We start from the raw sequence: 54,596 nt of genomic DNA, 5'->3' as shown, positions 1-54,596 counted from the left end.
AAGCATACCGCGCAAGAACTGTCTAAATTGAGTGCCGAAACCGCTCGTGCGCCCATTTCAGCTGATCGGAGGCAACGGCTGTAAGTCGGTGCACTGACCGACTTTACTATAGAACAAATTAGGCTGGCAGCGCGCCATGCCTCAGCAGAATAGCGCCGACTTCACCCACATCGGAGTCTGGCCCATCGACACCGCTGTTACACTGCCCGTGCTCACCTGTTCGGCCGAGCGCTTAACGCCTCGAGTGTAGTGGCCGATCGTGCAGATCGGCCATAGTTCGCAGTCGGATCCCCAGTCTCGGTGTAATTGAGGCCCCCACTAGTCCGGCCGTCCTTGGAGAGACGTCAGCAGCGGCAAATTTAGCGGCAAACACGCACTTTGTGATGGTGACGCCATTCCGTCCAACAGCGCCGATCATGCCCTCTGTGATCGTGCCCGCTCCAATGTCGCGGTCGGTCATAGCGGCGATAATCTCGGTGTTGGTGTCGGTGCTCATAGCGATGCCGATCGCGAGGGTGCGCGTCAGCCGCAACGGCCATGCCCAGGCTGGTCGCCGCTATCGCAAGTGCAACGGATATCTTGAAAATATTCATAGTCGCCTCTTGTGAAGAGAGCTCCACAGACGGCTAACTCGATTAACTGCCGATGTATATGAAGGTGAAGCGTTATGCCTGTGGTGTCAGATGCCCCTGAATGTTCCGCCGGCATGCCAGATGATCCATTCGGCAAAGACCGGTGACGGGCCGGATGCACTGGCGCCGCCTGGCCTAACCGCCGCGATCTCGGCCCGCCCGGTCTCGGCCCGTTTACTGGTACTTCAAGCTCCGATTTTCTCTATGGGCTTTTAGACTTGACGCTTCCCCAATGCGGTGCTCCGGCATTTTTCCAAGCTTCTGCGCACGTTGGTTCTGGCGGCATGAATCAACCGCTTCAGCTAGATCGCGCTTTGCCATGCCGATATAGAAATGTCCGCAAACAGGAGCCAAAAGCATTGCATCCAACCGGCGCAGAAGAACCGACCCGGCACGAACTCGAAGCCATGATCGCGCGGCTGCGCGTCGATGGGGATCGCCTCAAGCTGGCTCTGGCTGCCGGAGCGATCATCGGCACCTGGCTTTGGGACGTGCCCGCCGATCGCTTCACGGTCGACGAAGCCTTTGCCGACGCCTTCGGCCTGGACCCTGCGCTCGGGCGCGAAGGGATTAGCCTGAAGCAGATCGTCGAAACAGTTCATCCCGATGACCGGGGCGGCCTTATATCGGCGATCGACAGGGCGCTTGCTCACGGCGGACGCTATTCCCACGAGTATCGCGTTCGCAGGACGGACGGCCACTACCACTGGATCGAGGCGAATGGCCATGTGGTCCTTGATGGAGCCGGCGCGCCGATCAGCTTCCCCGGCGTCCTCATCGATCTGAGTGAACGGCGCCGCGTCGAGGCCGAGCGCGACCGGGCCGAGGCGATGCTCAATAATTTTGTGGGGGCAATGCCAGGCGTCGTCTATGCCAAGGACCGAGATGGTCGCTTGATGATTGGCAACCAGGGTACGAGTGAACTGATCGGCAAGGCGCCGCACGAATATATTGGCCGAACCGACCTCGATGTGCTGGAGGACAAGGAGCAGGCGGCGGCGATCATGGCAACGGACCAGCGGATCATGAAATCCGGGGTATCGCAGCAGATCGAAGAAGATGTGAACTTTCCAGATGGTCGGCGTGCCATCTGGCTCTCCACAAAATCGCCCCTGCGCGGTGCAACAGGCGAAGTTATCGGACTCGTTGGCACGTCTCTTGATATCACTGAGCGCAAGGCCATCGAGGCAAGCCATCGCGAGATCGAGGAACGATACCGGCTTGCAATTGGCGCGACCAGCGACGTTATCTGGGACTGGCGCCTGGCCGACGGAGATGTCATCTGGAATGATGCTCTAGCCACGCGCTTTGGCCATGCTTTCGTGCAGACCAGTGCCGAGTGGTGGCTCGACAATATCCATCCCGATGATCGCCAACGCATCGAGGCAAGCATCCACGCCGTCATCGATCACGGCGGCACAGGCTGGGCCGACGAGTACCGCTTCAAGCGAGCCGACGGAAGCTACGCATTCGTTTTGGATCGCGGAACTGTGCTGAGAGATGCCGCGAGCAAGCCTCTCAGGATGATCGGCGCCATGCTGGATCTAACCGAGCGCAAGCGCGCTGAAGCCGCTTTGACCCAAAGCGAGGAACGGCTGCGACTTGCCACCGAAGCGTCCGACACTGGTCTATGGGACGTCGATCTTATAGATAATATTCTGATCTGGCCGCCTCGCACCAAAGCCATGTTCGGCATTTCGCCGGGCGTGCCGGTGTCCATGCGGGACTTCTATGACGGTTTGCATCCAGACGACCTCGAGCGGACTAGTCTTGCTTTCGCCGCCGCCGCCGATCCCGAGCAGCGTGCCCTTTACGATGTAGAATATCGCACCGTCGGCAAGGAAGACGGTATCATTCGCTGGGTCGCAGCCAAAGGGCGCGGCGTTTTCGAGGATGATCGGTGCAAGCGGGTCGTCGGCGTGGCGATCGACGTCACCGCCCGAAAGGCAGATGAAGAGCAGCTGCGCGAACTCAACGAGCGGTTGGAATCGCGTGTTGCAGAGGAAGTCGCGGAACGGACCAAGGCCGAAGATGCGCTGAGACAAAGCCAGAAGATGGAAGCTGTTGGCCAGCTGACCGGAGGCATCGCGCACGACTTCAACAATATGCTCGCCGTCGTCATCGGATCGCTCGACCTGCTTGCTCGCCGCATGGCTCAGGATGATCAGCGTGCAAAGCGCTATGTCGATGCGGCGATGGATGGCGCGCGCCGGGCTGCGCAGCTTACGCAGCGACTTCTTGCCTTTTCTCGCCAGCAACCTCTCCAGCCCGAAGTGGTCGATGCGAACAAGCTTGTCGCAGGAATGTCCGATCTGCTGCGACACACGCTGCCGGACCTTCAGCCTGAAACCGTCCTGGCCGGCGGATTATGGCGCACTTTCGCCGACCCCAATCAACTTGAGAACGCCATCCTCAACCTTGCTGTCAACGCCCGTGACGCGATGCATGAGGGTGGGCGATTGACTATCGAAACCGCCAATTGCCATCTCGACGAACGCTATGCAGCTGGTCACCTTGGTCTTTCCACCGGTCAATATGTGATGATTGCGGTAACTGACACGGGAAGCGGCATGCCGCAGGAAGTCATTGCCAAAGCGTTCGACCCCTTCTTCACGACCAAGGAAGTCGGCCGCGGCACAGGGCTTGGCCTCAGCCAGGTCTATGGCTTCGTCAAGCAATCGGGCGGCCATGTGAAGATCTACTCCGAACCGGGCCAAGGCACCACGGTCAAGGTTTACCTTCCCCGCCTTGTCGCCGCAGTTGAGGAGCTGGAGCCGGCCGTACAACCTTACGACCTGCCTCGGGGTGAAAGCCGGGAAGTCATCCTTGTCGTTGAGGATGAACCAGGCGTGCGGCAATTTTCGGTCGATGCGCTAAGCGAGCTTGGATACAGAGTTCTGGAGGCCGATGGTGCCGCAGCGGCGCTAAGGCTCATCGACGCGCATAGCGAAATCGCGCTTTTGTTCACGGATGTGGTTATGCCCGAGGTTAACGGTAGAAAGCTTGCCGATGAAGCGCGCAGGCGGCGACCCGGTCTGAAGGTACTTTTCACGACAGGTTACAGCCGCAATGCGGTTGTTCATAACGGTGCGCTTGACCCTGGCGTACATCTGATCGGCAAGCCTTTCACATTGGAGGACTTGGCTGCATGTGTTCGCAAAGTAATCGAAGAGTAGGCAACATCTCTCCTTTCGGGAGACTCGATGACAGCAGAATAAGAAAAACGTCGTAGCTTGCAACGGGACTTGGAGCAAACTGCATTTGCCAATTCAGAGTCTGCGCTTCAGGCATTTTTTATTTTGCTGACGCTTCTGAGGCTGATCGGAATTGGGAATATTGCGCCCATGATCCGCGTTTGTGAGGGAAGGAAAAGCGCGTCGGCAAGTTTCGGCAATTGCGTTTCTGTGCGCCTGCCATGCCCAAAAAATAGCATCCGCACGCGCACGAAATCTGACTGCGTCCAGAGTATTATCTTCGCGTGACGGCGTTTTATGCATGGCTCGAAATCAGATAATTGTTGATCTCGTCTGAACGCATCCTCTCCGCGACAGGTTCCCTTCCTTAAGACATGCTGAAACGATAGCCGTCGCGCGCAAATGGTGTTTCCTCGCAAAATTTCCTTCGGAGCGGACGCCAGCGGGATCGAGGATGATGGCTCATGGGTTGAAAGGCTCAGGCGGTCCGAACCGGATCGTACGATCTAGCTTACTATGCCCAAGCCCATAGGAGATCCAATGGCCCTCGAAAATCGATCAATCGCTCTGCTCATTGCTCCGCGCGGAACGGAGGAGCGGGAATTTGTCGAGCCCAGACAGGCGCTGGAGCAGGCAGGCGCGAATGTCACCGTCATCAGTCTTGAAACAGGTCCTGCCCATACGAACAACAACGATCTGGATCCCGGCAATAGTTACGCCGTGGACGAGATATTTGCCAATGTGTCCGCAGACAGGTTTGACGGCCTGGTCATTCCCGGCGGAAGTGTGGGCGCGGACAAACTTCGCGCAAGCAGGAAGGCCGTGCAATTTGTGCGAGCATTCTTCGAGGCCGGCAAACCTGTTGGTGCTATCTGCCACGCGCCGTGGTTGCTTGTGGAGGCGGGCGTGCTGAAAGGCCGTACGATCACCTCGTTTCCTTCAATCCGCACAGACATCGAGAATGCAGGCGGGAACTGGGTCGATGAGGAAGTGGTCGTCGACAAGGGCCTGGTGACGAGCAGAAAGCCGGACGATCTCCCGGCTTTCTGCGCCAAGCTTATCGAAGAGTTCGAAGAAGGGCGACACTCTTCACAGACAGCTCGCGACTGACTTACCATCAACAAACCCTCCTCGCGGCCTGCCTGGTTTTGCTGCGGGGAGGTCGCAAGCCAGCATCTTGAATCGATAGGGCTCGAAGCATCAACGGTCGCGGGTTCGGTGTCCTTGACGGCCCGATCATCAAGTCCCGGCACTGATGCGCCTCCGGACGGTTGTTCCTTCCATACATAGAGGCTGCGCGATTGCCGCAGGTCTTGCCTTCAGGAGCATTGCCCATGACTTTTTCGCCGCCACTGCCCTATTCTCTCGATATCGAGAACCTGCAGGATGATGAGGACGAGACGCTCGCCTCGATCAATGCCTCATTCGACAAGATCCTGCAGACGACCCATGAAGATTACGGCCGGGCAGTGCGCGCAGTCCACGCTAAGGCACACGCGATCCTTGAGGGTTCATTCCAGGTCGCCGGGGCCCTGCCCCGCGAATTGGCCCAGGGACTCTTCGCCTCGCCAGGCGACTACCGCGCCTACCTGCGGATATCGACAAACCCAGGTGACATCCTGGACGATGCCGTTGCACTGCCGCGCGGCGTTGCACTCAAGGTGATCGGCGTCGAGGGCGAACGGCTGCCGGGCGCCGAAGGAAGAACGCAGGATTTTGTCATGGTCAACGGCCCGGTCTTCACGGCGCCCGATGCCAGGAAGTTTGCTCGAAGCCTCAAAATGCTAGCGGCGACGACTGACCGAGCTGAAAGTGTTAAAGTCGCGGCTTCCAAAGTGCTGCGGGCAGTGAATGCGGCCCTTGGCACGATAGGGCTTGAGAGCACGGTGCTGGCAGGGCTAGGCGGCGCGCCGCAAGTCGACCCATTGGGCGAAACATACTTCAGCGTGACGCCTTTTCGCTACGGAGAGTATGTGGCCAAGTTCCGATTACGCCCAGTCGGCCTGGCGCTCACCGAATTGGCCGGCAAAAAGGTCATGACCAAGGGACATCCCAACGCAATTCGCGAGACAGTGCGCGAGGACATGGCCGGAATCGACGCCGAATGGGCTTTCGAGGTTCAATTACGCCGCGACGCCAATCGCCAGCCCATCGAGGATGCTTCGGTTGAGTGGAAAGAAGACGAGGCGCCTTTCGTCGAGGTGGCCCGCTTGCGTGTGCCGCGTCAGGATAGCTGGGATGCCGATCGCGTGCGGGCAGTCGATGAAAATATGCGCTTCTCGGTTTGGACAGGCCTTGCCTCGCATCGACCGCTGGGAGGGATAAATAGGGTACGGCGAGGTGCTTACCAGCATTCAGCCGATTTCCGGGCCGCTGCCAATGGCTGCCCCATGCACGAACCCGCGAATTGAGAGGACATCTGCATGGACGATCTGGTAAAGCCCCAGAGCTACGACGGCGCCACCGGGGGATGGGGTTCGCTGAAAGGCATGGCGGAGGTGGAACGCCAGGCCAAGGCGTCGCCGGCGGCGCTTCGGACGCTGGCAGAACAGAACAAGCCGGAAGGCTACATGTGCAGTTCCTGCGCCTGGGCCAAGCCCCCCAACCCTCACGTCGCCGAATTCTGTGAAAATGGCGCCAAAGCCACCCTCTGGGATCTGACCTCGAAGCGATGCACGGCGGCGTTTTTCGCCGCGCATAGCGTGGCCCAGCTTGGCGAGTGGTCCGATCACGATCTCGAGATGGCCGGTCGGCTCACGGAGCCTCTTCGCTACGATGCCGCCATCGATCGCTATGTGCCCGCTTCATGGGACGAGGCTTTTGCGGCAATTGGGAAGAAGTTGCAGCGCCTGGAGCCGAAGTCCGTCACTTTCTATGCCTCGGGCAAAGCGGCGCTGGAGCCGTCATATCTTTATGGACTTTTCGCACGCATGTACGGGCACAACAACCTGCCCGACAGTTCCAACATGTGCCACGAAACGACATCGGTCGGCCTCAAGAAAGTCATCGGCTCACCGGTCGGTACCTGCACGTTTGATGATCTGTCTCACTGCGACGCGATCTTCTACCTTGGTCAGAACCCCGGCACCAACAGCCCGCGCATTCTCCATCCGCTCAAGGATGCCGTCGAACGCGGGTGCAGGATCATCGCCTTCAATCCTCTGCGGGAGAAAGGGCTTCTGGAATTCGCCGATCCGCAAGATCCCTGGCAAATGACGCTTGGGGCGCCAACGAAAATTGCTCATCAGTTCCTGCAGGTGCGGCCGGGGGGCGACATCGCCGCGCTCATGGGAGTTTGCAAGCGGGTTCTCGATCGCGAAGCGCACAAAGGCGGTATCCTCGACCGCGCTTTTCTCGACGAGCATTGCAAGGGCGAGGCCGACTTCATCGCCAAGGTCGAGGCGACCGATTGGCCAGAGATAGAACGTGTTTCCGGCATCCAGCGCGCCGAACTGGAAGCAGCAGGCGATGTCTATGCCGAGGCGAGCAATGTGATCGGCATCTACGGCATGGGCCTGACGCAACAGGTGCATGGCTCGCAGACGATCGGCATGCTTGTGAACCTGCTGCTTCTTCGCGGCAACATCGGTCGCAAAGGCGCAGGCTGCCAACCTATTCGTGGCCACTCCAACGTACAGGGCCAGCGTACAGTGGGAATTTCCGAGAAGCCGGAACTTGTCCCGCTCGACAAGCTTCGCGAGATCTTCGGCTTTGATCCGCCGAGCGACAAGGGCCATACCACGATCGAGTTCCTGGGCGCAGTCCTCGATCGTAGCGCCAAGGGATTCATCGGGCTTGGCGGCAATCTTGCGCGCGCGGTACCAGATCAAGCGCGCGTTCATCCCGCCTGGCGGGATCTGGAACTCACAGTCCATATCGCCACACGCCTCAACCGCACGCATCTACTACCGGGCAAAGAGGCCTACATCCTCCCCTGCCTTGTCCGCGCAGAAGAGGACCTGCAGGCGACGGGTCCGCAAACAGTCACTATCGAAGACAGTTTCAGCCACATCTACGGGTCGATAGGCCGCCGGGAACCGGCCAGCCCCAGCCTCAAATCCGAACTTGCTATTGTCGCTGCCATTGCCAAGGCGACGCTGCCGCCGCGCCCCGAGTGGCGATGGGACGAATGGACCGGTGACTATGGCGAAGTTCGCGATCTTATCGCCCGTACCTACCCGGACGAATTTCATGACATGAGCGGGAGGATGAACACGCCAGGCGGCTTTTACCGCGGAAACCCGGCGCACGACCGCGAGTGGAAAACGCAAAGCGGCAAGGCAGAGTTTACGGTGCCCGACACGCTGAGCGCCAATGGCATCAAGGACGCGGCCGGACGATACACCTTGTTGACGCTACGCTCGAACGACCAGTTCAATACTACCGTATACGGCCATTCGGACCGTCTACGCGGACTGAAAGGCTCGCGCATGATCGTGATGATGAATCCCTTGGACATGGCGGCAGCCGGCCTTCAGCAAGGTTCGCAAGTGCAGCTTGTGACCGATGTCGAAGACGGCTTTGAGCGCGCGGTGGGCGGCCTCGCGGTAACACCGTATGATCTCCCTCGAGGGGCTCTCGCGGGCTATTTTCCCGAACTCAATCCGCTCATCCCGATTGGACATCACGACCGGCTCTCGAAAACCCCGGCGGCGAAGGGCATTCCGGTCCGCATGCGGCCAGACTGAACGCGCATCAGAACTGCTACTTTTAAACGTGGTCCCAAGTGGCCCTCGCTTAACATTGATTAACGTGGTTGTTCCTGGCGTGGCGCAACGCAGCGTTCACGAAAGGGTTGTGGACTTAACCCGCGACTTGCCGGGCTGGGCCTACAAACAGGATCACTTGCTTGACCGAGTACGCCGAATGGGCCGCACCGATAGCGACAATGATTGCCGCGATAATGACTGCGTCGAACCTTGGCGCGCGCATGACCGGCTTCGGCTTCGTCGTCTTTACGGTTGGCTCGATCGCATGGACCGCGTTTGGAATGGCTACCAATCAGACGAGTCTGATCGCCGCCAACGGTTTTCTCACGGTGGTGAACCTGATCGGCGTATGGCGCTGGCTTGGTAGACAGAGTACCTACGAGGAAGGTGGCCGATCGGCACGCGTTGCCAGTCACCACTCCTCCGCTCCTTCCCTTTTCACCGCCAACGGTCTACCCGGCATGGCGATCGAAGATTGCTATGGGAAGCGTATCGGTAAAGTCGTGGAAGCCCTGCTGGAATGTCGCACCGGCAAAGTGCGCCATGTCGTCATCGCCAGCACAGCGGGAATAGGGCTGGAAGAGCATCTGCGCGCCATTCCCGCATCGACGATCTCCTTCGGCGCAGATAGGGCCAGACTGCGCATCTCGGCGACTGAATTTGCGAAGATTGCACCGCTCGATGGTGGGGACTGGTCAGAGATAGGCTATCGGCGATGAGCCGATAGCCGACCTGCAGGGCCAGGCAAATTGTTCTGGCAGGTGGGCGCTCAACAGATCCTGATCTGCTCTACCTTGGCGAATTTTCCTGCCTTTTGCCGGGATGCAATGGCCAATGAGGCTGGAATTATGCGGCGCTTTAGTCGCCGCCGTCAATCATCGATTGCACTTGGCAAGCAAACTTATCCATCGCGAAAGGCTTGGTCACCATCGCCACGCCCCTTTCGAGAAATCCTGTCGGCAGCGCCGCATTCTCGGCGTAACCGGTCATGAAAAGAACTTTGAGGTCGGGTCTGTGAGCCCTCGCGGCGTCGGCTATCTGGCGACCGTTGAGGCCTGGCAATCCGATATCCGTTACGAGCAGATCCACCCTTTCATCCGACTGAAGGATTCTAAGTCCCTCAGGACCGTCAGTAGCTTCAAGAGCGGTGTATCCAAGTTCTGCAAGGACTTCTCTGATCAGGCCGCGCACCACTGGATCGTCCTCGACGACAAGCACCACTTCGCCTGAGGCCGCTGCTGCATCCGGCTCCTGCGAAGCGACCCGGGGTCGCACCGCACCTTCGTTCATGCAGCGTGGGAGGAAGATGCTGATGCTGGAGCCCCGGCCGGGTTCGGAATGTATCTCGACCCGCCCTTCGGATTGCCGAGCGAACCCGTAGATCATCGAAAGGCCGAGACCTGTCCCCTGTCCCAGGGGTTTGGTCGTGAAGAACGGCTCGAACGCACGCTCGATCGTCGCCTTGTCCATTCCGACGCCGCTATCTTCGACATTGATGCAGACATAGTCGCCCGGGACAAGTTCGCGCCGGCCCTCTGCCTCGGCGCCATCGAAACGACAATTGCGGGTTCGAATCGTAACGCTGCCCCCCTCAGGCATCGCATCGCGCGCGTTAATCACGAGGTTGAGTATCGCGCTTTCAAGCTGATTGGGATCGCAGCGCGTGCCCCACAGATCGCATTCAAAATCCACGGCGACTTTGATGTTTTCGCCCAGCGTGCGGCCGAGCAAATCTTCCATCGCGCGGATCAGCGGATTGACCGAGACGGGACGCGGATCGAGCGGCTGACGGCGAGAGAAAGCCAACAGACGATGGGTCAGTGCTGCCGCCCGGTCCGCCGAAGCCTTCGCGCCTTCGAGCCAGCGCGAAATGTCCAATGTGCGCCCCTCCTCCAGCCTCTTCTGCATTATCTCGAGGGATCCGTTTATGCCCTGCAGGAGGTTGTTGAAGTCGTGGGCAATGCCGCCTGTCAGTTGCCCTACCGCTTCCATCTTCTGCGATTGCCGCAAAGCGTCCTCGGCGGTAGCCAGAGCCTCATCGGCGATCTTCTGTTCGGTTACGTCGCGCCCGTAGGCATAGACCAGCCCGTCCTCCATCGCGGTATGCCAGGAAACCCAGCGTGATCCTCCGTCGATGGTGCGGAACCTGTTCTCGAAACCGACCAGATCTCCCTCGCTCAGCGCGGTTGCTAGTGCTTCGTTACTCGGCGCCAAGTCATCCGCCACGATGAAATCCGCAAAGGGTTTCCCGACAACATCCAGCGCATCAAAACCGAATATGCGGGTCCAGGATGGGCTTACTGCGCGGAAGACCCCTTCGGCATCGACAACCACGACCAGATCGCGGCTGTGAAGCCAAATCCGATCAGCCCGCCGCCGCTCGGCATCGAGCGCCGCAATGTTTGCGAGCGCTCCGCTCACCTGACCCGCGATGAGACGGGCGAAGTCCGCCAACCCTGCCTCGTCGCGGCGATAGGGGCTTAGCGCAAGAACCAGTGATCCGAAGGCCGGCTGATCGCCGGGGCCGGGGATCGCAACGACTAGCGCTTCGCGCGGGGCAATCTCCCAGGCGCCGCTCGGCCAGTTAGCCTCTTCTCGCAGGGTTACGCGGCGAGACTGACCGGCCGGCAAGGCGGTCTGGCCGGCATGCCAGTCGTGCCCCGCTATATCTACGGCGTCCGGCGTACAGGCTGCAAAGCGCATGCTTCTTTCTTCGCCGAACGCAAACAGGACAAAGGGAAAATCATACCGGTTGCTGGCGAAAGCATCGCAGACAGCGGCTCGCACCTCCGCTTCGTCCATGGCGCCAACAAGATTGGCGCCCAGACGTCGTATCGTTTCGAGGCGGCGTTCGCCGATGATGCGCTCGGTTTCTTCGCTGACAATGCACAGCAAACCCTCGACATTTCCATCGACACTGTAGAGCGGGCTGTAGGAAAAGCTGTGATAGGTCTCTTCGGGGTGGCCGCTGCGTTCCAGCAGGAGAAGGAGAGCGTTATTCCAAGTCGCTTCACCTGCGCGGACCTTCTCGACCTGGTCGGCGACGTCGGCGTAGACTTCAGCCCAAACCTCGCTGAAGGGTTTCGCAAGCATATCGGGATGCTTGATGCCCAGCGTCGGGATGTAGGCATCGTTGTAGAAGAACAGCAGGTCGTCTCCCCAGCCCAGCCACATCTCGAACTTGGATGTCAGTAGCATGCGCAAAGGGATCTTGAGCGTCTCCGACCAATCGCGCGGATCGCCCAGGGAGGTCGTGCTCCAATCGAACGCCCGCATCCGGCACGCCATCTCTGACTCGCCAGGAAAGATGTCTTCCAAAGATGCGCTTGATGACAAATCCACTTCCCTCGCGCGGCATGCACCGAGGCAAACGCCCATTGGTATCTTTCGTTGCATCATCTCAAGCAGTCAAACGCGCTGAAAGCGCCCCGGCGCAGGCCCTCTTAACGAAAGCGACTAGGGGGTAGGAGAGCGCAAACAAAAAAATCGACAAAGTGCACCTTGTCACGGCTTGTTTGGGCCTCTTGAAGGGAAGCATCGGCTGTACCCGGCCTACCAGCGACACCCCAGATTTCACGCAAGAGCCTGACGTAAGCCACAACCGGGGGCCAGCGGCTTTCCGGGTGTCCTTCCACCTCATTCCATATGCTGCTCAACTCCGGTTTTAGCGCCCTCTTCCGCCGCCTGCGCAACAGACCGCTCGAACATCTTCTTGAGCAACAATCCTACCGCGAAAGTTACGGAGGCTGTCACGACTGCCTTTGCGGCAGTTTCTTCCAGCGTATACAAGAGCCGCTTTCTCTCTGCCCGTTTGCTTGCACCGCGGGACAGTTTTCTAAGTCGATCGATCATGCGCGTTGCTCCTTCGTTCGCCCGAAACGGCAAATCCTTGGCGTTTCATCTGCCCTTAGCGGCGGTCAATTGCCCGAACTCGCGAGTTTATCAAAGAGCGCAATGAAACGGTCTGACTGCGCTGAAATCTGTCTGCCGTCTTCAGCCTTCTCTCCGCTCAATCGCACGACTTTTCCGGCAAACTCTTCGGAAACTTCCCCGCTGTCGCTGCCCCACTTGGACCGCGGTCCGGGCGGTCAGCGGTCGGTTTGGGCGCTCTGGGCTCATTGATGTCGGTCGTCACTATGGCGGGGCTTCCCTGGCCCTGCCCAGCAATCGTTGCGTTTGTATCCCCGGGCGAGACTTTTTCTTCGGCTTTGCGGTTAGTGCGCTTGCTGGCCCCCGTTTGATCAGGGTTTTCGGTCGTTTTGGGAGTCGAGGGCACGGTCAGGGTCCTTTCAAGACGTTCTCAGGGGCATCAACACAGTGCGTGCGCAAATGGTTTCAGGATCCAATTGGAATGAAAGACGACTGCTAAAGCTAGGCATGGCAGTGAAGATACGCTGAGCCGTAGCATTGAAGTCGCTATCGAAGGCTTGCTGAGCGCCGGCCCCAATCGCGACCAAAGCGCAGGAGGAAATTGGACGTTTACCCTGAGGTTCGAACGATCACGGGCTTGCCATGCCGAACGTGGCGCGCTGCAGGCTCGGGTCATGTCGCGAAAGACACCAACGCCATGCGCACCGATCTCGAGTGCTGTACGCCCGAGGACTTGCGCGATGATTTCCTCATAACGCTGAAGCTGAATGCAGCTCAGCCCGGCGTCAGCGGAGATGAGGGAGATCGGGGAACGAGTTGGCTTACATCGCACTTATCTAAGTACCCATGCAACGGAGAATCCCATGACACAGTTCACCGATGCAATTGCCCTGCTGAAGGCCGACCACCGGGCTGTCGAAAGTCTGTTCGAAAAGTTCGAGGCTGCGCGGTCACCGGCTCAGAGGAAATCGCTCGCGCACCAGATCTGCGTCGAGCTCAAGATCCACACGGCCATCGAAGAAGAAATCTTCTATCCGAGTTTTCGAGGCAAGATCGAGGACGACACCCTCGACGAAGCTTATGTCGAACACGACGGCGCCAAGATTCTGATCAACGACATCGAGGCAGCCTCGCCAGAAGACAGCTTCTTCGCAGCCAAGCTCAAGGTGCTGTCCGAAGAAATCAAACATCACGTCCATGAAGAGGAAATGCCCTCCGAAGGCATGTTCGCGCAGTGCCGCAAGGCGGACATCGATCTTGTCGAACTGCGTGACCGCATGCTGGCACGCAAGACCGAGCTTCTGGCCATGTCAAAATCGGACGGATTGCCGGTGGCAAAGCCCACTGCAGTCAATCTTGTTACAGCCTGAAGGAGTGATCTGATGATTAAAACAGACGATAACGCAAGCAAGCGAGGTCCCTTGGGTGACGTTCGTCCCGACGCTGTCGATCCACATCTGCAGAAGGAAGGCGCCTTGAAACCTGAAGAGGTCGATGATCGCCCCAACGTCGGCGTGGTGAAGCCAGAAGACTATCCGGAGGATCAACGCGCCAAGGGCACAACCAAATGATCAACGATCACGACAAGCCGAGCGCTCGAAGGCGCGGGCGCGCCGGCATTTTCGTGGTAGCAGTTATTCTTGCCGTCATCGTTTTGGTCTTCGCCGGTCGAAACATCTGGCACGCAGAAAAACTGGACCAGGAACAAGAGACCGGCGTCAAAGAGCACAACGGTCTCAGCTGAGGGACGGCTGCGCCCTCCATCCTTAGTCAGTTCCCGGTCTGGTCGTGGCGGGCTGCGACGGGTTTCGATTCAGGAGATTCCCGTTGGCGCAGGAAAATCGATAGAACCACCAAAATGGCGGTCGACAGAAACTCGCTCTGCCAATTTTGAAACGATTCGAACCATAGCTGGGGATCCAGGAGATAATCCATCAGCGTTGACGGCACATCACCATGACGCAGCGCTTCCTCTGCCGCTGAGCGCGCGCTTTGCGTCCAATGGATCACGAAAGATATCAGGAACAGGGCGCCCAGTGCAGTTCCGAGAGATCGGGCGTAAAGTTCACGCCAGAATCGCCCCCGCTTGAGAATATGAGGCGCCCCAGGTTTGTTTGCCTGAAGGGCAAGATCGGCATCGCGAGGCGGGGCCTCAGGATTTTTGGATTCCGATGATCCCTTTTGCACAAGAATAGCCGTGAGGATCACGTAGGCGGACATCTGAAGAAACTCGCTCTCCCAGTTTTCGAAAACAGAGGAAAGGAATTGGGGACCTCGCGCATAGGCCCACAGACTATCGGGGGACTGTCCGTGGCGGACCGCTTCCTCGGTCGCGACCCGCCATCCGGTAAACCACTGGCCTAGGATGCTGCATGCGAAGAGCAGCAACAGTACGAGCGTCAGACCATTACTTTTAAAAAAGGTGCGCATCACTAAATCTTCCTTAAAGCGCAGATGAGGCGATAGAAGGAGACCGGCGATTGCTGGCCCAATAGACGTGGCAAGGAGGAATGTTCCACCATTCATAGCTGCTGCGAACCGACGAGAAATGCCGCTGCAGCAGAGGCTTCACACTCTTCCTCATCTGATAGGCGGCGAAAATGCCGCTTGGCATAAGAATCGATGCGCTGGCGTCGACGATTTGCTCCGCCACAACGTCATCGAGCGTCGAGAATGGCAATCCCGATATGATGCAATCGGCATGCGACAGGCCGTGATCGTAAAGAATTTTTTTGACGTCCTGCGCACAGCCGCGAACTACGCAAAGTCGCGGATCCCGTAAGGATGCCTTCAGGTGTTCGAAGAATTCGCCCCCGGGCTCAATCGCAATTAATCTAGCCCCCGGATGCAGCCGCGCCAGCGCTGCTGACGTAAATCGGCCTGTTCCTGGGCCGAACTCCACCAATACCCTCATTCCCGCCCAATCGATCCGCTGGAACACGCGCTTAACCAAACGCTGCGTTGCTGGAAACGCCGATCCGACCTTCGCCGGGTCCCGGATAAACTCTGAAAAGGAAATTCGCGCGCTGCTCGTTGGTGACGGGATGGGCTTGCTCGACATCGGCTTTCCTCGCGAACCATATACGATCGCAACATGCAGCGATGCGAGCGGTTCCACCATCTTCCGAACGAACAGGACACGGCACGCGGCGAAGTAACTCAATCCTGTGAACCCATCCATCCGCCAGACGTTGCTTATTCAAGCGGTCCCAGACCGAGATCGCCTTCCACGGAGATCCTCGATGGTGCTCAGAGCCCTGGCTATCAATTGCTCGCTGAAATCAGATCCGAACGAGGCATCTTCGAGCGATACGATGATCGCGGTGCTAGAAAAGGCTTTCGCTGAAAGAGAAGTTTTCCTCACCGAAACCGTCCGCGTCGCGTCCCTCAATATCATGCCAGGTGTGACATCTGACGAGGGGAAAGGCGACGACTGGCCAGCGCTTCGCGATAAGATCCTGGACCACGACATCCTGGTGTTCGGCGGCCCGATTTGGATGGGGCAGATCGGCAGCGTCGCCAAACGCGTCCTGGAGCGCATGGATGCGTTTCTCAACGAAACCGACAAGGCCGGGCGCATGCCTAGCTATGGCAAGGTCGCCGTTGCGGCAATCGTTGGAAATGAGGACGGCGCGCACTTCTCCTGTGCGCAGTTGTTTCAGGCACTCAACGATGTCGGATGGACGATTCCTGCGGTTGCTGCCTGCTACTGGGTGGGCGAAGCGATGGGCTCGACCGATTTCAAGGATCTGGAAAAGACCCCCGAAATCGTCTCGAAGACTGCGGATATGGTGGCAGGCAATGCCGCTCACCTCGCCCGGCTTTTGAAGAGCGCACCCTACCCCTGATGATGCATGAACAACAGGCCGACCACGAATTTCCAGTGAGAGGACGAACAATATGACGAGCAAGAGCGATAAGGAAATCGCCAAATGCCTTGGCTGCGTCATCAAGGTCTACGCGGAACGAAATCGCACCCCGTCCCGACCTCGTCGTGGTTGGCGAAGCGGAGCAAACCGAAGGTCTGCACCGCGTCAGCTGATCCCGTCGAGAAAACAGGGAGCTGGGCCCGGCCTGAAGACCCGGAGCATCTCCTCATTTGTAACATGACCTCTTCCATAACGTAGAACGGCCCATTCAAATGGAACTTACTTCGGCACCCGCCGCCCTGCTGATCATCGACATGATCAATCGTTTCGATTTTCCGGGGGCGAAAGTGTTGGAGCCGCGTGCAAAGATAATCGTCCCGTCTATCGAGGCCCTCATCCAGCAATTCGACGCATGTGATTATCCCATCGTCTATGTGAACGATAATTTTTCAGATTGGCATTCGGACCGTTCGGCTCTGATCGACCGCGCTTTGGAGCGAGAAAACCCGATTGCCGAAAAACTGCGTCCGAGAAAAAGGGATTATTTTATCCTCAAGCCGCAGTTTTCCGGATTTTATGCCACAAATCTTCCTGTGCTGCTGCCCCAACTGGGCGTTACCCGACTGGTGCTTACCGGGGTCGCGGCCGATATCTGTATTCTCTTCACCGCTGCGGATGCCCATATGCGGGACTACTCGTTGTGGGTTCCGTCCAATGCCATCGCCGGTGAAGACGATAGCCGGCAAAAATGGGCACTCGAAATCATGAAAGGCTCAATGGACGCCCGGACCGAGCCTACCACCAGCATGGCGTTGTCAGATTGGGTGCCGGTCGGTCCGGACAGTTAATCAGCGTCGGGCGTTCTCGGCCAGGGGCAGCCATCGCAAGCGATACGTCATCATGCCGACCCGCATCACGTTAATTCTGGAACCTTTGACATTTCTCCAATTTGATCTCCTGCGAGTATAAAGGATTACGGCCATGCCAAATCTGACTTTCACGACAGCCGTTCGGAAATGGTCGCAGGATCGTTACGCTGTCGAATTTCCAGGTCAGTGGGAGGCGACGCGCTACCGATTCTTCATCGCCGGCGAGGTGCTTGAGGAACTCGGAGATCTCGAGCCAGCGATCGATGCGGAAACTGCCTTACCTGTCTTCGATGACCAACTCGGCACGCTTCTCCCAGCAGCAGATTTCGTTTGGTCGCGGAGCGACAAGCTTCAGGACGAATACGTCATCACCTCGGAACTTTTACAAGAATTCAGGCGGGATAATCATTCGCCTGACGAGAAAGATTCCCCGGCGGAGGATGGCAAACAGGCGTTTTAGGATTTTGCCTGCACGAGTGGCCGACATGCGAGGCGGTCCCGTCCTCGTAGACCGTTTGTCGGCCGTGTGAAACAACACCAGCTTGCCGTTTGTACCACCGTTCCGGTCATCAGATCAAGGGCGGCATGCCCCACGATCATCTGACTGTCCGTCCTTACTTCCATAGCCCTCTGGCGGGACTTGTCCCTATGATCCATGCCAAGCATGGCGGCCAATTCCACCTGCGTGGAACCCCTTCGAAGAGGCTCCTTCTTGCCCTTCGCCTTGAAGGCTCGAGAGCACCGCGCTTTCGTCGTCTTCAATGGCGGCAGTTGCGCACACAGGGCTTCTGGTTGGAATACTGTCCAGAAAAAGCCGGCACTGCTTCATATGACGCCGGTGCGAGCCCTTGGGACATGGCCCGGCGCCATACAGGGTCGTAAGTGTCAGGCCTGCTTGCGTGTAGGTTCGGAGAACCCGGAAGACCGTGCGCCGTTCGGTTTCTTGACTTCAGGGCGATCATTGTACTTCTTGTAAGCAAAGGCCCCTGCCGCGGCGGCGATCACTCCAAGGGGACCGAGCCGCCGCAACACGACGGGCGCGGCAATCCCCAGCAGAGCACCGCTCGGGCCACTCATTCCCTTCACATGTTTGGCCGCCTTGTTACCTACGATCGCGCCAAAAATCTTACCAATCATGTCTTTTCTCCTTGTCCGGTATCAAGGGTGCAGGATGGGATTGGTTCCGGTGCCAACATACACGCAGGCTGACAGCCGGCATCGCAACAGTACCCGACGGGTCGTGCAATATTTTGCGTTATCATCGGCGAGCGCCACCAGGGTCATCCTGTCAGGATACCAGGTCTTACTCCATACTTGCGACAGTATCGGCTGCGTAAGCCCCCCGCTGCCCAAGCGGCACCTCGGTGCCTGTAGTCGTGTCTCGCGAAGTCTGGCGTTCGAGTTCGCAATTGATCTCGGCGCCAAGCAGCAGCACATAGGCTGAAAGGTACAACCAGGTAAGCAGTACCATTGCAGCTCCGAGCGAGCCGTAGGTGGCGTCGTAATTGCCGAAATTCGCGACGTAGAGCCCGAAACCAAAAGTCATGACCATCCATGATAACGAAGCGAAAATCGATCCAGGCGTGAGCCACCGCCATTTGGCGTGAGCACGGTCCGGCCCGTAGCGATAGATCGTGGCGGCAAGCGCTGCGCCGACAAGACCGATCAACGCGTACGATATGGTGGTGACGAGAACAGCGATAAACCCTTGTGTCGAAACCGCATTTTGGGTGAGCGTCGGCAACCCCGCAATACCAACCATGGCAATGATCGCCACAGTGACGCTGCCAGCCGCGATCTTGAATGCAAGGAAATTGAGGCGAAAGAATCCACGGCCTTCCTCCTCGTCGTACGCGATGTTGAGAGCGACAATGAGTGCCGATGCTCCCTTCATTACGCCGTAGAGCGCAATTGCGAGCGCGACGAAGAGTCCGATACCCTTCTTGCCGTCCGAAGTATGGACGACGTTGGAGAGCTGTTCTCCGATGAGCCGGGCTGCGTCCTCCGGCATCATCGCAGTCAGCGATGCCACGTTGGAAGCTACAGTTTCGGGCGTGGCAACCAGGCCATAGGTCATCACGATAGCGCCCAGTGCAGGCACCAGGGCCAGAACCGCGCAGAAAGCTACGCCGGAAGCGATGAGCCCCAAGTTGTCCTGGCTTGCCTCACGCCAGGCGCGGACCAGAACCTGCTTCCAACCCGGCGCCGGGATTGCCGTCGGCTTCGTCGCCTGCAATCCGCGTCGGTCATCTGTTTTTTGCTCAGCCAACGATCCCTCCTGTTGCCTTTGCTAACAAGCGAAGATTGAGCAGAGTTTCAGCATGCACGAGGAATATCCGCTTTCCCGATCCGGTTTCCAATCCGGCGGCAACGAACCGTCTTGCGCCAATCCGGGCAGACTGTTCGGCCAAGCTACCATCGATCCGCTGCCACGCTTTCTTCACGGGCTCGTCTAACCTCCGAGACGATGCACGGTGGCGTAGCAATGCGGGCATCAACATAGATCAATCAAATATAGCCGGCAGGCTGCCTCTCCTTTCGCTTCTCCGTGCGTTGTGACGTGACGATGGAGGCCCGCAACGCGCTGGCGGCTTGCTCGAACGGAGAGGAACCGGTTCTGACCGACATGACCAAGCGGGGCGAACCCGGTGAATGGGCAAGGCTTCTGTCCACGAACCATTGGCGCGTCAGCGGTCCAGGTGCCGCATGAACCTGGCCTTCACAGCGGTCCGCATCGCGCAGACCCTTGCCGAGCAGTCTATCGCATTCCTCGCGGACGACGAGCAGCAGGCCGAAGCTTTGGCCGACGCCGTCAGAGCGCTGTCTCCTCTGGCGAAGGTCGTGCACGTGCCCTCCAGCGATGCCCTTCCGGGAGAAACGGCTCCCGCGAGCCCCGCGAACGCGGGACGTCGCGCATCCGCGCTGCGGATGCTTCGGCTGGCCCAGGGCACCCACGTCGCCTGCATCCTGAGCGGGGAAGCTGCCGCACGGTGCTACCCCACCCCTGACGCGTTCGACAGCGCGCCGCCCAGCCTGCACCCCGGCGACGAGGCCGACACCCAGACTTTCGCGATACAACTGGAAGAGCTGGGATATTTTGCCGACGACCGGGTCGACGAGCCGGGCGAAATGGCGGTACGCGGCGAAGTGATAGACATTTTTCCCGCCGATGCCAGCGGCCCGGCACGCATCGAACTGTCAGCGGGCAGGATCGCTGCGGTCCGATCGTACTATCCCGTGACCCAGCTTACCAGCGCTGATCTGGAGAGCCTGGAAATAGGCCGCGCCGCCGAACCGCCTATTGGCGAACCGACATCCATCCTTGCCCACCTTACGCCGGGGATACTCGTATTCTCCGACAAGGCCGACCATCGCCGCAAGCGCTTTATCCAGCTTGCCCGCGACGCTGCCGGTGACAGACGCCTGGATGCGATAGAGGATGGCCCCTGGAAGACGGCGTGCAAAGCCTGGGCACCGCCGCCTTTCGATATGGACTTCACGGCAGTCCCGCGCTTTGCCGACGAGCGCTCGCCGCTTGCCGCCATGGCTCGCTTCGCAAACCCGCTTCTGGCATCCGGACGCAAGTTCGTACTGGCCGGCAGCGCGCGAGACCTGCGCTTCCTGCGGGGCAGGATCGCCCGATGCCTGGCGATGGAAATCGTGGAGCTCAGGGGCTGGTCTGACATGGATGAGTTGTCCGCCGGCTGCGGGGGCAGCATCATGGCTCCGGTCGACGCCGGATACGTCGACGAGCGCATAGTGTTCATCGCGGCGGCCGACCTCATGGGCAGTCGCGCACTGATCGGCGATGGCGGCCCGGCCGGCACGAACCCCTGGCACATCGGCATCGACGTACGCAGCGGTGACGTGGTGATCCACGAAGACCACGGCGTCGCACGTATCCAGGGACTGGAATCTTCGCCGGCCGACGGCGATGGAGGCGCCCCGCCTTCGGTCGAACGGATCGTGCTCGAGTATGCGGGCGGTGCCCGGCGTCTGATTTCCGTTGACGAGGCCGACCGGATCTGGCGCTACGGTGCCGACGGCGACGCCGTGACTTTCGACAAGCTTGATGGTTCGTCCTGGCAAAAGCGCCGTGCGACTGTAAACGCCGCGATCGAGGAGAGCGCAAAGGCTTTGACGAAGCTGGCGCGCGAGCGCGAGACACTGAAGGCGCCGGTCATGGAACCCGATCCCGCTGCTTACGAACGGCTCGCTGGCGGGTTCCCCTTCAACGAGACGGCCGACCAGGCCCGGGCGATCGCCGCCGTCAGGGACGATCTGTCGAGCGGGCGGCCGATGGACCGGCTGATCATCGGCGACGTGGGCTACGGCAAGACGGAGGTCGCTCTGCGGGCCGCCGCGCTGGCGGCGCTGGCAGGGTTCCAGGTCGTGGTTGCGGCACCGACAACCGTTCTCGTGCGGCAACATCTCGAGACGTTCCGCCGTCGCTTCGAGGGGACGAAGATCGAGATCGTCGGCCTCTCACGGCTCAGTACCAGTGTGGAAAGGAAGGCCGCAAAGGCCGGGCTTGCCGACGGGTCGATTGATATAGTCGTGGGTACCGGAGCGGTAATGGCGAAAGGCGTGAAGTACGCACGGCTGGGGCTGGTGATAATCGACGAAGAACAACGCTTCGGTGCCGCCGACAAGGCCCGTCTGCGCGGATTGGGGACGGTCCATATCCTGAGCCTCAGCGCGACGCCGATCCCGCGCACCTTGCAGGCGGCGCTCGTGGGCCTTCAGCAGATGTCGGTCATTGCCACGCCTCCGGCCCGGCGACAGCCAATCCGCACCAGCATCGGCGAGTACGACGATGTACTTATCCGCACCGCCCTCACCCGCGAAAAAGCCCGGGGAGGCCAGAGCTTCGTGGTCGTGCCGCGTATCGAGGACATGGCGAAGGTCGCTGAAAAGATACGACGAGCAGCCCCAGATCTGACCCTGGTCCAGGCGCACGGGAAGATGTCGCCCGGCGAAATCGACGAGGTAATGGTCGGGTTCGGCAATGGCCGGGGGCATATCCTGCTGGCGACTAACATCATCGAAGCCGGCCTCGACGTGCCGCGCGCAAACACTATGATCGTCTGGCGCGCGGATCGCTTCGGGCTGGCGCAATTGCACCAGCTGCGCGGCCGTGTCGGGCGCGGAAATCGGCGCGGGCAAGTCATCCTGCTGATTGAAAGCGAGAACGCGATCGGGGCGCGCACGCTCAAGCGATTGCGCACGCTCGCCACCTTCGACCGGCTGGGCGCCGGTTTCGCGATCAGCGGCCAAGACCTGGACATGCGGGGTGCGGGCGATCTCGTGGGCGAGGACCAGGCCGGGCACATTAAGCTGATCGGCGTCGATCTTTACCAGCACCTGCTGCGCATCGCGCTGAAGGCCGCCCGCGGCGAGAATGCCGAGCGATGGAGCCCCGACCTCAATCTGGGTGCGACCGGCGCCCTTCCCGAGAACTGGATACCGGAGGCGGACTTGCGACTGTCCCTCTATGTCCGACTGGCGCGCATCGAGACCGACGATGCGCTCGATTCCTTCGAGGCCGAACTCCTGGATCGCTTCGGATCGCTCCCTGCCGAAGCGGAACGGCTGCTGGCCCATGCCCGCATCCGTCTTGCCGCGCAGGCGTTGCTGATCGCGCGCATCGATGCAGGCCCGGCGGCGATAGCCCTCACGCTGCGCCCCGAATGCACGATCGAGGTCGGGGCGGCGGGATTTGTCGAAAAGAAGGGGCGCTGGATCCTGTCGCAGCCCCTTGCCTCCGACGACGAACGCGTCGCGCGGATCGCGAGCCTTCTCGATATGCTCGCAACCTGACCGACCGTTGCGCCAAGGCGTTTCCCTGACGAGATTATCTAGGCGAATTCCAGGGTCTTTATGCGCGCTCTCGTCGTTTGGGTTATGAAAGCCGTCCTATTCAATGGACCGGCTGCATATCCAAGCAGATGGAGAGTAGGAATGGCACGCCGGAATGACGACGCCCCGCCCACGACATCCAAATCCCAGGAAACGCGCGATAGCGCAGTCCAGGCGCTTCCGGAAACGCGAGGCGACACATTGTTCGGGCGGACCGTGACGATCAACCGGTCCCGCGCCGAACTCTACGAATACTGGCGCGACTTCGCGCGGCTTCCCACTTTCATGGAAAACGTCGTGCGGGTAGACGTGCCTTCGCGTGAACTGTCTCATTGGGTCGTGAAAGCCCCCGGCGGTAAGACCGTCGAATGGGATGCCCGCATTACCGAAGAGAAGGACGGTGAACTCATCGCCTGGGCCTCGTCCGGGGATGCCGATGTCCCCAACGGCGGCCGCATCGAATTTCAAGATGCGGGGACTCGCGGCACGATCGTCACCGCGACGATCGTCTATGATCCACCAGCCGGGGTCTTGGGCAAGCTCATCGCTAAAATGTTTCAGCGCGAACCCGCCATCCAGGCACGGCGCGACTTACGGCGCTTCAAACAATTGATGGAAACCGGCGAAGTCGCCACCTCGTCGCGCACCCGCGCACAGCTCGAAGAGGAGAAGGCCTGATGCGTGCACTCACATGGCATGGCAAGCATGACGTGCGCGTCGACACGGTCGACGATCCCGAGATACTCAATCCGCGTGATGCGATCATCAAGATCACTTCGACCGCGATCTGCGGCTCCGATCTGCACCTTTACGACGGCTTCATTCCCACGATGAAGGCCGGCGACATCCTTGGCCACGAGTTCATGGGCGAAGTCGTGGAGACGGGCCCCGGATCCACCCTGGTCAAGGGCCAGCGCGTCGTCGTTCCCTTCACCATCGCCTGCGGCAGTTGCTACCACTGCGGCAAACACCAGTATTCCGCCTGCGACAACGGCAACCCGGCCGACAATCAGGACATCGGCATGGAGCTTTACGGGCAGCCGATGTCAGGTCTGTTCGGCTACAGCCACCTGACCGGCGGCTATGCGGGGGGCCAGGCCGAATACGTGCGCGTACCGTTTTCAGACGTCGGTCCGATCGTCGTGCCCGAAGGGCTGGACGACGACGATGTGCTGTTCCTTTCCGACATCCTGCCCACTGGCTGGCAGGCCGCCGAAAACGCCGACATCGAGCCCGGCGACACCGTCGCTGTGTGGGGTTGTGGTCCGGTCGGACTGTTCGCGGTTCAGTCGGCGTTTCTGATGGGCGCGGCGCGGGTGATCGCCATCGACCATTTCCCGCGCCGCCTGGAACTGGCGCGAAAATTCGGCGCGCAGACCATCAACTTCGAGGAGTCGAAAACGTACGAAGCGCTGATGGAAATGACAGGCGGCATCGGTCCAGACGCGGTGATCGACGCGGTGGGGCTGGAGGCGCATGGCTTCTTCGTCGATAACGTGATCGACCAGGTCAAGGCTTCGCTTTTTCTGGGCACTGACCGCATCCACTCGATCCGCCAGGCCATCGTCGCCTGCCGCAAAGGCGGCCGCGTCTCGATGCCGGCGGTCTACGGCGGCATCGTCGACAAGTTCCCTCTCGGCGCCTTCATGGAAAAGGGCCTGACTTTGAAGACCGGGCAAACCAGCGTCCAGCACTACATGCCGGCCCTGCTCAACGCGATCGTCGAGGGTAAGATCGACACGACCTTTCTCATTTCGCACCGCATGAGCCTGGAGGATGCCCCCAAGGGCTACAAGATGTTCCACGACAACCAGAACGAAGTCACCAAGGTCGTGCTCAAACCCGGCTTCACCGAAACCGCCGTCGCGGCCGAATAAGACAAGCAGCATGGCAGACAAATTCGCAATCATCACCGGTGCCTCCACAGGCATCGGCTTCGAACTGGCGAGCATTGCCGCAGAGAACGGCTATGACCTGCTGGTCGCTGCCGACGAAGGGCTGATCGGAGCGGCCGCCCGGGACTTTCGCCTGCACGGGGTTTCCGTAGCCGCAGTGCAAGCCGACCTATCCACCCTGGAAGGCGTCGATGCCCTGCTTTCCGCCGCCGAGGGTCGCCGCATCGATCTTCTGTGCGCCAATGCTGGCCGGGGCCTGGGGCACGGCTTCCTGGACCAGAATGTCGCCGACTGGCGCCTTGTGGTAGATACCAACATTACTGGCACTCTCTATCTGCTTCAGCAAGTGCTCAAGGGAATGGTGATGCGCGGCGATGGCAAGGTGTTGATCACGGGATCCATCGCCGGCTTCATCCCGGGTAGGTTCCAGGCAGTCTACAACGGCACGAAAGCGTTCGTGGACAGCTTCGCCGACGCGCTGCGCAACGAGATCAAGGAGGTGAAAGGCGTGACGATCACCACTTTGATGCCCGGCCCAGTCGAAACCGAGTTCTTCGATCGCGCCGACATGCTCGACACGAGTGTGGGCGCGTCAGAGAGCAAGAGCGATCCGGCCGACGTCGCCCGCGACGGATGGAACGCGATGATGAACGGCGATGCGCATATCGTCTCAGGATGGAAGAACAAGATCCAGGCGGCTGTGGCGCACGTGACGCCGGCAGCAATTCTCGCAGAACAGCACCGCAAGATGGCGGAGCCCGGCTCGGCCCAAGATGGCGCAACGCGATGATACGATGCCGATTCCGAACTTTGGAAATCTGAGGATAGCGACATGAGTACCACGATTGAACGCACATTTTCCAGTCGACGCGAAGCGGAACTGGCTGTCGAACGATTGGTCCAGGAACACGGTTTTGAACGAACTGACATTTTTTTATCGTCGGCAGGCGAAAAAAAACAGCGCGGGCGATACGCCCAGCGGCGGCGATACCGCGACATATCTGGAGACGGAGCGATCTGATGCACCACTGTCCGATCCAATTTCGGTCTCGGTGGACATCAACCACGACTCGCGTATCGTCATCGTGAACCGTGTGTTTGACGAGATTGTCGCTGGCTAGCTGGCTTGGACCAATGCGCGGCCCCGCGTTGATGGCAGTTTAACCCGGCAAGATGTCGAGTTACCGTAAGGTACCGATATCCGGCCAGCCACACTTTGCGGTGAGGTTGCAAGATCCAAAGCGACAGGGTCATCCATACCGAGCGCTATTGTCGGCATTCGACTGCCTCGAAGCCGGCGGACCGGAAGTATGTCGGGCGATCGATACATTTTGCGGATAAAGGCATAAGCCTCTGCTTTCGCCGTCACCCGCGATAGGCGCGCGTCATGATGAACATTCCTTGGGACCAGCCCGCAACGTTGATCGATCTGGATGGCAAGACGCCGGTTATCGGATCGATGCTCGAATGCGTAGTGCACTTCTCACTCTTTAAGCCGTTCGCAAAGGAGCAGGCCCGCATCCTGCTGACGCGGCCCGTGCTTCGCGAAGGCCGCAAAACCCGGACCTGGATTCTCAATCCAGATGAGATCCAGAAACTTGTCGAGCGGCTCAATGCGGAAAGGAATGCAGCTCGGTAAGCCCCCCGCACTTAAGCAGCATCGCTCGCGTTGATCGTGGCGGCAAGTGCAAGGATCGTGCGCGCGTGGCCGGAAGCGGATAGGGTGGATGGCTCCCGCTCACGGCATCTAGGTGCCAAGATGGGTTGCTGTCAGGCAAACCCGAGCAGAGGAACCACCCACCATGGAGATTACCACGATCGGCCTGGATTTGGCCAAGAACGTTTTTCAGGTTCACGGCGTCAACGCGACCGGTGAGGTCGTGATACGCAAAGCGCTGCGGCGATCGCAGATGCTGCCGTTCTTCCGGAAGTTACCGCCATGCCTGGTCGGGATCGAGGCGTGCGGCACATCTCATCATTGGGCGCGAGAATTAGTCGGTCTTGGTCACGAGGTGCGCCTCATGCCACCTGCCTACGTCAAACCCTATGTGAAACGCGGCAAGAATGATGCCGTCGATGCCGAAGCGATCTGCGAGGCAGTCACGCGTCCAACGATGAGGTTTGTCGCTGTAAAATCGCGTGAGCAGCAGTCCGCTCTGTCCCTGCATAGAGCTCGTAGCTTACTGGTGGGGCAACGGACGCAGTTGGTGAACATGATGCGCAGCATGCTTGCTGAGTTCGGTATCGCTATTCCAGAAGGCCTCGAGAAGGCGCTTTCGATGGCGCGCCAGATTATTGGCGGAGAAATCGATACAGGCCTTCCTACAGAGGCGACAACGATCGTCGGTATGCTGTCTGGGCAAGCCATAGATACCCATGCCCGGCTTCGGGAAATTGACAAGGCGCTTGGCGCCTTGCAACGTAGCGATGACATAGCACGACGCTTATCCACCATACCCGGCATAGGGCCTGTTGGTGCAACGGCTTTTGCTGCATCGGTGACCGATCCTCATCAGTTCCGGTCAGGACGTCAGTTTGCTGCCTGGCTAGGTCTGACGCCATTGCAAAGATCGAGTGGTGGGAAAGAACGCCTGGGACGGATCACCAAAATGGGTGACAAATATCTGCGCCAGTTGCTTGTCATCGGCGCAACCGCGTTAGTCCGCTATGCCAAATGCAAACCCGATACTGCCGATCCACGGCTTCTCGCGCTGCTGGCGAGAAAGCCGGTTAGGGTTGCAACCGTGGCCATGGCGAACAAGATGGCCCGCGTCATCTGGGCTCTTATGACACGCGGGGAGACCTATCAGGCACGCCACGTACCTATGCTGGCGGGCCAACATTAAGGAATAAGCTGAGGAGACCAGCTTCACGATGTTGTAAGCGCGATGCGATGTGATGGCGATACCGGTCAGACCGGGAACTAGGACAACCCTCCGACTGTCAGAGGCGTTATAGCCTGAGAAGCCGATTGGGACCTAGTTTGCGGACCCCATCAGGGCCAGCAGTCCCTACCGACTGCATAAACAGGCCGGACAGACGACTGCAACCGACCGACTGCCAATACATCAATTTGTACTTGCAACGCGGGAGCCATCCACAGACGACGGTCGGGTTTAGAATCGGGTTTCGAGGATAGCTGCCGCTCACGCAGCGCCGGCTGCCGACCAGTTCAACACATTCAGTGTCGTCGAGGTGAGCGTCAGCTTTCTACTCGAAATTCGCCATTTGGTTCCCGCAAACCGGCCGATCGCCTATGCGGTTAAACACTAGCGGCTCGCCGCTACTTCAGCCCTTAGAGTTGATGTCGTGGTAGTCGGCACTGCCGCTTGGTCTTCCTTTTTTCTAGATCGACTTTTTCTACCTCAATTTTCTTTGATGAGCGCGATCTAGTCAGCAACGTTACAGGCGGCCGGGAAATCATAGAGCCTCACGAAGATCACACCTCGTGATCGGCGCTCAGCTTTCCAAGGCCTTGACCTTGCGGTCGGCCCAGGCCTTGCCGGCATCGCCGCCCCAGAGAAGCCAAGTGATGAACCCCGCCGACGGATCGCTGTCCGAATTCCACTTGTGCGTCTTTGTGTCTTTGTCGACCGCGTGGCGCGCGAAGAAGCTATGCATCGATTTCACATCGGCCACCGACAGTTCACGGCGATCGGCGAGCTGGTGAGCGCGTTCGACCCCGACCTGCGTGCCGCCGCGATCGAACCTCTCGCGAAGCCGCAGCCCTCGCCGGGCTGCAGAAGGCATCCTGAGCGAGGGCTTGAAGCTTTCCTGCGACATCTCTTTTTCTCTCCTCAAACGCCGAACGGATAGGTTTCGGGCATGCCGCGATGGTGCTCAGGACCGAGCGGCGTCACCGCATGGGTCTCGTCGAACCAGACAAAAGCGTCAAACTGTGCGGGCAGGATGGCCTGGCTGTAATGGCTCCAGAGCTCGGTCTCTGGCCGATAGATCACCCCGATGGAACGTTCGAGTAGCGGCTCGCACAGCCGCCGTCGCAAGGCTGGATGCGCTGTCTCGCCGAGGTCTAGCATGAAGCGCGCGGCGCCGCTGTCGTGGAATTGGCGCTCGTAGCTGTCGGAGCGCGAGGGATTGACCCTTTTGACCTCCATATCGCCGTCCCAATCGGTCGCGGCCGCAACGGTGCCCGTGTGCGTGCCGAAACCGACCAACGCGACGGCGTCGCCCCAGCGCTCGCGCGCCAGCTGCCCGATATTCAGTTCACCGCGGGTCATACCCATGTCAGTGTGACGAGCATCGCCGATGTGACTGTTGTGAGCCCAGACAATCGCCTTGGCTGTGTCGCTCTTGCCCTCAAGCAAGTGCGCGAGTGTCTCGAACATGTGCGTATCGCGCAGGTTCCAGCTTTCCGCGCCGCCGTAATACATGATGCGGTAATAGCGCTCGGCCGCGGCGATCAGCCGTGCATTCTGCGCTGCGTCCAGAAAATCATCGCCATCGTCCGCATCATAGTCGAGCCGCCGGCTCAGGAGATCACGGCACTGATCGATCACCGCTTGCTCGCAGGCTGCGTAGCCGCGAGAAAGAGCGGCTCGGCCGTAGGTCACCGGATCGCGTTGCCACGGTGAGAGGCAGCCGTAGCGCTCGCGGGCGACGCTGGCAGCCTCCGGATCGACGTCGTCGAGATAGTCGAGCACTGCGCCGATCGATCCCGACATGTTGTAGATGTCGAGGCCGTAGAAGCCGGCCCGCTCGCCCATGGGCCGCTCCCCGTTTTGCGCACGAAGCCATTCGATCATCGCCTGAATGTCGGTATTGCGCCACATCCAGGTCGGGAAGCGCTGGAACGGCGGTTCGGTGTCGGTTCGATCGGCACGGTGACGGACGTATCGATCCACTATAGCCGCGTCTGGCCAGTCGGCCTCGACCGCGACAATGGTGAAGCCGTGCTGATCGACCAGATGGCGCGTGATCGCAGCGCGCGCGCGGTAAAACTCGCTGGTGCCGTGGCTCGCTTCGCCGAGCATCACCACACGCCGGTCGGCGAAGCGGTCGAACACCCGCCCGAAGGCCGGATCGTCGAAATCCGGCAATGGTTCGGCGGCTTTCGCGATCATCTCGGGCAGGCTCCGGCTGCGCGAAGCGCCGGGTACATGGCTGCTCGCCGCCCGGCTGCCATCTTCGCGCCAGCCCTCAGCCCCGATCAGCGGCACGAACATGACCGCGCCGAGGTTCTCCTCGTCGAAACGGTCAGTGGTCACCCGCGTCACCTTGCAGAGCTTCTGTTCGCCAGGATCGCCGACCGGCACGACGAGCACGCCGCCGACCTTGAGCTGATCCTTCAGCGCCTGCGGCACCTGGGGCCCGCCCGCCGCGACCACGATGGCGTCATACGGCGCGTCGTCAGGTGCGCCGCGCGTGCCGTCGCCGACACGCACGTCGACATTGTCATAGCCGAGCGTGGCCATCCGCGCCGCCGCGAGCTTGGCGAGGCTCGGGTGACGCTCGATTGCGATCACCTGACGGGCGATGCAACCGATCACTGCCGCTGCGTAGCCCGAGCCGGCACCAACCTCTAGCACATGATCGCCTGGCTGGAGCTCTGCGGCCTCGATCATGGCGGCAACAATATAGGGTTGCGAGATGGTTTGCTCCGCCTCGATCGGCAGTGCGGAATCCTCGTATGCGAACTCCTCGAGGCCTTCGCGCACGAACCGCTCGCGCGGAACCGTGCGCATGGCAGCCAACACAAGCGGGTTGCGGATCCCGCGCCCGGCGAGATGCGTGTCGACCATATGGTCGCGCTGCGCCCTGAATTCAGCCACGGCCGCCGCCGTCATTTGACCGTCGGCAGCGCAGCCCGGCAATCGGCGGCGCATTCGCGGCACATCTCCGCACAGAGCTGGCAATGGCCATGATCGTGCCGAGCGCATTCCTCGGAGCAGACGTCGCAGACCTTGGCACAGGTCTCGAGCATAAGCCGTAGGACCTCGATATTCTGGGCCGTACGCCTGACTGCGAGCCGTCCGGCCGCAGTGCAGACATCCGCACAGTCGAGGCACGAGCGGATGCACTGGCGCATGTCCATATCTTCGGCGACGCAGGCATCGGCGCAACTTGTGCACATCTCCGCACAGAACATTGCATGGCGTGCGGCAGTGGCGAGCAATTCGTTCAGCTCACCGCCGACATCGGGGTGAAGCGCGATCATCTTGTGGATAGACATCAGCCGTTCCCCTTCTTGCGCCGCGTTTCCCAGCCTTTCTTGGCGGCCGCCGACCGCTTCTCCGCGCTCTGGCTGGAGCCGCCCTTGCGGCCACCTTTACTCGAGCTTTCGTGATTCTCCGCCTTGCCGCGGCCCGAACCCGACTTCTTGCCGCCGCCGGATTCCTTGTTGACCGTAGCCCAGGCGCGGCGCTCGGCTTCTTCCTTGCCGACCCCGCGATCCTCATAGCCTTCCTCGATATGTTCGGCCTTACGCTTCTGTTTGTCGGTATAGCTCGACTTGTCGCCGCGGGGCATGATCCGTCTCCTCGCCGATTCCCCCCGCAGTTCCACAACGTCTCGCTGGACAATTAGTCCCCGAGTCTGTGGCGGGTCGCCGCAAAGCCTCGACAAGCCGAAAAAACACTCGTGCTCAGAAACTACGCCGGTGCCCGCCCGTTACGCAATTGGCGGTAGCTTGAACACCTGAACAGGGACCGAAACATGCGGCAACTTGCCCTTCTCCTAGGCTTCCTCTCGTCGTCGGCGATGGCGCAGCAGGCGGGCACCGTGGGTGGGCGCATGGTCGAGCCCGAGGGCCAGGCCCTCCCTGAACCCAAGGCCGCTAATGTCCGCGTGCCCGGCGTGATCCTCGAGCCCCGCGCCGTGAAGCCCGATGCCGCGAGTCTGGCGCGGCTCGAGGTGCCGCAGGGGTTCAACGTCGGGATGTTCGCACAAGGGCTGGGCAATGCCCGGCTGCTGGCGGTAGCCGATGACGGCACCGTCTACCTCACCCGCCGCGCTGAAGGCGACGTCGTCATGCTGCGCGACACCGATGGCGACGGCCGCGCTGAGATGCAGCGAACCGTGGCGCGCCGGCCCGGAATGCATGGAATCGCGATCAGCGGACGAACCGTCTATCTGGTTGCGCAGAAGGACGTGCTGAAGGCGCCGATCCTTGGCGATGGCAGTTTCGGCCCGCTCGAACTGCTGGCGGGCGACTTGCCGGATGCCGGCCAGCACAGCGCGCGCTCGATCGCGATGGGGCCGGACGGAATGCTTTATCTCGGCGTCGGCTCGACCTGCAATGCCTGCACCGAGACAAGTCCCGAAAGCGCCAGCGTCTTGCGCATGAGTTCGGACGGCAAGAGCCGCACCATCTATGCCTCGGGCCTCCGGCATACGATCGGGTTCGACTGGCAGCCGCGCAGCGGCGCGCTCTACGGCATGGACCACGGCATCGACTGGCTCGGCGACGAACAGCAGCCCGAGGAACTCAACCGTATCGAGATGGGCAAGTCATATGGATGGCCGTATATTTACGGCATGGGCGGCGAGAATCCGCAGGATGATCCGCCCAACGATCTTACCATGGCCGATCTCAATCAGGCTGCCACTGGGCCGGTGCTCGGCTACACAGCGCACGCCGCGCCGATGCAGCTCGCCTTCTATCGCGGTGCCATGTTCCCCCGGGCCTTTCAGGGCGACGCGTTCGTGACCTTCCGCGGCTCGTGGAACCGCGCGCTGCCCTCGGGCTACGAGGTCGCCCGGGTACGGTTCGACATGAGCGGCAATCCGACCAAGTTCGAGCCGTTCGTGCGCGGTTTCTTCCAGACCGGCAGCAACGGGCCGAGCCAGTCGGGTCGGCCGGTCGGCCTTGCCGTCGCCAGGGACGGCGCACTGCTGTTTACCGACGACATCAATGGGGTGATCTACCGGGTGAGCTACGCCGGCAGCGATCACGCCGGAACCATGCTGGCGCCGCCCCCGCGCCGCACGCCCGAGATGGAGATGCGGCCGAAGGGGACGGCGCTCGCGATTGCCCGCGATGAGACCAGGACCAGGACCACCGCCACGCTCGCAGTGACCAGTTCGAGCATTATGGCCAATCGTTCGATCGCGCTCAGGCAGAGTGCCTATGGCGAGGATCAGTCGCCCGCGCTGACTTGGTCAGGTCTTCCCGCCGGCGCCACTCATCTGGCAATTCTGATGGAGGATCCCGATGCGCAGGCAGGCAATCCTTTCGTTCATTGGGTTGCCTGGAACGTGCCCGCAAATCTTGGCGGCCTGCCCGAAGGCCTGCCCAAGGATCTGCAACTCGCCGATCCGAAGGGGATGCGCCAAGGGCGGACCACGCGCGGTTCGACCGGCTATTACGGCCCGCGCCCACCGATCGGAGATCCGCCCCATCATTATCATTTCCAGATCTTTGCGCTCAGCGCTCCGCTCGACCTGCAGATCGGCGCGACGCGCGAGCAGCTGCTCGCCGCCATGGCCGGCAAGGTCGTTGCGCGCGGTGAGCTGGTCGGCACCTATGCGCAGGCCTCGCCGCCAGTGAAGCGCTGATGACGGCCCCCGCAGCGCCCTGCCGCGCATTCGCTCCTGCCGTGCCCGGCTGATGCCCAGCAGGCTCTCCGCCGCCATTCCGTTTCGCCGGACCGCCACATGCGACCTCGAGCTTCTGCTCGTCACGTCGCGCAGAAAGCGTCGCTGGGTCATTCCCAAGGGGAATGTGCGGGGCAAGCTGCCCCATGCCTCGGCGGCGCGCGAGGCGTTCGAGGAGGCGGGTGTCCTTGGGGTCATCAGCAGCCAACAAGCGGGCTTCTATCACCAGACCAAATTAGACGGGGCGGGATCGAAGCGGGAGATCGTGGTCGCTGCCTATCCGCTCTTCGTCAACACGCTTCTGCACTCCTGGCCGGAGATGGCGCTTCGCAACCGCAGATGGCTGAGCGCAGCGGATGCGGTCGCTCTTGTTGAGGATGCCGGGCTACGCGCGTTGCTGGCAAGATTCGCTCGCGACTATGAGACCCACGACCCGCCACTCTGACGGCCGATCTCAACGAACGGATGTTTTCGCCCGCGCTAGCCGTCACATGCAATCGCCAGGCTTTCTCCCCGATCCGGCTGCTTCCAGATCTGTACCACGCAAATCACTGACGTCGCGGCGGGGCTGGGTTGCCCAGTAAAGGTGGCATGGCGGTATATTCCACCATTCATAGCCATAACGGACCGATGCGAAACGCCGGTCGATCAGCGGCCGGATCGCTATGCGCATCTGGTAGGCTGCAAAGATGCCGTCGGGCGCCAGCGCCGCTACGGTTTCATCCATGATGCCTTGCGCGTCACTGTGATCGAGTGTCGAGAAGGGCAAACCGCTCAGTATGCAATCCGCGCGGCCCAAGTGATGTGCGGCAAGATGGCGCCCAACGGCGCCGGCGGTTCCCTCAATGACGATCAAGCGAGGATCGTCGCAGGCGGCACGCAGCTTTTCGACGAATGCGCCGCTGGTTTCGATCGCGAGGAGTCGCGCGTCATGGCGCATGTGCCTCAGCATCTCGAAAGTGAAGCGTCCGCTGCCAGGACCGTACTCGACGGCGACCCGAATATCGGCCCAGGTGAGCGGTGCCAGGACGTGCCGTACCATCCTCGCTGTCGCCGGAAAGGCCGAGCCGACCATCGAGGGATGACGAAGGAACTCCGTGGCGGCAACCAGGCCCGTGTCCTTCATCCTTGCCGCCCTCCTACTCCTTATCTCGTCACCGATTTGGCCGCTCAGCCGGGATAGGGTTGGGACTTCAGCAGCCCGGCGGGATGCGCGGCATTGCCCGCCACCATCTTTGCAGTTTCCGTCACCTTGTCCGGCGTCGTTGCCAAATCCTTGAAATCCGTAGACCCCATAGCCTCTCCGACCCAGTAGCATGCCGCGACCGCCGGAATGGTCCAGCCTACATCGTTCAGCGCCTGGAAAAGCTGGGCGGATGAGAAATGCGCGCCGTCCTCGTTGCCGACGATCGCCGCCACCGCAACCTTGCCATAGCTCGGCATGCGCCCCTTCTCGTCGGTTTCCGAGAGAAAGGCGTCCATGCGCTCGAGGACGCGCTTGGCGACGCTGGAGATCTGCCCCATCCAGATCGGGCCGCCGAAGATGAGGATGTCGTGCGCGAGTATTTTCTCGCGCAGCGCAGGCCAGGCATCGCCGTCCCCTTCGTCGGATGTCACTCCGGCTTTGATATCGAGCGTTGCCACCCGCACTGTCTCGGTAATCGTGACCTGACGGTCGGAAAATGCGTGCTTCAGCACCGCGATCATCGCATCGGTTGAGCTTGCCTCGTTCGCGTCACTCTTGAGCGTACAGTTGAGAGCCAGGGCCTTGAGTGGCATCGATCATCTCCTTTGGTGTCGGCTGCCGCAGGCGTGCGATCACCCGTTCACAGACAGGAGAACTCATCGGCGGGAAAAGGGTTCTGTCTTCAAAGGAGATGCCGCCATGACCGAAACCGCCCAGATGATTCACGAAGATGCGCTTCCCGGGCATGAGAGCAAACTTGAGCCAAAGCCCGAGTGGCAGCCCCGTTACAAGGGTTCGGAGCGTCTAAAGGGCAAGGTTGCGATCATCACGGGCGCCGACAGCGGCATCGGACGCGCTGTAGCAGCGCTTTATGCCCGTGAAGGCGCTGACATCGCCATCGTCTATCTGCTCGAAGATGACGATGCCGCCGAAACGAAGCGGATCGTCGAGGCGGAAGGCCGCAAGGCGATCACCATCCGCGGCGATATCGGCGAGAAGGATTTCAGCGATGAGATCGTGCGCAAGACGCTCGATGCATTCGGCAGGATCGACATTCTCGTGAACAATGCCGGCGAGCAGCACCCCGATGACGACATCACAGACATAACCGAGGAACAGCTGCGTCGAACCTTCCAGACGAATATCTTCGGTATGTTCTTCCTGACGCAGGCCGCGCGCCCACACCTCAAGCCGGGCGCGGCGATCGTCAATTGCACGAGCGTCACCATGTACCAGGGCAGCAAGGATCTGCTCGACTATAGCTCGACCAAGGGTGCGATCACGGCCTTTACGCGGTCATTGTCGGAAAATCTGGTCGGCGATGGCGTTCGCGTGAATGCGGTCGCGCCCGGACCGATCTGGACCCCGCTCAATCCATGTGGCGGCGCGAAGGCTGAGAAGCTGGAGCATTTTGGCGAGAGCACGCCCATGGGTCGGCCGGGCCAGCCCAACGAAGTCGCGCCCGCCTTCCTGTTCCTCGCCTGCGAGGATTCCAGCTACATGTCCGGGCAGGTACTCCATCCAAATGGCGGAATCATTGTGAACGGCTAGATCGCTTCGTCCAAGGCGCGCTGGACATAGCGACCCGATACCCGGAGCCGCCAAGTCGAGCTCGGCCCAGCATACGAATACTGATTTTTCACGCGATGGAAGGAACTGAGATGACAGACCTGAGCCAAATCAAGGAGCATATGGAAATCATCGGCGCAGATGGCGTCCATATCGGCACTGTCGACAAGGTCGAGGGTGATCGGATCAAGATGACGAAAGCGGACAGCGGTTCGCACGCCGATCACCATCACTATTTCTCCGGAGGACTGGTGGCTGCCATCGAAGGCAATCAGGTCCGCCTGTCGGCCGTCGGCTCAGCAGCCGTTCTGCTGGAGGAAGAGGAAGGCGGCGAGGCGCTTAGCGACAAATCGTCATAAGCGCAAAGAATAGCCGGCCCCTTTGGGGCCGGCCACTTCAGTCTGATCAGAAGGGGTAGTTTAGCCCGTAATAGCCATATACCTCTCGCCCATAGGCACGGTCGTAGGCTGGCTCGCTGTCGTTTGCGTAACGGGGGGCCTTTTCCAGAACGCTCTTGTCGAGATTGACGACATAGCCGCCCTGATCGGTATCATAGGTCAGTACGTCCCAGGGTAGCGGGTAATAATCGCTCCCCAGCCCGAACAGGCCGCCGAACTGAAGCACGGCATATTCCACCTTGCCCGTGCGCTTTTCGACCATGAAATTGTAGATGGAGCCGAGCTTTTCGCGCTGGGCGTTGTAGACGGTGGTGCCCTCGACCTTGTTCGAGGCGATGAGGCGATTGGTTTCGTCCGTAGCGATATCGGTCTGAGCCATGACATCTCTCCTTACATGTGGTGGGTGTTCAGGGCGAACGCGATAGAGAGGCCCACGATCCCCAGTTTATGGTCTGATCGTCAGGGCGACCTTCAAACTCGCTCAACCGCCCTCTTTGGCGCAAGAGTTGGGCGAAATTTGCTCTGCCCGTCTGTGCATTCGGCCTGGTCCCGATAAACTTAGACGGGTGCCGCCATGTGTGCTACCACCCTGATTATCGGATAACGATGACCCAGCGAGCATTTGTCCGGCAGAGAGCTTCGTGCTCCCGCTTGCGCGACTGGGGAAACGACGTTGCGACAGACCACAAATATAGCCCTTGTTCCTGAGATAACCGCACTGCCTTGTCTTGCGCCGTCCATGCGCGAGCGCGTGGACGCCTTCGACTGGAGCACCACCCCGCTGGGCGCACGTGATAACTGGCCATCCGAACTTGAAGCCGTCGTCCGCCAGATCCTCGACTCGCGCTTTCCCAAGGCGATAGTCTGGGGCCCGAGCTTCACCACGATCTATAATGACGCCTTTGTGCCCATCCTTGGCGACAAACATGTCGCGCTCGGCCGGTCATTCGCGGATATCTGGTCTGAAATCTGGGGCGAAATCGGGCCGATCGCTGCACGCGCCTATGCCGGGGAAGCTACCTACATCGAGGACTTCCCGCTGATCATCGATTGAACCGGCAAGGACGAGCAGACTTGGTTCACCTTTTGCTACAGCCCTCTGCGCCTTGCCGATGGCACCATCATGGGCATGATGGATACCGTTATCGAGACCACCGATACGGTTAAAGCACAGGCGACCCTTAGCCTGGTAAACGAGGAACTGGGCCACCGCCTCAAGAATACGCTGGCTTTGGTGCAGGCCATTGCCTCCCAAACGCTGCGCGGGGCTGCCGAACCATCGGCGATCAAGAGTTTCAGCCACCGCCTCGCGGCTCTGGGGCATGCGCATGACATCCTGCTCCAGCAGGACTGGGCGTCGGCATCGCTGCGCGAGGTCATTAGTCATTCTCTTGAGCCGCATGATCCAGGTGGCCAGATCATGCGCGACGGCGCCGATCTCGCCATCAGCTCCCGCGCTGCGGTGGCGCTGTCTCTCATACTGCATGAGCTTGCCACCAATGCCGCCAAATATGGTGCCTTGCCGGTTGCTGACGGATGCGTTCGATTGTCATGGACGATCGATGGCGACCATCTCGATCTAAAGTGGCATGAATCTGACGGCCCCCCGGTGAAGGCGCCGACAGCCAAGGGTTTTGGATCGCGACTAATTGCGATGGGCCTTGGCCGTTCAAGCGAAGTCGAACTACGCTATCAGACTGACGGCTTCGAACTCGATATGCGTACGCCGATCGCCGAACTCGCAAGCTGAACCTTAACCGTTGACGACCGTAGTCCTGTTGGGATGCAGCACCTTTCCTTTCCTGACATGTGCTTGAATCGAGCTGACCGGGGCGACCCATCGGCGTTTTCTCGCCGAAATGCTCGAGTTCCTCCCGCTCGCACGCATCGAGCGGTGTCAAGATTTATCCTGGCGCAATCGAGGACGAACTTGGATGTTCGCTTCTGAGCGCTGGGAAATCGCTGTTGAATGGCGGAAAGGGGCGCACTGCCGTCCGGCCCCTCAAAAGATTGGCGGATGGTCCGTACCGGCAGGAACGGTCATTTTGGTGCATGCCGCGAAACGGCTTGAGGTAGTGGATATTGGACGATCGGCTCGCTGTGTCGAGTTTCAATTATCGGTGCTGAAGATAATCCGTCCGGTATTTACGGTGTGAGAATTTTCGCCAGTCCATCTTCCGGACATTAAGGAAATCCGAAAACACCCCATTCACCCGACCCAAATGCTTTTTTACGAGAATAATACTTATCGTAAAAACCGCGATTTTGCCGCGTTGGCCAGCTTGTGTCACATGCTACATTTTGTGCCATATGCTTGCCGCTATGGCATGTCGCAAAGCAATGTGCTAACGGTGCCTATACGAGATCACTATTCACCACGAGGTTGCCATGACACTTCAGGTCAATATCACCGCAAACGGGCGCATGAGCCTACCGGCAGACGTGCGCAAGCGGCTTGGGCTCATAAGCGGTGGCGCGGTCTTCCTCGAAGAAACGGACGACGGCGTGGTTCTGCGCACGGCGGCTCAAGCTGTGGCGCGCGCACAGGCGTTAGCCAAACAATACACCGGCGGCCAACCCGATGCCGGGGTCGAGGGCTTCTTGGCGCAGCGCCGTGAGGACAGCGGCGAATGACCGAGTTCGTCCTCGATGCCTCGGCCCTGATCGCCATGCTGAAACAGGAAAACGGTGCGGCCAAGGTTTCCAAGTCGATTGCCTCGGCCCGCATGTCGGCGGTCAACTACGCCGAAGTAGTCAGCCATTTTGCCTATCTCGGCATGCCTGCGGCCGCGATCGACGCGATGCTCGATCCCCTGCCGATCGAGATCGTTCCGGCCGACCAAGCGATCTCCAGGATTGCCGGCCGATTGCGCGCGGTGACCGCCAGCGCCGGCCTGTCGCTCGGGGATCGCTACTGCCTGGCCCTTGCCCAGCGCGATGGGCTGCCCGCCTGGACCAGTGACACCCATTGGAATCTGGTCGCGCAAGAGGCCGGGGTCAAAGTCGTCCAGATCCGCTGAAAGAAAGCTTTGCCGTGGCCAAATGGGGCCGACCGCACTCAGTGGTCGCATGCCGTGAGCCATGCACCTACAAGAATAAACAACTTAGGCGGCGTGGACGAATTTGAGCCAGTATCGGGCGGCGGCGATATGGACCATGCTCATGAAGCTGGCGGCAAGCTGATCATATCGCGTTGCAATGGCTCGGTTGATTTTCAAACGGCCGAACATGCGCTGGATCCGGTTCCGTTGCTTGTAGAGCGCCTGGTCATGTTCGATTCTCACCCTGCGGTTTGATCGGCCTGAAATGACGGCCTTTATGTCACGGCTCGCAAGGTCTGCGCGGATGGCATCGGCATCATAGCCCTTGTCTGCCAGCAGCGCCTTTGGCGTCTGTTCCGGAAGCGCAATCAGAGTGCCGTAGGCGTTGCAATCCGCGGCTTCGCCAACCGTCAGATGGAAGGCGAGCGGTCGCCCCCGGGCATCAGCCAGGCAGTGAAGCTTACTTATGAACCCGCCCCGCGAGCGGCCAAGAGCTCGCTGATGAGCCCCCCTTTCAGCCAGCTGCCGAGACATGGGCGTGTACCCAAGCGAATCTTCCGCTTTGGGAAATCAGCATCGTGGGCTGAGGCGCATATGTTCTGGGTTAAGTGGCTGCAACGTAAGCGCCGCCGTAACCGTTTCATAGCGGTAACGATACATCACAAACTGTTATCTTATGAAGAGCTAAAGTCGTGAGCCTAAACCCACGCGTATCAGGCCGGGTTGCGGCGCGAGCCCAGCACTCGCCGGCTGCGGGCATGGTTCAGAGATTCTCGCCGTTCTTCGCATTGGGTGAGATTTCTGGAGGGCCCTTGCTAGTGGCCTCTTTGATCGCGCTGGTTGCGGTGAATTCTCCTTGGGGCGGGGCATTTGAAGCGATATGGGACGGTGTTCTCCGGTTGAGTTATGCCGATCTCGAGATCGGCATGTCGTTGGCCAAATGGATCAATGACGGATTGATGCCGTTGTTCTTCCTGATCATCGGCACAGAGGTTAAGCGCGAATTCGTCAAGGGTTCCCTCTCTTCCTTGAAGTCAGCCGTTCTGCCGCTAGCGGGAGCGATTGGCGGACTGGTTATTCCGATCGCGTGCTTCCTCGCCATCAATTTCGGTCAGTCTACAAGCCACGGCTGGGGGATTGTCGCCGCGATGGACACAGCCTTCAGTCTCGCGATCGTAGGCGTTTTCGGCACCCGACTGCCGGTAACCGTTCGCGGTATCCTGCTCGGCTTCGCGGCAATCGACGATGTATTCGGCCTGCTTATTATCGCGTTCGCCTACACGCCCACATTCCATCCCTGGTATCTTGGTGTCGCTGCTGGAGCCTTTGCAGGAATTCTCGGCCTTCAACGGCTGCGCTGGGTGAGTTCACCTCCCTACGTTGTCCTTGGAATCCTTGTCTGGATCGGCGTCCTGGGTTCCGGCGTTCATCCAACTATCGCCGGTGTGGCCGTAGGTCTGCTGCTGCCAACCACATCGCGTCTCTCCGAACGTCGTTTCGTCGAGCGGGTACAGCGACCAATCGACAAGGTGAAAGAAGCAGCGATGGCCGCCAGTGAAGCGGACGATGCTAGCGAGGCTGACGCACATTGCCGGCAAGCTCAGCGGGGTCTCGGATATATCCACGAAATGGCTGCAGCCACTGACGAAGCCGCATCGCGCTTAATCCGCGTGCTGACTCCGTGGGTGTCGTATGTGGTGTTGCCCCTCTTTGCGTTGTCCAACATACGCGTCCGATTTGCTCCAGAGTTGCTTGCCGATGCCTGGCAGGCGCCATTGGCGGCGGGCATTATCGTGGGCTTGGCGATCGGCAAGCCCGTCGGCTTCCTATTCTTCACATGGCTTGCAGTTCGACTGCGTTTGGCTGTGCTGCCGGAGGCCATGACATGGACGGCCATGGCGGGAATTAGCGGCGTCGCCGGGATAGGTTTCACGCTCTCGTTCTTCATCGCTGAACTCGCTTTCTCAGATCAGGTTCAGTCCGAAGTTGCGGGTCTCGCCATCTTTAGCGCATCGCTGCTCGCAGCCTTTGCGGGATTTGGATTGTTCAGCCTGGCGGCCCGAAAGGAGGCTTAGGCACATAAGGCATCTCAGGAACAAGCTCCTCGCGAGCGTATCCGGTGAGCTCTTGAAAAGCGACGTTGCAAAAAACGATCGGATTGTCCTTCTGCACTGGATCGTTGATGACTATCGGCATCCTCGTAGCCCTGACAGCAGCAGCGAACGGGTCTCCGCTACCATGCTCATAGTCAAGTTCATCGGTTAGATACCAATCGTCGCGTTGTCTTAAAACCTTCCTCCAGCGATCGCCAGAGGGCCTGTCGCGGTACTAAAACAAAGTGCATATCGCCCGTTCCGCATACATTGATTAAATGACTGACATAGGTGGATCTCAACGTTCGCCAACACTGCCACAGATACAGCGCGTTAGAAAAGACCCACCCTTTGTGGCCGTTCAGGAGCCCATATTACGCTCTCAGGGGCGGACCGGCAGCTTCCTTATTCTCGATGCCTTAGATTGGCCGTTGCACGAACCGCTTCGCGGAGGGTGTAATCGGCGCGGTACCTGCATGGATCGGACGTTGCGCTGGGGTTGAGCGTCGCTGGCCTTAGGCAGACCTTGCTGGCTCCTTTCAGTCAAGGAGCCATACGATGACCGAGTCCCTTTCCACCACCCCCGTGAGCCCGCTGCGCCAGCGCCTGATCGAAGACATGGACTTGCGCCGCTTCTCCATCGAGACGAAGCGCAACTACATTCGCGACGTTGCGCGTTTCTCCGCCTGGCTCGGGCGCCCTCCCGACAAGGCCACGGCGGAAGATCTGCGCCGTTTCCAGGTCGAACAACGCGAAGAAGGGATGGCGCCCCCGACGATGAACAGCATCGTTTCCGCGCTGCGCTTCTTCTTCACGCAGACGTTGGATCGGCCGGATCTCTCGCGCCGGCTCTACCGCGAGAAGCAGGTGCGCAAGTTGCCGGTCGTGCTCAGCCGCGAGGAAGTGGCGCGCCTGCTGCAGGCGACGACCTGTCTCAAGCACCATGCCGCCCTAGCGGTTGCCTATGGCGCGGGCCTGCGCGTCGCTGAGGTGTCGATGCTCAAGGTGGGCGACGTTGACAGCGAGCGCATGCTGCTGCGGGTCGAACGCGGCAAGGGCGGCCGATTCCGTAACGCCATGCTTTCCAACGACCTGCTCACACTGCTGCGCGAATGGTGGAAGATGGGCCATCGCGAAGGCGTGCTGCACCGCGACGGATGGCTGTTCCCCGGCCAGCATCCCCTCAAGCCGATCAGCACCAAGCAACTTCACCGCGTTGTCGTCGAGGCCGCCCAGTCCGCCGGGATCGCCAAGCATGTGAGCCCACATACGCTGCGGCACAGCTTTGCCGCGCATCTGCTGGAGGACGGGATCGATATCCGGATCATCCAGACCTTGCTCGGTCATGCCAAGCTCGAGAACACCGCCTTCTACACCAAGGTGGCGACGCGCACCGTCCATGCCGTGGTCAGCCCGCTGGACAAGCTCGGGATCGTCGCTCCTGCGCCGGTGGCGCCCGACGGCTGAACGCCTTGCGCACCTCGCTCGAGGTCGCCGATATCTTCCGTAGCGCCGGGCCCGCCTACAGAACGGCCCATGCAGGGCACCTGAGCCTGGCCCAACTCAAGGTCATGGCGGCGATCGAGAGCTGTCGCACCGCAGCCCTCGGCGGGCACATCGAAGCCTGCCAGGACTGCGGTCATTGGCGGATCGCCTACAACCCCTGCCGCAACCGGCACTGCCCGAAGTGCCAGGGGGCGGCGGCGCGCGCCTGGCTCGAGGAGCGCGAGGCAGACCTGCTCCCGGTTGGCTACTTCCACGTCGTCTTCACGCTGCCCGCTGAGGTCGCCGACATCGCGTGGCAGAACAAGGCGCTGGTCTACGACCTCTTGTTCAAGGCGGCCGCGCAGACGATGCTGACCATCGCCGCCGATCCCCGGCATCTCGGTGCCCGGATCGGCATCACCGCGGTGCTGCACACCTGGGGTTCGGCAATGATGCATCATCCCCACGTGCACATGATCGTGCCGGGCGGCGGCATCGCCCCTCGCGGCACGCAGTGGATCTCCTCGCGTCCCGCCTTCCTCCTGCCTGCGCGCGTACTGGGCAAACTGTTCCGGCGCCTGTTCCTCACCCGGCTGAACGTGCTGCATGATGCCGGCAAGCTCGCCTTCTTCGGCTCCATCGCCCATCTCTCGGACCGCTCTGCCTTCCAGCGCCATCTCAGACCCGCGCGAGGCAAGCGCTGGGTCGTTTACGCCAAGCCACCTTTTGCCGGCCCGCAGGCCGTACTCGCCTACCTGTCGCGCTACACGCACCGCGTGGCCATCTCGAACCCGCGCCTGGTCCGCTTCGACGAGGCGGGCGTGGCCTTCCGATACAAGGACTATCGCCGCAATGGGCCCGATCGCCAGCGGGTCATGACGTTGACCGCCAACGAGTTCATTCGCCGCTTCCTGCTCCACGTCCTGCCGCGTGGCTTCCACCGCATCCGCCATTACGGCCTGCTCGCCAGCGCCGCGCGCCACGACAATCTTGCCCTCGCCCGTCGCCTGCTTGCCGTCACGCCAGAGGCTGAGGAGCCAGAGCCCGAAGCCGAGCCCGACACCTGTGCACCATGCCCGTGCTGTGGGGGGCGCATGATCGTTATCGAAACCTTCCCACGCTGGAGCCAGCCCCGCGCGCCGCCCAGCCCCAGCCCGCAAATCCGGGAGTGCGTCGCATGACCCGGCATGGATCAACTCGCTCACGGGTCGCAGCAAACTCGCTTCGGCCGCCGGCTTGCCTTGCGCTTATCGGCCAGAACCGAGCTCCCGTGCCGATTGGATCATGTGATCGAACGGTTATCCCCCCGTCGATCCGCCGGCGAAATCGGCCCATTGCGGGCCGGTTGATGAGGCTCGTACCGCAACTCGTCGCCCGTTCCGACGGGCCCAAAAGCAAAACACCCATAGATCGGTAATCGGGGCCCGCGGGTTCGTGCCTCGGAGACTTTCGTACGCCTGCCGGCGCCCGAAACTCTTCACGGTAGGCGACTGTCGCCTTTGGAGCGCAGATATAGAGATAGTTGCCGCTCAGGTGCGTCGCTTACCGACCAACTTAAGCCGTTCCCCTCGGATTGCCGGAATGGCGGCTCCCGACAAAAAATAGGACAAATTGCGGTTTTATGAGATTTAACTCGCACTGGCCATTCCGGAACCGCCAACAAAGTGGCCCTTTACTCCGACGGACTCGTAACAACGTACCCGACGCGCAAACCCGGTTTGAACCCGATCTGCTGATGGAACCTATGTGCCCTGGGATCAGGGCGAGGGCTCTGCATGAGGACATGATGGCAATAAGCCGCCCACGCATGATTACCGCCCACGCATGATTAATCGCGTTCGACACGACAGCTCTACCCAAGCCCCGTCCCTGATAATTGGCGTGTGTCATTAAGTCTTCCAGGAAGCCGTGCGAACGCCCTTGCCTTACTAGGTTTGGGGCAGTGATGAGCATGCACGTCTATGAAATGATTCCGTCGATCTCCGCAACGAGGACGACGCTGCTCTCGCTCTTTAAGGACGTCATGGGCGCGTATCCTTTAGCGGAGTTCGGGCCATGCGGCGACATCACACACATCTCAGCTAATGCTTGGCTTGATGTCAAGCGCCGCGACCCACACGGCTTCGCTCAAGCGCACGCCCTGCTCGCCGAAAGTCCCGGACAGAACGACGATCATGGCATGAGTGATGTCCTTTGCGTCTTGGCGACCGCGGGATGCGACCGCCGGATCGTTTCGGAAAGAACTCCTGGGCATTCGGCGGGTTCTGAAGATGAAGGAGATGGCTGATGAGCGACACCGCCCGAATGATACACGAGGATGCCCTGCCTGGTCATGAGAGCACGCTCTTGCCAAAGCCCGACTGGCAGCCCCGCTACAAAGGGTCGGATCGCCTGGCCGGAAAAGTAGCGATCATCACCGGCGCGGACAGCGGGATAGGGCGGGCAGTTGCCGCGCTCTATGCTCGTGAGGGCGCGAACGTCGCGATTGTCTATCTGCTCGAAGATGACGATGCGGCGGAGACGAAGCGCATCGTCGAAGCAGAAGGCCGCAAGGCGATCACCATACGAGGCGATCTTGGCGAGAAGACCTTTTGCGACGACGTTGTTTCCCGGACGCTGGAGGCGTTCGGCAAGATCGACGTCATCGTCAATAATGCGGGCGAGCAGCACCCCGACAAGGACATCGTCGACATAAGCGAAGATCAGCTTCGGCGGACTTTCCAGAGCAACATCTTCAGCATGTTCTTTCTTGTCCAGGCCGCGCGGCCGCATCTGAAGGCGGGCGCGGCCATCGTCAATTGCACCAGCGTGACCATGTATCAGGGCAGCGCGGAATTGCTTGATTACAGCGCGACCAAGGGCGCCATAACCGCTTTCACCCGCTCGCTGTCGGAAAACCTCATCGGGGATGGCATCCGCGTGAATGCCGTCGCGCCCGGCCCCATCTGGACGCCGCTCAACCCGTGCGGAGGTGCCAGCCCGGAAAAGCTGGAGCATTTTGGCGAAAGCACGCCGATGGGCCGCCCGGGACAGCCCAACGAGGTGGCGCCGTCCTTCTTGTTCTTGGCCTGTGACGACTCCAGCTACATGTCTGGACAGGTTCTCCATCCCAATGGCGGCAGTATTATCAACGGTTGAGCGGTCGCCTGTGCGCGCAAAAAAAGGAGAGAGGATGCCATGGCAAAGACATTGAAGAGCGGCGACGCGGTGACATGGAAAAGTGGTCGGGAAACTGACCGAGCCCTCCCAGATCAAGGGCCATAAGGTCGCGGCGTCCAAGGCCAATCCCGAGTTCCTGGTGGAGACCGAGGAAGGCAAGCGCGCGGCACACAAACCGGGCGCGCTTCGAAAAAGTTAGGATCCTACGGCAAGGCAGGCCTTACGCGCATAGAAGTAGGCTGAACAGCCAAGGCAATCCGCTATGGTCCAAACACCCATGTCACGGTCTGTGCAAAAGGAGGCATTCGCGGTTGTTTTCAAATACCGCGTGACAATTCGTTTCTGCCAGGAACCCGGGCGCTTCATGCTCTTTGGCATGTAATGCATGACCCTTCACCATCTGGCGTGCCCTTGGCGCTCGTCGTTCACAATAGCGATGCCGGAACGGATCCCGTGCCGCGCGCGGACATCGAAGCCGTGTTGCAAGCTGCCGGTATGCGCACGCTTTACTGCGCCCATGGGAAGGACGACCTGGCCGCCGCCCTCGCATCGCCGTTTGACCTGGTCGTATGCGCGGGGGGCGACGGCACATTGGCTCACGTGGCTTCCTCTCTCGAACAAGTCGAGCGCCCCATCGGCGTACTGCCGCTTGGAGGTTCCAACAACATCGCCCATGCTCTCGATGTAGAAGGAGACTGGCGCGATTTGCCTAGACGATGGTCGCTCGATCGCTGGACCCTGCTCGACCGCTGCGAAGCCGATGGTCCCTGGGGGCGTCGGCGTTTCGTGGAGGCGGTGGGCGCAGGCCTCCTCTCGGATTCGTTCGACAATGTGGACGGCGAGCCCGGCACGCCGTCCGAGAAACGTGCCAACGGCCGCAAGGCGTTTCGCACTGCTCTGGAAAAGGCAGCCCCCTTCCCTTGCCGGATCGAAGCGGCGGATTGGTGCTGGGAGGGGGACTGCCTGATGGTGGAAGTTATGAGCATTCCCTACGTCGGCGCCCGTCTCAGGCTTGCCGCGGATGGAGACCCGGCAGACGGCCTGTTCGACGTGATACTGGTTACGCCGAAAGACCGCGCCAGGATGCTCGCGTGGTGCAAAGCGCCCGACGATGCGCCCTGCCCGATCGAAGCCCGCCGGGCCTCAATGGTCAGGCTGGCCGTGAACGACCTGTCCTTCAGGCTCGACGACCGGTCGCCCGACGAGCGGCTTTCCGGCGTGGTGACCGCACGCTTCCGGCCGCAGCCGGTGCGCATCCTCGTGCCCGCGCGGAATTTACCGCAGGAGAACGCTTGATGGCTGACGTACTCGACGAAGGACTGCTTGCTGAACTGGAGACGATCGCAGTCGAACTTGCCCGGCTTGGCGGACAGGAGATACGTGCCGCGCTCGGGAAGATGCAGGAGGTTCGCTACAAAGGTGCAGCCTCCGACCCTCTGCGCTTTACCGACCCGGTGTCCGACGTCGATGCGCGGGTGGAGTACATGATCCGCGAGCGCCTTGCCGAAAGTTTCCCCGACCATGACATCATCGGCGAGGAAATGGATCACCGTCCGGGCCGCGGCCATGACTTCCTCTGGGCAGTGGATCCCATCGACGGGACCGCCAACTTCATCAACGGTTTTCCGCTCTTCGCCTCATCCGTTGGCCTCCTGTTTCGCGGTAGCCCGGTGGTGGGTGCATTGTGGTGCAGTTCGAGCCATACTCTCGAGGCAGGGATCTACCACGCCGTCGCAGGGCGGGATCTGCGGTTTAACGGCGCGCCCCACGCTCCTGCCCGCAGCCCTCTCGTTCGCAGGCGACTGGGCGGCGAGCCCTACGCCGACCGGCAGCGCCTGAGCTGGGACGGTCGCAAGACCGGCTCGGCGGCGATCGAATGTGCCTTCGTCGCAGCCGGCCTTCTCGAGATGGCATGGTTCGAGCGGCCCAACATCTGGGATGTCGCCGGCGGCCTCGCACTCGTGCTGGCAAGCGGCGGCAAAGCGATGGAACGTGGTGCCGATGCCTGGCGAAACTTCCAAAGCTTTGCGCAAGGTGAGCGCGAACTGGCAGACTGGACCATGCCTTTGGCCATAGGCAGCGAGCAAGCCCTCGGCGAATTCACGGCCTCCAGATCGCAAATTTCCGAAGCCCTTGCCGGACCTGGATCCGATCGGTCTTGAAGGCACCGTCAACAACGCAAAAAGCGGACGGCTAGCCCGTCACCGTGAGATCGACCTCGCTGGAATACGGAGCGTGACGACTCGCTCACAGCCTTCCCAGACAACGTCCATGCTAGCCTCCAGTCCGCGAATAGCGGCGCGCACGAGCTGGGTGCCGAACCCGCTTCGGGCTTCGTCCGGGCTTCCGCCCTTCTCACACCAGCGTATGATAATGTGACTATCCTCATATTCAAAGTCGATATTGAGAGTGCCGCCGGGCTTCGACAGACCGCCGTATTTCACCGCGTTCGTCGCCAACTCGTGAAACAGCAACGCCAATGACGTGGCGCTACCGGGGCCCACAGCAGTCGGACAGGAAGCAAGACAGATCCGCTCGGCATCGCGATAGGGTGCAAGCACAGCGTCGATCAGCTCCGAAAGAGAAGCATCGGGCTTTGCTTGCCCATCCACGGCATCGATCGGCAGCAAAACAAGCCTCTGCGCAGCATCCAACGCGGCAATCCGGCTGCTCAGATCGCTCACGAATGCGTCGATCGAGCCATCCCTTGGACCAATGCGCACCAAGGCTTGGATCGTCGAGAGAAGGTTCTTGATGCGATGCTGCATTTCTCGCACCAGGAGTTCCTGCTCCTGCGTATAGCGCACCCGCTCGCCGATGCCGCGTGCGATCTTTGAGGCGCCAATAATTTCGCCCTTCGCATCGCGGACAGGAGAAATCGTCACTTCGATATGGATGAGTTCGCCGTCACTACGACGCCGAATGGTTGCCATCTGCTCGATGCGCTCACCAGCCCGCAATCGGGCGATGATGGCGGCTTCCTCATCAAGCCGATCCTCGGGAATGATGATGGTGATCGGCTGACCGATAGCCTGGTCCGCTGTATAACCGAAGAGCCTTTCAGCGCCGGTATTCCAGCTCGTTATGACACCGTCGAGCGTCTTGCTGAGGATAGCATCGCTCGAACTCTCGACGACGGCCTTGAGCCATGCCCCGGCATCAGGATCGGCACCAAACACCCCGCCTCCAGTATCTGCAAACCGGTACGGGCTGCTGTTCGCATCATCCCTTCGGTTCTCCAATGCCGATCATCGTAGGCAAGCGAACAAAAGTGGACAATGGCTGGTCAGGCGCTGACTTTATAACATTTATCAATCTCGCGGCGTCGAACCGCCGCTTTTATGTTCCGATGCTTCTCGCCCTGCCCTGACCAGGCTTTCGCCAGTCGCGATCGCGGCTTCGGGCGTAAGGGTAATGGCGATGCCGTTAGGACCGTCCAGCAGGACGTGGCCGTCCTCCACACTGGCAATACCAGGTTCGTCATATGGCTGCATTGGCGGGTACGGCATCATGATCCAGCTCCTGTATTACGTCGGCGCGACCGGGTCCAGATAGAGATACCGCGGATCGAAGTCCGCCCGCCTGATGAGCTGGGCGAGATCGATGATCTCTACCAGCGATGCGCGCATCTGGCATAACCCAGCTTCGCGCAACTGTCGCAGCACGCGATTGGTGTGGACGGTTGTAAGGCCGCAGATTTCAGCGATGTCAGCCTGGGTCAAGGACAGGGCGAAACGATGACCGTCGGAAAGGCCGACAGCCTGAAGCCTTGCGTTCATTTCGCACAAGAAATGGGCCACTCGGCCAACCGCATCGAGACGCCCTACGCGAAAAAGCCAAGCCCGGTGCATGGCTGCGTCAATGAGCGTCGAAAACCAGAGCTTGCGGGCCAGTTCGGGCCTCGGATCGATCACTTCCTTCAATGCCGCATGGGGAACTATGGCCACGGTCGCAGCCGTGAGCGTGCCGATGCTGTGGTCGAGCCGCTTCATGGGAAACGCATGAAGATCGACGAATTCACCGGGCACATGCACGGCAACCAACTGGCGAAGCCCCCTACGGTCATCGATGTAGCGCGACATGATCCCTTCGATCAGCATCGTGCTGACATCGACCTTCGTTTCGGCATGGATGAGGGTTTGACGCGCTTCGATCGTGCGCACCTCGCTGATGATTCCTTCGAGCAGCGCGCGCTCAGCGTCAGTCAGATTGACGCCGCGACGATTCGCAAGAAGGCGGTCCATGAACATTTCCGTACTGTCTCCAAAAGGCAGGTCGGACGCTCATAGAACCGCTTAGTCCCGGCGGTGATCCCAAGGACCCCACAAATCGTCATAATCAATGTTAATCACCGAAGCGAAATGGGCCTTTTCAGCCGAGCGGCGAGAAATCGCTTTGGAACCTGCGGCCAGTCTCGCGCGCTTCATGATGCAGAAACAATTTGCAGCATGAGAGGAGAATGCGATGAGTATTGAAGGCAAGGCCAAGGAAGTTGCCGGTTACGTGAAGGAAGAAATGAACGAGCACGGCAAGTCTCCAGAAAGCCAGAAGAAGGCGCAGGAAGGCCGAGATCTGCGCAACGAAGGTCGGATCGAGGACGGCAAGCCGCCCAAGACGTCCGAGCCGGGTACCGGCGCTGAATAATTTGCAAGATGCCCCCGCTTTGGCGGGGGCATTCTTTTGCGCTGTGCTGCTTCAACAAACGCCAAGCTTCTATCAACAGACGCATCCTGCTTGATGCGTCCTCAAGCCCAAGCATTTGCCCTTGAGATCGACGCTCAAGCTGTTGGATCGGAGAGGCAATTCCAGCTGGCGACCATCGTCCGACTTTTTCCTCATAACTTGATCTATGTGATGATGGGCCGACTTGAAGCCAGCTAGACGCGCGCTCGGATCACTCCGATCGATGAAGGTTAAATCGCAGGCAATGGCAGCGCGTTCATTTCAAATTGAAAAAGCTCTCCTCCAATTCGAAGGCGCGATATTCTGTATGCGGGATATCGTCGCGCAGGTTCTAGTTCAAACGCCAGGTGTGCATGCAGATACGATGATACAGCAGCTGGCAGACCGTGCCCATATGTTCGCTGAACAACTCGGACCCGAAAGGCTGACGGGTTACATCGACGAACTGCAAATGTTCCGCACGGAAATTGGCGAGATCAAGGTTCCTACCGAACACGCCTGATGCAGGAACCAGAGCTTTCTCAGTAATTTGCGTCGATAAAGGAGCCTTCGTGGCCTAGGTGCAGGTAGTTCGGGTTGAACATGGCTGCCTTTTCCAGCCGACCCAGATCCAGAACCTGAAGACGCCGCCCCCGCAGCTCGATAAGTTGATTGCGGCGCAGATCCTGGATCGTTCGATTGACGTGAACCTGAGTCAATCCGGTGGCTTCCGCAATCTCGGCCTGGGTCATGGGGAATTCGCATCCATTGGCATCGGTCTGTCCGATCGTCCGCAACCGCATGAAAATCTCGCAGAAAAGGTGGGCAATTCTTTCATAGGCCGTGCGCTGGCCGATATTGGTGGTCCATTCCCGCTGGGTTGCCACCGTCACCAGCTCGCTCCACCAGAGCGCCTGGGAAATTCGCGGCGAATTTTCCATGATTTCCTGAAATTCGAACTGAGAAATCTCTGCCAATTTCACTTGTGTGACGGTCGAGAGCGAATGATCCATCTTCCTCAGAATGAAGACGTTGGTGTCGCAGAGGTCTCCCGCAACGAAGAATGACAATATCTGCCGCCGTCCGTCCGCCAATTGCTTGTAGCGCTGCGCCCAACCGTCGAGAATGACATTGACGAACCGGGGGCGGTCCCCCTCGCTGATGATGTCGTGCCGAGGTGGAAGAACCCGAACCCGCTTCGTCAGCGCCTTTGCGAGCATTTCCCTGTCATCTGCGGAGAGCCTGACGAAGGCGGAAAGATGTAGTGTCAGGAAGTTAGCTTGCGTCACGAGCGGCCGATCGATTCTCTAGTGTTATTAGTCAATTGGATTGATTAGCCCTTATCGAGATTGCCCATCGGCTTTTCGCGCCTGACGGATCCGTCGGAGCGCCTTGGTCTGTTCTTCTTCGCCCTCGACAACCAGATCCGGTCTGCCCGATAGCTCGCCGACTAATCTTTTGGCATAGCCTTTCATGATCTTGGCTGCGCCGCGAACCTCTTCCTCTTCGTCGGCCATTACTATCTCCTGTAGATCGCCGTTCATGCCTTACCTAACGGGCGCGGAGAAGCTGCGTTCCTGCTCCGGCGGCGGAAGCGTCCAATCGCAGCGCCCGCGCATTGGGTGGGACCGGGAACGACTACGACCCCGGCGCGCTTATCGTTACAACGTCGAACGAGGGTGAGCGCGACGCTCACGGCCGGCGCAGCCAATGGCGGCGTTACGCCATACGCTCAGGTAAAGATTTGCCGCGCCGAAGAACGACGATTTGCCGACCGGAAGGGATTTGCGATGACAGGCGATAGAAACAAGCCAAGTTCGCGAAAATTGGGCCGTGCAGGAGTGATGGTGGCGGCGATCGTTCTTGCTGTCATTGTTCTTGTCTTCGCCGGGCGCAACATCTGGCATGCCGAGCAACTCGAGCAAGAGCAGCGGACGGGCGTGAAGGAGCGCAGCGGTCTCAACTGATACTGAACAAGCGGCCACAACTTTTTTGGTGACCGAAAACGACAACCCTGGAGAGGACATGCGTTTTTTCAGCCCCCCTCACGCGCTCTGGAGAGAGCGCTTCGAGAAGTTCATTCTCGCGCAGGACTTTCCCTGCGTAGGCGCGAAATCCGCGCTATCGCGCGGAACGCTGTCGATCGAGGTTTGCCATTCCATCAAGAGCAGCTGGGACGATCTCGTCATCTACGAACGGCTTCTCGACTGGTCAGCGCAATATCGCGATAATCCAGGGCTGTTCCGAAGTCTCGCTTTCATCTTCGCGGACGATGACCGGCTTGCCGAAGATGCCTTCGAACAGGCGCTCTGGCAGCGGGTACAATCGCTCGCCGACAAGGATGCATGGCTTGGTCTACCATATGACGAACGGGTCAGCAGCGATCCGCTCGATCCGCACTTTTCCCTGAGCTTCGGCGGCGAGGCCTTTTTCGTAGTCGGCCTTCATCCGGGAGCGAGCAGGCCTGCCCGCCGCTTCGCGCGGCCGGTCATGGTCTTCAATCTCCACGACCAGTTCGAGCAATTGCGCGCGGAGGGGCGCTATGAAAAGATCCGGGAAACAATCCTTGAGCGCGACGTGAAAATCGCAGGTTCAGTCAATCCAATGCTCGCCCGACATGGGGAAGCAAGCGAGGCCGCGCAGTATAGTGGCCGTCAGGTCGGCCCGGATTGGCAATGCCCCTTTCATGATCCGAGGTCCGCATGACACAGATGGCAAACCGGATCCCGCCTCGTACCGGCACAGCCTTTCCCCTCGCCCGCGGACAATTGCTGACGGTCATTGATCCGCTTGGTACTCAGGTTTCCGACCTTCTGGCGTTTTCGGCGCACGATGTGCGGGAAGTCATCAGCAACGGGCGGACATTCGACTACGAGGAAACTTTGCGGCTCACGAGCGGAAACCGGTTATGGTCCAACCGGTCCCGTGTCCTGATGACGATCGAGGCGGACAGCGTGGGTTGCCATGATTTTCTCCTGACGCCTTGCAGCACGCACACCTTTCGTCACTTCTATCCCGACAAGCCCGAACACCGCGGCTGTTTCGGCAATCTCCTTGAAGCGCTGGCACCTCACGGCATCTGCGGCGACGATATTCCCGTCGCCTTCAACTGCTTCATGAATGTTCCCGTCGATGCGAACGGCCGGATTTCCGTGTCACCCCCGCCCAGCCGACCAGGAGACAGCATTTCGTTTCGGGCAGAGGATGATTTGATCATCGGCCTGACCGCGTGCTCCGCCTATGCGAGCAATGGCGGCACCTTCAAGCCGATCGATTATCGTATCGAGGCCTGATCGCTGAGCCCCGCCAAGCCACTTCGGCAAAGCGACCAAACCTCTATGTAACGGGGGCATGGGCCAGGCCGCTATGATGGCGGAGCGGCGGAACGTCGCGTGATGGCGAAGCCGGCCCTTTCTGGCCGTTGGCTGGAACGGTAGCAATGTGCCAGCCCCGGTCAAAAGCGGACTGTCCGTTTAGGAGCGTGGCATTTTCCTAGGTCGTAGACTCATAAGCACGGAGCCACAGCCGCATTGAGGCGAGCTGGACCATGGCC

General features: G+C 60.2%; 60 protein-coding genes. 40 read left to right on the top strand and 20 right to left on the bottom strand.

Annotation, left to right across the window (positions count from 1 at the left end; all coding sequences use genetic code 11):
* Positions 1–991: 991 nt before the first annotated feature.
* The 5 genes from NTCA1_RS21470 to NTCA1_RS21450 all read left to right on the top strand — a co-directional run bounded on the left by NTCA1_RS21470 (position 992) and on the right by NTCA1_RS21450 (position 9,254).
* Positions 992–3,808 (top strand): PAS domain-containing protein, encoded by a 2,817-nt coding sequence (locus tag NTCA1_RS21470; protein ID WP_201282559.1) that lies wholly within the window; start codon positions 992–994, stop codon positions 3,806–3,808.
* 558 nt (positions 3,809–4,366) lie between these two features.
* Positions 4,367–4,936, top strand: coding sequence for a type 1 glutamine amidotransferase domain-containing protein (locus NTCA1_RS21465; RefSeq protein WP_159831777.1), 570 nt, complete (start codon positions 4,367–4,369; stop codon positions 4,934–4,936).
* Between the two features lie 224 nt (positions 4,937–5,160).
* Positions 5,161–6,237 (top strand): catalase family protein, encoded by a 1,077-nt coding sequence (locus NTCA1_RS21460; RefSeq protein WP_159831776.1) that lies wholly within the window; start codon positions 5,161–5,163, stop codon positions 6,235–6,237.
* A 12-nt stretch (positions 6,238–6,249) separates the two neighbouring features.
* Positions 6,250–8,514, top strand: coding sequence for an FdhF/YdeP family oxidoreductase (locus tag NTCA1_RS21455; RefSeq protein WP_159831775.1), 2,265 nt, complete (start codon positions 6,250–6,252; stop codon positions 8,512–8,514).
* A 161-nt stretch (positions 8,515–8,675) separates the two neighbouring features.
* A complete protein-coding gene (locus tag NTCA1_RS21450; RefSeq protein ID WP_236549504.1) occupies positions 8,676–9,254 on the top strand; it encodes a PRC-barrel domain-containing protein in 579 nt (192 codons plus the stop codon).
* A gap of 139 nt (positions 9,255–9,393) precedes the next feature.
* On the opposite strand, the gene NTCA1_RS21445 is transcribed toward NTCA1_RS21450, so the two are convergent.
* Both NTCA1_RS21445 and NTCA1_RS21440 read right to left on the bottom strand, forming a co-directional pair.
* Entirely contained in the window at positions 9,394–11,853 is a 2,460-nt protein-coding gene (locus NTCA1_RS21445; RefSeq protein WP_236549503.1) for a PAS domain-containing protein, read from the bottom strand.
* A 318-nt stretch (positions 11,854–12,171) separates the two neighbouring features.
* A complete protein-coding gene (locus NTCA1_RS21440) occupies positions 12,172–12,387 on the bottom strand; it encodes a hypothetical protein (RefSeq protein ID WP_159831773.1) in 216 nt (71 codons plus the stop codon).
* Positions 12,388–13,268: 881 nt separating this feature from the next.
* Here NTCA1_RS21440 and NTCA1_RS21435 point away from each other — a divergent pair.
* The 3 genes from NTCA1_RS21435 to NTCA1_RS28540 are packed head-to-tail and all read left to right on the top strand — an operon-like array spanning position 13,269 to position 14,149.
* A complete protein-coding gene (locus NTCA1_RS21435; RefSeq protein WP_086494087.1) occupies positions 13,269–13,775 on the top strand; it encodes a hemerythrin domain-containing protein in 507 nt (168 codons plus the stop codon).
* A 12-nt stretch (positions 13,776–13,787) separates the two neighbouring features.
* Positions 13,788–13,976, top strand: a complete 189-nt coding sequence (locus NTCA1_RS21430) for a hypothetical protein (RefSeq protein WP_159831772.1) — start codon at positions 13,788–13,790, stop codon at positions 13,974–13,976.
* Complete coding sequence (locus NTCA1_RS28540) at positions 13,973–14,149, top strand: hypothetical protein (protein ID WP_167381951.1); 177 nt, start codon at positions 13,973–13,975, stop codon at positions 14,147–14,149. Before NTCA1_RS21430 ends, NTCA1_RS28540 begins: the two co-directional genes overlap by 4 nt.
* A 26-nt stretch (positions 14,150–14,175) precedes the next feature.
* Here the strand turns inward: NTCA1_RS28540 and NTCA1_RS21425 are convergent, their stop codons facing one another.
* Together NTCA1_RS21425 and NTCA1_RS21420 are read right to left on the bottom strand one after the other, a co-directional pair.
* Positions 14,176–14,835 (bottom strand): DUF6766 family protein, encoded by a 660-nt coding sequence (locus tag NTCA1_RS21425; protein WP_159831795.1) that lies wholly within the window; start codon positions 14,833–14,835, stop codon positions 14,176–14,178.
* 13 nt (positions 14,836–14,848) lie between these two features.
* A complete protein-coding gene (locus tag NTCA1_RS21420; RefSeq protein WP_086494115.1) occupies positions 14,849–15,466 on the bottom strand; it encodes a class I SAM-dependent methyltransferase in 618 nt (205 codons plus the stop codon).
* A 181-nt stretch (positions 15,467–15,647) separates the two neighbouring features.
* Here NTCA1_RS21420 and NTCA1_RS21415 point away from each other — a divergent pair, with 181 nt between their 5' ends.
* The 3 genes from NTCA1_RS21415 (at position 15,648) to NTCA1_RS21405 (ending at position 17,603) form a co-directional block, all read left to right on the top strand.
* Positions 15,648–16,253 (top strand): flavodoxin family protein, encoded by a 606-nt coding sequence (locus NTCA1_RS21415; RefSeq protein ID WP_159831771.1) that lies wholly within the window; start codon positions 15,648–15,650, stop codon positions 16,251–16,253.
* Positions 16,254–16,546: 293 nt separating this feature from the next.
* The gene (locus tag NTCA1_RS21410) at positions 16,547–17,122 is read left to right on the top strand and encodes an isochorismatase family cysteine hydrolase (RefSeq protein ID WP_159831770.1); all 576 of its coding nucleotides are present in this window, start codon (positions 16,547–16,549) and stop codon (positions 17,120–17,122) included.
* 133 nt (positions 17,123–17,255) lie between these two features.
* Complete coding sequence (locus NTCA1_RS21405) at positions 17,256–17,603, top strand: DUF1488 family protein (RefSeq protein ID WP_159831769.1); 348 nt, start codon at positions 17,256–17,258, stop codon at positions 17,601–17,603.
* A 425-nt stretch (positions 17,604–18,028) separates the two neighbouring features.
* On the opposite strand, the gene NTCA1_RS21400 is transcribed toward NTCA1_RS21405, so the two are convergent.
* Together NTCA1_RS21400 and NTCA1_RS21395 are read right to left on the bottom strand one after the other, a co-directional pair.
* On the bottom strand, positions 18,029–18,280 hold the full coding sequence (locus NTCA1_RS21400; RefSeq protein WP_086494093.1) for a hypothetical protein: 252 nt from the start codon (positions 18,278–18,280) through the stop codon (positions 18,029–18,031).
* A gap of 166 nt (positions 18,281–18,446) precedes the next feature.
* Positions 18,447–19,412, bottom strand: a complete 966-nt coding sequence (locus NTCA1_RS21395) for a YihY/virulence factor BrkB family protein (RefSeq protein WP_159831768.1) — start codon at positions 19,410–19,412, stop codon at positions 18,447–18,449.
* Positions 19,413–19,849: 437 nt separating this feature from the next.
* Between NTCA1_RS21395 and NTCA1_RS21390 the strand changes: the two genes are divergently transcribed.
* From NTCA1_RS21390 to NTCA1_RS21360, 7 genes are all read left to right on the top strand, one after another.
* Positions 19,850–22,963 carry a DEAD/DEAH box helicase gene (locus NTCA1_RS21390; protein ID WP_159831767.1) on the top strand — a complete coding sequence of 1,038 codons (3,114 nt, stop codon included), beginning with the start codon at positions 19,850–19,852 and terminating at the stop codon, positions 22,961–22,963.
* Positions 22,964–23,104: 141 nt separating this feature from the next.
* A complete protein-coding gene (locus NTCA1_RS21385) occupies positions 23,105–23,680 on the top strand; it encodes an SRPBCC family protein (protein ID WP_086494096.1) in 576 nt (191 codons plus the stop codon).
* On the top strand, positions 23,680–24,879 hold the full coding sequence (locus NTCA1_RS21380) for a zinc-dependent alcohol dehydrogenase (RefSeq protein WP_086494097.1): 1,200 nt from the start codon (positions 23,680–23,682) through the stop codon (positions 24,877–24,879). Before NTCA1_RS21385 ends, NTCA1_RS21380 begins: the two co-directional genes overlap by 1 nt.
* Before the next feature lie 10 nt (positions 24,880–24,889).
* Positions 24,890–25,687 (top strand): SDR family oxidoreductase, encoded by a 798-nt coding sequence (locus NTCA1_RS21375; protein WP_159831766.1) that lies wholly within the window; start codon positions 24,890–24,892, stop codon positions 25,685–25,687.
* Between the two features lie 124 nt (positions 25,688–25,811).
* A complete protein-coding gene (locus tag NTCA1_RS21370; RefSeq protein WP_236549502.1) occupies positions 25,812–26,018 on the top strand; it encodes a hypothetical protein in 207 nt (68 codons plus the stop codon).
* Between the two features lie 266 nt (positions 26,019–26,284).
* Complete coding sequence (locus tag NTCA1_RS21365; RefSeq protein WP_133085313.1) at positions 26,285–26,536, top strand: hypothetical protein; 252 nt, start codon at positions 26,285–26,287, stop codon at positions 26,534–26,536.
* A 163-nt stretch (positions 26,537–26,699) separates the two neighbouring features.
* Positions 26,700–27,743, top strand: a complete 1,044-nt coding sequence (locus tag NTCA1_RS21360) for an IS110 family transposase (protein ID WP_159831765.1) — start codon at positions 26,700–26,702, stop codon at positions 27,741–27,743.
* Positions 27,744–28,356: 613 nt separating this feature from the next.
* Here NTCA1_RS21360 and NTCA1_RS21355 read toward each other — a convergent pair.
* Genes NTCA1_RS21355 through NTCA1_RS21340 form a run of 4 tightly spaced genes read right to left on the bottom strand, consistent with a single transcriptional unit; the run spans position 28,357 to position 31,383 of the window.
* Positions 28,357–28,680, bottom strand: coding sequence for a hypothetical protein (locus tag NTCA1_RS21355; protein WP_159831764.1), 324 nt, complete (start codon positions 28,678–28,680; stop codon positions 28,357–28,359).
* A gap of 14 nt (positions 28,681–28,694) precedes the next feature.
* The gene (locus NTCA1_RS21350) at positions 28,695–30,740 is read right to left on the bottom strand and encodes a protein-L-isoaspartate(D-aspartate) O-methyltransferase (RefSeq protein WP_159831763.1); all 2,046 of its coding nucleotides are present in this window, start codon (positions 30,738–30,740) and stop codon (positions 28,695–28,697) included.
* Complete coding sequence (locus tag NTCA1_RS21345) at positions 30,698–31,087, bottom strand: four-helix bundle copper-binding protein (protein ID WP_086494103.1); 390 nt, start codon at positions 31,085–31,087, stop codon at positions 30,698–30,700. Before NTCA1_RS21345 ends, NTCA1_RS21350 begins: the two co-directional genes overlap by 43 nt.
* The gene (locus NTCA1_RS21340; protein WP_086494104.1) at positions 31,087–31,383 is read right to left on the bottom strand and encodes a plasmid stabilization protein; all 297 of its coding nucleotides are present in this window, start codon (positions 31,381–31,383) and stop codon (positions 31,087–31,089) included. The genes NTCA1_RS21345 and NTCA1_RS21340 overlap by 1 nt, the downstream gene beginning before the upstream one ends.
* Positions 31,384–31,569: 186 nt before the next feature.
* On the opposite strand from NTCA1_RS21340, the gene NTCA1_RS21335 reads away from it, so the two are divergent.
* Complete coding sequence (locus NTCA1_RS21335; protein WP_133085312.1) at positions 31,570–33,411, top strand: YbhB/YbcL family Raf kinase inhibitor-like protein; 1,842 nt, start codon at positions 31,570–31,572, stop codon at positions 33,409–33,411.
* A 52-nt stretch (positions 33,412–33,463) separates the two neighbouring features.
* Positions 33,464–33,895: an NUDIX hydrolase gene (locus tag NTCA1_RS21330; protein WP_133085311.1), complete on the top strand. Its 432-nt coding sequence runs from the start codon at positions 33,464–33,466 to the stop codon at positions 33,893–33,895.
* A gap of 42 nt (positions 33,896–33,937) precedes the next feature.
* Here the strand turns inward: NTCA1_RS21330 and NTCA1_RS21325 are convergent, their stop codons facing one another.
* A complete protein-coding gene (locus tag NTCA1_RS21325) occupies positions 33,938–34,576 on the bottom strand; it encodes a class I SAM-dependent methyltransferase (RefSeq protein WP_159831762.1) in 639 nt (212 codons plus the stop codon).
* 44 nt (positions 34,577–34,620) lie between these two features.
* Positions 34,621–35,229 carry a flavodoxin family protein gene (locus NTCA1_RS21320; protein WP_159831761.1) on the bottom strand — a complete coding sequence of 203 codons (609 nt, stop codon included), beginning with the start codon at positions 35,227–35,229 and terminating at the stop codon, positions 34,621–34,623.
* A gap of 106 nt (positions 35,230–35,335) precedes the next feature.
* Here NTCA1_RS21320 and NTCA1_RS21315 point away from each other — a divergent pair, with 106 nt between their 5' ends.
* Both NTCA1_RS21315 and NTCA1_RS21310 read left to right on the top strand, forming a co-directional pair.
* Positions 35,336–36,187, top strand: coding sequence for an SDR family oxidoreductase (locus NTCA1_RS21315; protein ID WP_086494107.1), 852 nt, complete (start codon positions 35,336–35,338; stop codon positions 36,185–36,187).
* 110 nt (positions 36,188–36,297) lie between these two features.
* Positions 36,298–36,564 (top strand): DUF2171 domain-containing protein, encoded by a 267-nt coding sequence (locus tag NTCA1_RS21310; RefSeq protein ID WP_086494116.1) that lies wholly within the window; start codon positions 36,298–36,300, stop codon positions 36,562–36,564.
* A 46-nt stretch (positions 36,565–36,610) separates the two neighbouring features.
* On the opposite strand, the gene NTCA1_RS21305 is transcribed toward NTCA1_RS21310, so the two are convergent.
* Complete coding sequence (locus NTCA1_RS21305; RefSeq protein ID WP_086494108.1) at positions 36,611–36,982, bottom strand: PRC-barrel domain-containing protein; 372 nt, start codon at positions 36,980–36,982, stop codon at positions 36,611–36,613.
* Between the two features lie 372 nt (positions 36,983–37,354).
* Here NTCA1_RS21305 and NTCA1_RS21300 point away from each other — a divergent pair, with 372 nt between their 5' ends.
* The 5 genes from NTCA1_RS21300 to NTCA1_RS21280 all read left to right on the top strand — a co-directional run bounded on the left by NTCA1_RS21300 (position 37,355) and on the right by NTCA1_RS21280 (position 39,623).
* Positions 37,355–37,657, top strand: a complete 303-nt coding sequence (locus tag NTCA1_RS21300) for a hypothetical protein (protein ID WP_159831760.1) — start codon at positions 37,355–37,357, stop codon at positions 37,655–37,657.
* Between the two features lie 69 nt (positions 37,658–37,726).
* Complete coding sequence (locus NTCA1_RS21295) at positions 37,727–38,353, top strand: sensor histidine kinase (protein WP_159831759.1); 627 nt, start codon at positions 37,727–37,729, stop codon at positions 38,351–38,353.
* A 184-nt stretch (positions 38,354–38,537) separates the two neighbouring features.
* Positions 38,538–38,759, top strand: a complete 222-nt coding sequence (locus tag NTCA1_RS21290; protein ID WP_133085308.1) for a hypothetical protein — start codon at positions 38,538–38,540, stop codon at positions 38,757–38,759.
* A gap of 232 nt (positions 38,760–38,991) precedes the next feature.
* The gene (locus tag NTCA1_RS21285) at positions 38,992–39,237 is read left to right on the top strand and encodes an AbrB/MazE/SpoVT family DNA-binding domain-containing protein (protein ID WP_086494111.1); all 246 of its coding nucleotides are present in this window, start codon (positions 38,992–38,994) and stop codon (positions 39,235–39,237) included.
* Positions 39,234–39,623 carry a type II toxin-antitoxin system VapC family toxin gene (locus NTCA1_RS21280; protein WP_133085307.1) on the top strand — a complete coding sequence of 130 codons (390 nt, stop codon included), beginning with the start codon at positions 39,234–39,236 and terminating at the stop codon, positions 39,621–39,623. Before NTCA1_RS21285 ends, NTCA1_RS21280 begins: the two co-directional genes overlap by 4 nt.
* A gap of 84 nt (positions 39,624–39,707) precedes the next feature.
* Here NTCA1_RS21280 and NTCA1_RS21275 read toward each other — a convergent pair whose 3' ends face one another.
* Positions 39,708–40,178 carry an IS5 family transposase gene (locus NTCA1_RS21275; protein ID WP_086494113.1) on the bottom strand — a complete coding sequence of 157 codons (471 nt, stop codon included), beginning with the start codon at positions 40,176–40,178 and terminating at the stop codon, positions 39,708–39,710.
* A gap of 224 nt (positions 40,179–40,402) precedes the next feature.
* On the opposite strand from NTCA1_RS21275, the gene nhaA reads away from it, so the two are divergent.
* The 3 genes from nhaA to NTCA1_RS21260 all read left to right on the top strand — a co-directional run bounded on the left by nhaA (position 40,403) and on the right by NTCA1_RS21260 (position 44,403).
* A complete protein-coding gene (nhaA, locus tag NTCA1_RS21270; RefSeq protein ID WP_236549501.1) occupies positions 40,403–41,719 on the top strand; it encodes a Na+/H+ antiporter NhaA in 1,317 nt (438 codons plus the stop codon).
* 576 nt (positions 41,720–42,295) lie between these two features.
* On the top strand, positions 42,296–43,204 hold the full coding sequence (locus tag NTCA1_RS21265; RefSeq protein WP_159831757.1) for a site-specific integrase: 909 nt from the start codon (positions 42,296–42,298) through the stop codon (positions 43,202–43,204).
* A gap of 5 nt (positions 43,205–43,209) precedes the next feature.
* Entirely contained in the window at positions 43,210–44,403 is a 1,194-nt protein-coding gene (locus NTCA1_RS21260; RefSeq protein WP_159831756.1) for an IS91 family transposase, read from the top strand.
* Positions 44,404–44,776: 373 nt separating this feature from the next.
* Here the strand turns inward: NTCA1_RS21260 and NTCA1_RS29165 are convergent, their stop codons facing one another.
* Positions 44,777–45,175, bottom strand: a complete 399-nt coding sequence (locus NTCA1_RS29165) for a GNAT family N-acetyltransferase (protein ID WP_374705211.1) — start codon at positions 45,173–45,175, stop codon at positions 44,777–44,779.
* On the opposite strand from NTCA1_RS29165, the gene NTCA1_RS21255 reads away from it, so the two are divergent.
* The 5 genes from NTCA1_RS21255 (at position 45,168) to NTCA1_RS21235 (ending at position 48,543) form a co-directional block, all read left to right on the top strand.
* On the top strand, positions 45,168–45,509 hold the full coding sequence (locus NTCA1_RS21255) for a hypothetical protein (RefSeq protein ID WP_159831755.1): 342 nt from the start codon (positions 45,168–45,170) through the stop codon (positions 45,507–45,509). The genes NTCA1_RS29165 and NTCA1_RS21255 overlap by 8 nt on opposite strands.
* Positions 45,509–46,360 carry an SDR family oxidoreductase gene (locus NTCA1_RS21250; protein WP_159831754.1) on the top strand — a complete coding sequence of 284 codons (852 nt, stop codon included), beginning with the start codon at positions 45,509–45,511 and terminating at the stop codon, positions 46,358–46,360. Before NTCA1_RS21255 ends, NTCA1_RS21250 begins: the two co-directional genes overlap by 1 nt.
* A gap of 82 nt (positions 46,361–46,442) precedes the next feature.
* Positions 46,443–46,580, top strand: coding sequence for a DUF2945 domain-containing protein (locus tag NTCA1_RS21245; RefSeq protein ID WP_159831753.1), 138 nt, complete (start codon positions 46,443–46,445; stop codon positions 46,578–46,580).
* 182 nt (positions 46,581–46,762) lie between these two features.
* Positions 46,763–47,677: a diacylglycerol kinase family protein gene (locus tag NTCA1_RS21240; protein WP_159831752.1), complete on the top strand. Its 915-nt coding sequence runs from the start codon at positions 46,763–46,765 to the stop codon at positions 47,675–47,677.
* Positions 47,677–48,543, top strand: a complete 867-nt coding sequence (locus NTCA1_RS21235; RefSeq protein WP_159831751.1) for an inositol monophosphatase family protein — start codon at positions 47,677–47,679, stop codon at positions 48,541–48,543. The genes NTCA1_RS21240 and NTCA1_RS21235 overlap by 1 nt, the downstream gene beginning before the upstream one ends.
* Positions 48,544–48,582: 39 nt before the next feature.
* On the opposite strand, the gene NTCA1_RS21230 is transcribed toward NTCA1_RS21235, so the two are convergent.
* The 3 genes from NTCA1_RS21230 to NTCA1_RS21220 all read right to left on the bottom strand — a co-directional run bounded on the left by NTCA1_RS21230 (position 48,583) and on the right by NTCA1_RS21220 (position 50,631).
* Positions 48,583–49,560 carry a sensor histidine kinase gene (locus NTCA1_RS21230; RefSeq protein ID WP_159831750.1) on the bottom strand — a complete coding sequence of 326 codons (978 nt, stop codon included), beginning with the start codon at positions 49,558–49,560 and terminating at the stop codon, positions 48,583–48,585.
* 132 nt (positions 49,561–49,692) lie between these two features.
* Positions 49,693–49,893, bottom strand: coding sequence for a hypothetical protein (locus tag NTCA1_RS21225; protein WP_306439312.1), 201 nt, complete (start codon positions 49,891–49,893; stop codon positions 49,693–49,695).
* Between the two features lie 15 nt (positions 49,894–49,908).
* On the bottom strand, positions 49,909–50,631 hold the full coding sequence (locus tag NTCA1_RS21220) for a Crp/Fnr family transcriptional regulator (RefSeq protein WP_086494369.1): 723 nt from the start codon (positions 50,629–50,631) through the stop codon (positions 49,909–49,911).
* Positions 50,632–50,845: 214 nt separating this feature from the next.
* Between NTCA1_RS21220 and NTCA1_RS21215 the strand changes: the two genes are divergently transcribed.
* Together NTCA1_RS21215 and NTCA1_RS21210 are read left to right on the top strand one after the other, a co-directional pair.
* Positions 50,846–51,025, top strand: coding sequence for a hypothetical protein (locus tag NTCA1_RS21215; protein WP_086494355.1), 180 nt, complete (start codon positions 50,846–50,848; stop codon positions 51,023–51,025).
* Positions 51,026–51,287: 262 nt separating this feature from the next.
* Positions 51,288–51,566: a hypothetical protein gene (locus NTCA1_RS21210; RefSeq protein WP_159831749.1), complete on the top strand. Its 279-nt coding sequence runs from the start codon at positions 51,288–51,290 to the stop codon at positions 51,564–51,566.
* 19 nt (positions 51,567–51,585) lie between these two features.
* Here NTCA1_RS21210 and NTCA1_RS21205 read toward each other — a convergent pair whose 3' ends face one another.
* Entirely contained in the window at positions 51,586–52,332 is a 747-nt protein-coding gene (locus NTCA1_RS21205; RefSeq protein WP_201282558.1) for a Crp/Fnr family transcriptional regulator, read from the bottom strand.
* A gap of 51 nt (positions 52,333–52,383) precedes the next feature.
* The gene (locus NTCA1_RS21200; protein ID WP_159831748.1) at positions 52,384–52,560 is read right to left on the bottom strand and encodes a hypothetical protein; all 177 of its coding nucleotides are present in this window, start codon (positions 52,558–52,560) and stop codon (positions 52,384–52,386) included.
* 162 nt (positions 52,561–52,722) lie between these two features.
* On the opposite strand from NTCA1_RS21200, the gene NTCA1_RS21195 reads away from it, so the two are divergent.
* From NTCA1_RS21195 to NTCA1_RS21185, 3 genes are read left to right on the top strand one after another with little or no spacing between them, the layout of a single operon-like run.
* On the top strand, positions 52,723–53,010 hold the full coding sequence (locus NTCA1_RS21195; RefSeq protein WP_143840541.1) for a hypothetical protein: 288 nt from the start codon (positions 52,723–52,725) through the stop codon (positions 53,008–53,010).
* 58 nt (positions 53,011–53,068) lie between these two features.
* Positions 53,069–53,749: a guanitoxin biosynthesis heme-dependent pre-guanitoxin N-hydroxylase GntA gene (gene gntA, locus NTCA1_RS21190; protein WP_159831747.1), complete on the top strand. Its 681-nt coding sequence runs from the start codon at positions 53,069–53,071 to the stop codon at positions 53,747–53,749.
* A complete protein-coding gene (locus NTCA1_RS21185; RefSeq protein ID WP_236549499.1) occupies positions 53,746–54,336 on the top strand; it encodes a DUF1989 domain-containing protein in 591 nt (196 codons plus the stop codon). The genes gntA and NTCA1_RS21185 overlap by 4 nt, the downstream gene beginning before the upstream one ends.
* Positions 54,337–54,596 lie beyond the last annotated feature (260 nt).

The sequence above is a fragment of the Novosphingobium sp. TCA1 genome (genome assembly GCF_009811895.1).
Lineage (GTDB): Bacteria > Pseudomonadota > Alphaproteobacteria > Sphingomonadales > Sphingomonadaceae > Novosphingobium > Novosphingobium panipatense_A.
The sequence above is the reverse complement of the archived record's forward strand: the minus strand, read 5'-3'. Positions and strand labels throughout refer to the sequence as shown.

What these genes read in the sequence shown, in the direction of transcription:
- NTCA1_RS21410 (WP_159831770.1), top strand. Translation starts at nt 16,547, where the DNA reads ATGGAACTTACTTCGGCACCCGCCGCCCTGCTGATCATCGACATGATC.
- NTCA1_RS21280 (WP_133085307.1), top strand. Translation starts at nt 39,234, where the DNA reads ATGACCGAGTTCGTCCTCGATGCCTCGGCCCTGATCGCCATGCTGAAA.
- NTCA1_RS21265 (WP_159831757.1), top strand. Translation starts at nt 42,296, where the DNA reads ATGACCGAGTCCCTTTCCACCACCCCCGTGAGCCCGCTGCGCCAGCGC.
- NTCA1_RS21390 (WP_159831767.1), top strand. Translation starts at nt 19,850, where the DNA reads ATGAACCTGGCCTTCACAGCGGTCCGCATCGCGCAGACCCTTGCCGAG.
- NTCA1_RS21225 (WP_306439312.1), bottom strand. Translation starts at nt 49,893, where the DNA reads ATGATGCCGTACCCGCCAATGCAGCCATATGACGAACCTGGTATTGCC.
- NTCA1_RS21460 (WP_159831776.1), top strand. Translation starts at nt 5,161, where the DNA reads ATGACTTTTTCGCCGCCACTGCCCTATTCTCTCGATATCGAGAACCTG.
- NTCA1_RS21215 (WP_086494355.1), top strand. Translation starts at nt 50,846, where the DNA reads ATGAGTATTGAAGGCAAGGCCAAGGAAGTTGCCGGTTACGTGAAGGAA.
- NTCA1_RS21425 (WP_159831795.1), bottom strand. Translation starts at nt 14,835, where the DNA reads ATGCGCACCTTTTTTAAAAGTAATGGTCTGACGCTCGTACTGTTGCTG.
- NTCA1_RS21310 (WP_086494116.1), top strand. Translation starts at nt 36,298, where the DNA reads ATGACAGACCTGAGCCAAATCAAGGAGCATATGGAAATCATCGGCGCA.
- NTCA1_RS21200 (WP_159831748.1), bottom strand. Translation starts at nt 52,560, where the DNA reads ATGGCCGACGAAGAGGAAGAGGTTCGCGGCGCAGCCAAGATCATGAAA.
- NTCA1_RS21440 (WP_159831773.1), bottom strand. Translation starts at nt 12,387, where the DNA reads ATGATCGATCGACTTAGAAAACTGTCCCGCGGTGCAAGCAAACGGGCA.
- NTCA1_RS21320 (WP_159831761.1), bottom strand. Translation starts at nt 35,229, where the DNA reads ATGCCACTCAAGGCCCTGGCTCTCAACTGTACGCTCAAGAGTGACGCG.
- NTCA1_RS21365 (WP_133085313.1), top strand. Translation starts at nt 26,285, where the DNA reads ATGATGAACATTCCTTGGGACCAGCCCGCAACGTTGATCGATCTGGAT.
- NTCA1_RS21275 (WP_086494113.1), bottom strand. Translation starts at nt 40,178, where the DNA reads ATGTCTCGGCAGCTGGCTGAAAGGGGGGCTCATCAGCGAGCTCTTGGC.
- NTCA1_RS21405 (WP_159831769.1), top strand. Translation starts at nt 17,256, where the DNA reads ATGCCAAATCTGACTTTCACGACAGCCGTTCGGAAATGGTCGCAGGAT.
- nhaA (WP_236549501.1), top strand. Translation starts at nt 40,403, where the DNA reads ATGGTTCAGAGATTCTCGCCGTTCTTCGCATTGGGTGAGATTTCTGGA.
- NTCA1_RS21375 (WP_159831766.1), top strand. Translation starts at nt 24,890, where the DNA reads ATGGCAGACAAATTCGCAATCATCACCGGTGCCTCCACAGGCATCGGC.
- NTCA1_RS29165 (WP_374705211.1), bottom strand. Translation starts at nt 45,175, where the DNA reads ATGCTCATCACTGCCCCAAACCTAGTAAGGCAAGGGCGTTCGCACGGC.
- NTCA1_RS21435 (WP_086494087.1), top strand. Translation starts at nt 13,269, where the DNA reads ATGACACAGTTCACCGATGCAATTGCCCTGCTGAAGGCCGACCACCGG.
- NTCA1_RS21305 (WP_086494108.1), bottom strand. Translation starts at nt 36,982, where the DNA reads ATGGCTCAGACCGATATCGCTACGGACGAAACCAATCGCCTCATCGCC.
- NTCA1_RS21285 (WP_086494111.1), top strand. Translation starts at nt 38,992, where the DNA reads ATGACACTTCAGGTCAATATCACCGCAAACGGGCGCATGAGCCTACCG.
- NTCA1_RS21250 (WP_159831754.1), top strand. Translation starts at nt 45,509, where the DNA reads ATGAGCGACACCGCCCGAATGATACACGAGGATGCCCTGCCTGGTCAT.
- NTCA1_RS21330 (WP_133085311.1), top strand. Translation starts at nt 33,464, where the DNA reads ATGCCCAGCAGGCTCTCCGCCGCCATTCCGTTTCGCCGGACCGCCACA.
- NTCA1_RS21240 (WP_159831752.1), top strand. Translation starts at nt 46,763, where the DNA reads ATGCATGACCCTTCACCATCTGGCGTGCCCTTGGCGCTCGTCGTTCAC.
- NTCA1_RS21220 (WP_086494369.1), bottom strand. Translation starts at nt 50,631, where the DNA reads ATGTTCATGGACCGCCTTCTTGCGAATCGTCGCGGCGTCAATCTGACT.
- NTCA1_RS21295 (WP_159831759.1), top strand. Translation starts at nt 37,727, where the DNA reads ATGGGCATGATGGATACCGTTATCGAGACCACCGATACGGTTAAAGCA.
- NTCA1_RS21420 (WP_086494115.1), bottom strand. Translation starts at nt 15,466, where the DNA reads ATGTCGAGCAAGCCCATCCCGTCACCAACGAGCAGCGCGCGAATTTCC.
- NTCA1_RS28540 (WP_167381951.1), top strand. Translation starts at nt 13,973, where the DNA reads ATGATCAACGATCACGACAAGCCGAGCGCTCGAAGGCGCGGGCGCGCC.
- NTCA1_RS21360 (WP_159831765.1), top strand. Translation starts at nt 26,700, where the DNA reads ATGGAGATTACCACGATCGGCCTGGATTTGGCCAAGAACGTTTTTCAG.
- NTCA1_RS21235 (WP_159831751.1), top strand. Translation starts at nt 47,677, where the DNA reads ATGGCTGACGTACTCGACGAAGGACTGCTTGCTGAACTGGAGACGATC.
- NTCA1_RS21355 (WP_159831764.1), bottom strand. Translation starts at nt 28,680, where the DNA reads ATGTCGCAGGAAAGCTTCAAGCCCTCGCTCAGGATGCCTTCTGCAGCC.
- NTCA1_RS21255 (WP_159831755.1), top strand. Translation starts at nt 45,168, where the DNA reads ATGAGCATGCACGTCTATGAAATGATTCCGTCGATCTCCGCAACGAGG.
- NTCA1_RS21210 (WP_159831749.1), top strand. Translation starts at nt 51,288, where the DNA reads ATGAAGGTTAAATCGCAGGCAATGGCAGCGCGTTCATTTCAAATTGAA.
- NTCA1_RS21325 (WP_159831762.1), bottom strand. Translation starts at nt 34,576, where the DNA reads ATGAAGGACACGGGCCTGGTTGCCGCCACGGAGTTCCTTCGTCATCCC.
- NTCA1_RS21385 (WP_086494096.1), top strand. Translation starts at nt 23,105, where the DNA reads ATGGCACGCCGGAATGACGACGCCCCGCCCACGACATCCAAATCCCAG.
- NTCA1_RS21290 (WP_133085308.1), top strand. Translation starts at nt 38,538, where the DNA reads ATGTTCGCTTCTGAGCGCTGGGAAATCGCTGTTGAATGGCGGAAAGGG.
- gntA (WP_159831747.1), top strand. Translation starts at nt 53,069, where the DNA reads ATGCGTTTTTTCAGCCCCCCTCACGCGCTCTGGAGAGAGCGCTTCGAG.
- NTCA1_RS21455 (WP_159831775.1), top strand. Translation starts at nt 6,250, where the DNA reads ATGGACGATCTGGTAAAGCCCCAGAGCTACGACGGCGCCACCGGGGGA.
- NTCA1_RS21345 (WP_086494103.1), bottom strand. Translation starts at nt 31,087, where the DNA reads ATGTCTATCCACAAGATGATCGCGCTTCACCCCGATGTCGGCGGTGAG.
- NTCA1_RS21315 (WP_086494107.1), top strand. Translation starts at nt 35,336, where the DNA reads ATGACCGAAACCGCCCAGATGATTCACGAAGATGCGCTTCCCGGGCAT.
- NTCA1_RS21335 (WP_133085312.1), top strand. Translation starts at nt 31,570, where the DNA reads ATGCGGCAACTTGCCCTTCTCCTAGGCTTCCTCTCGTCGTCGGCGATG.
- NTCA1_RS21340 (WP_086494104.1), bottom strand. Translation starts at nt 31,383, where the DNA reads ATGCCCCGCGGCGACAAGTCGAGCTATACCGACAAACAGAAGCGTAAG.
- NTCA1_RS21400 (WP_086494093.1), bottom strand. Translation starts at nt 18,280, where the DNA reads ATGATTGGTAAGATTTTTGGCGCGATCGTAGGTAACAAGGCGGCCAAA.
- NTCA1_RS21380 (WP_086494097.1), top strand. Translation starts at nt 23,680, where the DNA reads ATGCGTGCACTCACATGGCATGGCAAGCATGACGTGCGCGTCGACACG.
- NTCA1_RS21415 (WP_159831771.1), top strand. Translation starts at nt 15,648, where the DNA reads ATGGTGCTCAGAGCCCTGGCTATCAATTGCTCGCTGAAATCAGATCCG.
- NTCA1_RS21465 (WP_159831777.1), top strand. Translation starts at nt 4,367, where the DNA reads ATGGCCCTCGAAAATCGATCAATCGCTCTGCTCATTGCTCCGCGCGGA.
- NTCA1_RS21350 (WP_159831763.1), bottom strand. Translation starts at nt 30,740, where the DNA reads ATGCGCCGCCGATTGCCGGGCTGCGCTGCCGACGGTCAAATGACGGCG.
- NTCA1_RS21430 (WP_159831772.1), top strand. Translation starts at nt 13,788, where the DNA reads ATGATTAAAACAGACGATAACGCAAGCAAGCGAGGTCCCTTGGGTGAC.
- NTCA1_RS21185 (WP_236549499.1), top strand. Translation starts at nt 53,746, where the DNA reads ATGACACAGATGGCAAACCGGATCCCGCCTCGTACCGGCACAGCCTTT.